This is a genomic window from Methylosinus sp. Sm6 (assembly GCF_019802345.1).
GTDB lineage: Bacteria > Pseudomonadota > Alphaproteobacteria > Rhizobiales > Beijerinckiaceae > Methylosinus.
The window spans coordinates 166,734-220,476 of record NZ_JAINDZ010000003.1 but is presented as its reverse complement, the minus strand read 5'-3'; the positions used below and the strand labels follow the sequence as shown (position 1 = coordinate 220,476).

The 53,743-nt window shown below is 66.6% G+C and carries 58 protein-coding genes and 3 tRNA genes (2 of these 61 only partly in view); 40 read left to right on the top strand and 21 right to left on the bottom strand.

What is annotated here, in order from left to right; translation table 11 throughout:
* Positions 1-859: the 3' portion of a pyruvate dehydrogenase complex E1 component subunit beta gene (locus K3F48_RS03940; RefSeq protein ID WP_222574087.1), read on the top strand. It extends 551 nt beyond the left edge of the window; the window shows 859 of its 1,410 coding nt (coding positions 552-1,410); the start codon falls outside the window, past its left edge; its stop codon occupies positions 857-859.
* Between the two features lie 8 nt (positions 860-867).
* Here K3F48_RS03940 and K3F48_RS03935 read toward each other — a convergent pair whose 3' ends face one another.
* Positions 868-1,278 carry a DUF29 domain-containing protein gene (locus K3F48_RS03935; protein ID WP_222574086.1) on the bottom strand — a complete coding sequence of 137 codons (411 nt, stop codon included), beginning with the start codon at positions 1,276-1,278 and terminating at the stop codon, positions 868-870.
* A 95-nt stretch (positions 1,279-1,373) separates the two neighbouring features.
* Here K3F48_RS03935 and K3F48_RS03930 point away from each other — a divergent pair, with 95 nt between their 5' ends.
* On the top strand, positions 1,374-2,348 hold the full coding sequence (locus K3F48_RS03930) for a 2-oxo acid dehydrogenase subunit E2 (RefSeq protein ID WP_370631344.1): 975 nt from the start codon (positions 1,374-1,376) through the stop codon (positions 2,346-2,348).
* 86 nt (positions 2,349-2,434) lie between these two features.
* Here the strand turns inward: K3F48_RS03930 and K3F48_RS03925 are convergent, their stop codons facing one another.
* Together K3F48_RS03925 and K3F48_RS03920 are read right to left on the bottom strand one after the other, a co-directional pair.
* Positions 2,435-2,824 (bottom strand): hypothetical protein, encoded by a 390-nt coding sequence (locus K3F48_RS03925; RefSeq protein ID WP_222574084.1) that lies wholly within the window; start codon positions 2,822-2,824, stop codon positions 2,435-2,437.
* A gap of 152 nt (positions 2,825-2,976) precedes the next feature.
* A complete protein-coding gene (locus K3F48_RS03920; protein ID WP_222574083.1) occupies positions 2,977-4,413 on the bottom strand; it encodes an aspartate aminotransferase family protein in 1,437 nt (478 codons plus the stop codon).
* Between the two features lie 485 nt (positions 4,414-4,898).
* Between K3F48_RS03920 and K3F48_RS03915 the strand changes: the two genes are divergently transcribed.
* The 16 genes from K3F48_RS03915 to K3F48_RS03840 all read left to right on the top strand — a co-directional run bounded on the left by K3F48_RS03915 (position 4,899) and on the right by K3F48_RS03840 (position 17,882).
* Positions 4,899-5,486 (top strand): cold-shock protein, encoded by a 588-nt coding sequence (locus K3F48_RS03915; RefSeq protein WP_305080287.1) that lies wholly within the window; start codon positions 4,899-4,901, stop codon positions 5,484-5,486.
* A 396-nt stretch (positions 5,487-5,882) separates the two neighbouring features.
* Positions 5,883-6,368, top strand: coding sequence for a DUF192 domain-containing protein (locus tag K3F48_RS03910; RefSeq protein ID WP_222574110.1), 486 nt, complete (start codon positions 5,883-5,885; stop codon positions 6,366-6,368).
* An 86-nt stretch (positions 6,369-6,454) separates the two neighbouring features.
* A tRNA-Pro gene (locus K3F48_RS03905) sits at positions 6,455-6,531 on the top strand.
* A gap of 73 nt (positions 6,532-6,604) precedes the next feature.
* Entirely contained in the window at positions 6,605-6,913 is a 309-nt protein-coding gene (locus K3F48_RS03900; protein WP_222574082.1) for an ETC complex I subunit, read from the top strand.
* 34 nt (positions 6,914-6,947) lie between these two features.
* Positions 6,948-7,024: transfer RNA gene (locus K3F48_RS03895), tRNA-Arg, on the top strand.
* 239 nt (positions 7,025-7,263) lie between these two features.
* On the top strand, positions 7,264-7,656 hold the full coding sequence (locus tag K3F48_RS03890) for a hypothetical protein (protein ID WP_222574081.1): 393 nt from the start codon (positions 7,264-7,266) through the stop codon (positions 7,654-7,656).
* 101 nt (positions 7,657-7,757) lie between these two features.
* Positions 7,758-8,261: an RNA polymerase sigma factor gene (locus K3F48_RS03885; RefSeq protein ID WP_222574080.1), complete on the top strand. Its 504-nt coding sequence runs from the start codon at positions 7,758-7,760 to the stop codon at positions 8,259-8,261.
* A gap of 91 nt (positions 8,262-8,352) precedes the next feature.
* Positions 8,353-9,285 carry a FecR domain-containing protein gene (locus tag K3F48_RS03880; protein ID WP_222574079.1) on the top strand — a complete coding sequence of 311 codons (933 nt, stop codon included), beginning with the start codon at positions 8,353-8,355 and terminating at the stop codon, positions 9,283-9,285.
* Between the two features lie 137 nt (positions 9,286-9,422).
* Complete coding sequence (locus tag K3F48_RS03875) at positions 9,423-11,960, top strand: TonB-dependent receptor (protein WP_222574078.1); 2,538 nt, start codon at positions 9,423-9,425, stop codon at positions 11,958-11,960.
* Positions 11,961-12,126: 166 nt separating this feature from the next.
* Positions 12,127-12,203 (top strand) — tRNA-Arg (locus K3F48_RS03870).
* A gap of 89 nt (positions 12,204-12,292) precedes the next feature.
* Positions 12,293-12,598: a type II toxin-antitoxin system RelE/ParE family toxin gene (locus K3F48_RS03865; protein ID WP_222574077.1), complete on the top strand. Its 306-nt coding sequence runs from the start codon at positions 12,293-12,295 to the stop codon at positions 12,596-12,598.
* Entirely contained in the window at positions 12,595-12,894 is a 300-nt protein-coding gene (locus K3F48_RS03860) for an addiction module antidote protein (RefSeq protein WP_222574076.1), read from the top strand. Before K3F48_RS03865 ends, K3F48_RS03860 begins: the two co-directional genes overlap by 4 nt.
* Before the next feature lie 314 nt (positions 12,895-13,208).
* Complete coding sequence (locus K3F48_RS03855) at positions 13,209-13,625, top strand: hypothetical protein (protein WP_222574075.1); 417 nt, start codon at positions 13,209-13,211, stop codon at positions 13,623-13,625.
* Between the two features lie 94 nt (positions 13,626-13,719).
* Positions 13,720-14,220 (top strand): RNA polymerase sigma factor, encoded by a 501-nt coding sequence (locus K3F48_RS03850; protein WP_222574074.1) that lies wholly within the window; start codon positions 13,720-13,722, stop codon positions 14,218-14,220.
* Positions 14,221-14,317: 97 nt separating this feature from the next.
* The gene (locus tag K3F48_RS03845) at positions 14,318-15,259 is read left to right on the top strand and encodes a FecR family protein (protein WP_222574073.1); all 942 of its coding nucleotides are present in this window, start codon (positions 14,318-14,320) and stop codon (positions 15,257-15,259) included.
* Positions 15,260-15,377: 118 nt separating this feature from the next.
* A complete protein-coding gene (locus K3F48_RS03840) occupies positions 15,378-17,882 on the top strand; it encodes a TonB-dependent receptor (protein WP_222574072.1) in 2,505 nt (834 codons plus the stop codon).
* A 91-nt stretch (positions 17,883-17,973) separates the two neighbouring features.
* Here the strand turns inward: K3F48_RS03840 and K3F48_RS03835 are convergent, their stop codons facing one another.
* From K3F48_RS03835 to metC, 4 genes are all read right to left on the bottom strand, one after another.
* Entirely contained in the window at positions 17,974-18,417 is a 444-nt protein-coding gene (locus K3F48_RS03835) for a coiled-coil domain-containing protein (RefSeq protein ID WP_255608150.1), read from the bottom strand.
* 48 nt (positions 18,418-18,465) lie between these two features.
* On the bottom strand, positions 18,466-18,747 hold the full coding sequence (locus K3F48_RS03830; RefSeq protein ID WP_222574071.1) for a hypothetical protein: 282 nt from the start codon (positions 18,745-18,747) through the stop codon (positions 18,466-18,468).
* A gap of 36 nt (positions 18,748-18,783) precedes the next feature.
* Entirely contained in the window at positions 18,784-19,059 is a 276-nt protein-coding gene (locus tag K3F48_RS03825) for a hypothetical protein (protein ID WP_222574070.1), read from the bottom strand.
* A gap of 120 nt (positions 19,060-19,179) precedes the next feature.
* Positions 19,180-20,349 carry a cystathionine beta-lyase gene (gene metC / locus K3F48_RS03820; RefSeq protein WP_370631343.1) on the bottom strand — a complete coding sequence of 390 codons (1,170 nt, stop codon included), beginning with the start codon at positions 20,347-20,349 and terminating at the stop codon, positions 19,180-19,182.
* Positions 20,350-20,530: 181 nt separating this feature from the next.
* Here metC and K3F48_RS03815 point away from each other — a divergent pair, with 181 nt between their 5' ends.
* A complete protein-coding gene (locus tag K3F48_RS03815) occupies positions 20,531-21,568 on the top strand; it encodes an amino acid ABC transporter substrate-binding protein (RefSeq protein ID WP_222574068.1) in 1,038 nt (345 codons plus the stop codon).
* A 7-nt stretch (positions 21,569-21,575) separates the two neighbouring features.
* On the opposite strand, the gene K3F48_RS03810 is transcribed toward K3F48_RS03815, so the two are convergent.
* Positions 21,576-22,409, bottom strand: coding sequence for an RNA methyltransferase (locus K3F48_RS03810; RefSeq protein WP_222574067.1), 834 nt, complete (start codon positions 22,407-22,409; stop codon positions 21,576-21,578).
* Between the two features lie 317 nt (positions 22,410-22,726).
* On the opposite strand from K3F48_RS03810, the gene rpsU reads away from it, so the two are divergent.
* A complete protein-coding gene (gene rpsU / locus K3F48_RS03805; RefSeq protein WP_003615425.1) occupies positions 22,727-22,966 on the top strand; it encodes a 30S ribosomal protein S21 in 240 nt (79 codons plus the stop codon).
* An 87-nt stretch (positions 22,967-23,053) separates the two neighbouring features.
* Complete coding sequence (locus K3F48_RS03800) at positions 23,054-23,911, top strand: tetratricopeptide repeat protein (protein WP_222574066.1); 858 nt, start codon at positions 23,054-23,056, stop codon at positions 23,909-23,911.
* 76 nt (positions 23,912-23,987) lie between these two features.
* Here K3F48_RS03800 and K3F48_RS03795 read toward each other — a convergent pair whose 3' ends face one another.
* Both K3F48_RS03795 and K3F48_RS03790 read right to left on the bottom strand, forming a co-directional pair.
* Complete coding sequence (locus K3F48_RS03795) at positions 23,988-24,815, bottom strand: alpha/beta hydrolase (RefSeq protein ID WP_222574065.1); 828 nt, start codon at positions 24,813-24,815, stop codon at positions 23,988-23,990.
* Between the two features lie 4 nt (positions 24,816-24,819).
* On the bottom strand, positions 24,820-25,524 hold the full coding sequence (locus tag K3F48_RS03790; protein ID WP_222574064.1) for a TerC family protein: 705 nt from the start codon (positions 25,522-25,524) through the stop codon (positions 24,820-24,822).
* A gap of 341 nt (positions 25,525-25,865) precedes the next feature.
* On the opposite strand from K3F48_RS03790, the gene K3F48_RS03785 reads away from it, so the two are divergent.
* The 4 genes from K3F48_RS03785 to K3F48_RS03770 all read left to right on the top strand — a co-directional run bounded on the left by K3F48_RS03785 (position 25,866) and on the right by K3F48_RS03770 (position 28,276).
* Positions 25,866-26,516, top strand: a complete 651-nt coding sequence (locus K3F48_RS03785; RefSeq protein ID WP_222574063.1) for a CDP-alcohol phosphatidyltransferase family protein — start codon at positions 25,866-25,868, stop codon at positions 26,514-26,516.
* On the top strand, positions 26,513-27,109 hold the full coding sequence (locus K3F48_RS03780; protein WP_222574062.1) for a lysophospholipid acyltransferase family protein: 597 nt from the start codon (positions 26,513-26,515) through the stop codon (positions 27,107-27,109). The genes K3F48_RS03785 and K3F48_RS03780 overlap by 4 nt, the downstream gene beginning before the upstream one ends.
* Positions 27,106-28,050 (top strand): phosphatidate cytidylyltransferase, encoded by a 945-nt coding sequence (locus K3F48_RS03775; protein WP_222574061.1) that lies wholly within the window; start codon positions 27,106-27,108, stop codon positions 28,048-28,050. The genes K3F48_RS03780 and K3F48_RS03775 overlap by 4 nt, the downstream gene beginning before the upstream one ends.
* A gap of 79 nt (positions 28,051-28,129) precedes the next feature.
* Entirely contained in the window at positions 28,130-28,276 is a 147-nt protein-coding gene (locus K3F48_RS03770; protein WP_222574060.1) for a hypothetical protein, read from the top strand.
* A gap of 34 nt (positions 28,277-28,310) precedes the next feature.
* Here the strand turns inward: K3F48_RS03770 and K3F48_RS03765 are convergent, their stop codons facing one another.
* Positions 28,311-28,943 (bottom strand): hypothetical protein, encoded by a 633-nt coding sequence (locus K3F48_RS03765; protein WP_222574059.1) that lies wholly within the window; start codon positions 28,941-28,943, stop codon positions 28,311-28,313.
* Between the two features lie 111 nt (positions 28,944-29,054).
* Here K3F48_RS03765 and K3F48_RS03760 point away from each other — a divergent pair, with 111 nt between their 5' ends.
* Both K3F48_RS03760 and K3F48_RS03755 read left to right on the top strand, forming a co-directional pair.
* Positions 29,055-29,618, top strand: coding sequence for a DUF2975 domain-containing protein (locus K3F48_RS03760; RefSeq protein WP_222574058.1), 564 nt, complete (start codon positions 29,055-29,057; stop codon positions 29,616-29,618).
* 6 nt (positions 29,619-29,624) lie between these two features.
* Positions 29,625-29,918, top strand: coding sequence for a helix-turn-helix transcriptional regulator (locus K3F48_RS03755; protein WP_222574057.1), 294 nt, complete (start codon positions 29,625-29,627; stop codon positions 29,916-29,918).
* Here the strand turns inward: K3F48_RS03755 and K3F48_RS03750 are convergent.
* Positions 29,854-30,579, bottom strand: coding sequence for a GyrI-like domain-containing protein (locus tag K3F48_RS03750; RefSeq protein WP_222574056.1), 726 nt, complete (start codon positions 30,577-30,579; stop codon positions 29,854-29,856). The genes K3F48_RS03755 and K3F48_RS03750 overlap by 65 nt on opposite strands.
* Before the next feature lie 149 nt (positions 30,580-30,728).
* Here K3F48_RS03750 and dapF point away from each other — a divergent pair, with 149 nt between their 5' ends.
* The 3 genes from dapF to K3F48_RS03735 all read left to right on the top strand — a co-directional run bounded on the left by dapF (position 30,729) and on the right by K3F48_RS03735 (position 33,168).
* Positions 30,729-31,595 (top strand): diaminopimelate epimerase, encoded by an 867-nt coding sequence (gene dapF / locus K3F48_RS03745; protein ID WP_222574055.1) that lies wholly within the window; start codon positions 30,729-30,731, stop codon positions 31,593-31,595.
* A complete protein-coding gene (locus tag K3F48_RS03740) occupies positions 31,592-32,758 on the top strand; it encodes a MiaB/RimO family radical SAM methylthiotransferase (RefSeq protein ID WP_222574054.1) in 1,167 nt (388 codons plus the stop codon). Before dapF ends, K3F48_RS03740 begins: the two co-directional genes overlap by 4 nt.
* 89 nt (positions 32,759-32,847) lie before the next feature.
* Complete coding sequence (locus K3F48_RS03735; RefSeq protein ID WP_222574053.1) at positions 32,848-33,168, top strand: hypothetical protein; 321 nt, start codon at positions 32,848-32,850, stop codon at positions 33,166-33,168.
* Here K3F48_RS03735 and cysE read toward each other — a convergent pair.
* The 5 genes from cysE to K3F48_RS03710 all read right to left on the bottom strand — a co-directional run bounded on the left by cysE (position 33,156) and on the right by K3F48_RS03710 (position 40,785).
* Entirely contained in the window at positions 33,156-34,031 is an 876-nt protein-coding gene (cysE, locus tag K3F48_RS03730) for a serine O-acetyltransferase (RefSeq protein ID WP_222574052.1), read from the bottom strand. The genes K3F48_RS03735 and cysE overlap by 13 nt on opposite strands.
* A 44-nt stretch (positions 34,032-34,075) precedes the next feature.
* On the bottom strand, positions 34,076-35,587 hold the full coding sequence (locus K3F48_RS03725; protein ID WP_222574051.1) for a PLP-dependent aminotransferase family protein: 1,512 nt from the start codon (positions 35,585-35,587) through the stop codon (positions 34,076-34,078).
* A gap of 416 nt (positions 35,588-36,003) precedes the next feature.
* On the bottom strand, positions 36,004-38,844 hold the full coding sequence (locus tag K3F48_RS03720) for a DEAD/DEAH box helicase (RefSeq protein WP_222574050.1): 2,841 nt from the start codon (positions 38,842-38,844) through the stop codon (positions 36,004-36,006).
* Between the two features lie 116 nt (positions 38,845-38,960).
* The gene (locus K3F48_RS03715) at positions 38,961-40,079 is read right to left on the bottom strand and encodes a murein L,D-transpeptidase family protein (RefSeq protein WP_222574049.1); all 1,119 of its coding nucleotides are present in this window, start codon (positions 40,077-40,079) and stop codon (positions 38,961-38,963) included.
* A gap of 178 nt (positions 40,080-40,257) precedes the next feature.
* Positions 40,258-40,785, bottom strand: a complete 528-nt coding sequence (locus K3F48_RS03710; protein WP_222574048.1) for an adenine phosphoribosyltransferase — start codon at positions 40,783-40,785, stop codon at positions 40,258-40,260.
* A 178-nt stretch (positions 40,786-40,963) separates the two neighbouring features.
* Between K3F48_RS03710 and K3F48_RS03705 the strand changes: the two genes are divergently transcribed.
* Positions 40,964-41,590 (top strand): transglycosylase domain-containing protein, encoded by a 627-nt coding sequence (locus tag K3F48_RS03705; RefSeq protein ID WP_222574047.1) that lies wholly within the window; start codon positions 40,964-40,966, stop codon positions 41,588-41,590.
* Positions 41,591-41,782: 192 nt separating this feature from the next.
* Here K3F48_RS03705 and K3F48_RS03700 read toward each other — a convergent pair whose 3' ends face one another.
* Together K3F48_RS03700 and K3F48_RS03695 are read right to left on the bottom strand one after the other, a co-directional pair.
* The gene (locus tag K3F48_RS03700; RefSeq protein WP_255608141.1) at positions 41,783-42,544 is read right to left on the bottom strand and encodes an SIMPL domain-containing protein; all 762 of its coding nucleotides are present in this window, start codon (positions 42,542-42,544) and stop codon (positions 41,783-41,785) included.
* The gene (locus tag K3F48_RS03695) at positions 42,541-43,419 is read right to left on the bottom strand and encodes an S-methyl-5'-thioadenosine phosphorylase (RefSeq protein ID WP_222574046.1); all 879 of its coding nucleotides are present in this window, start codon (positions 43,417-43,419) and stop codon (positions 42,541-42,543) included. The genes K3F48_RS03700 and K3F48_RS03695 overlap by 4 nt, the downstream gene beginning before the upstream one ends.
* 394 nt (positions 43,420-43,813) lie before the next feature.
* Between K3F48_RS03695 and K3F48_RS03690 the strand changes: the two genes are divergently transcribed.
* The 5 genes from K3F48_RS03690 (at position 43,814) to K3F48_RS03670 (ending at position 48,935) form a co-directional block, all read left to right on the top strand.
* The gene (locus K3F48_RS03690) at positions 43,814-44,377 is read left to right on the top strand and encodes a F0F1 ATP synthase subunit delta (RefSeq protein ID WP_222574045.1); all 564 of its coding nucleotides are present in this window, start codon (positions 43,814-43,816) and stop codon (positions 44,375-44,377) included.
* Entirely contained in the window at positions 44,377-45,906 is a 1,530-nt protein-coding gene (gene atpA, locus K3F48_RS03685) for a F0F1 ATP synthase subunit alpha (protein WP_222574044.1), read from the top strand. The genes K3F48_RS03690 and atpA overlap by 1 nt, the downstream gene beginning before the upstream one ends.
* Positions 45,907-46,053: 147 nt before the next feature.
* Positions 46,054-46,935 carry a F0F1 ATP synthase subunit gamma gene (locus K3F48_RS03680; protein ID WP_222574043.1) on the top strand — a complete coding sequence of 294 codons (882 nt, stop codon included), beginning with the start codon at positions 46,054-46,056 and terminating at the stop codon, positions 46,933-46,935.
* Positions 46,936-46,966: 31 nt separating this feature from the next.
* The gene (atpD, locus tag K3F48_RS03675) at positions 46,967-48,403 is read left to right on the top strand and encodes a F0F1 ATP synthase subunit beta (RefSeq protein ID WP_222574042.1); all 1,437 of its coding nucleotides are present in this window, start codon (positions 46,967-46,969) and stop codon (positions 48,401-48,403) included.
* A 133-nt stretch (positions 48,404-48,536) separates the two neighbouring features.
* The gene (locus K3F48_RS03670; protein WP_222574041.1) at positions 48,537-48,935 is read left to right on the top strand and encodes a F0F1 ATP synthase subunit epsilon; all 399 of its coding nucleotides are present in this window, start codon (positions 48,537-48,539) and stop codon (positions 48,933-48,935) included.
* A 238-nt stretch (positions 48,936-49,173) separates the two neighbouring features.
* Here the strand turns inward: K3F48_RS03670 and K3F48_RS03665 are convergent, their stop codons facing one another.
* On the bottom strand, positions 49,174-49,887 hold the full coding sequence (locus K3F48_RS03665; protein WP_222574040.1) for a hypothetical protein: 714 nt from the start codon (positions 49,885-49,887) through the stop codon (positions 49,174-49,176).
* Positions 49,888-49,936: 49 nt separating this feature from the next.
* Complete coding sequence (locus K3F48_RS03660; RefSeq protein WP_222574039.1) at positions 49,937-50,761, bottom strand: hypothetical protein; 825 nt, start codon at positions 50,759-50,761, stop codon at positions 49,937-49,939.
* A 254-nt stretch (positions 50,762-51,015) separates the two neighbouring features.
* Here K3F48_RS03660 and K3F48_RS03655 point away from each other — a divergent pair, with 254 nt between their 5' ends.
* The 4 genes in view from K3F48_RS03655 to K3F48_RS03640 are tightly spaced (each overlapping or abutting the next) and all read left to right on the top strand, a layout consistent with a single transcriptional unit that may run on beyond the window.
* The gene (locus K3F48_RS03655) at positions 51,016-51,330 is read left to right on the top strand and encodes a 2Fe-2S iron-sulfur cluster-binding protein (protein ID WP_222574038.1); all 315 of its coding nucleotides are present in this window, start codon (positions 51,016-51,018) and stop codon (positions 51,328-51,330) included.
* Positions 51,330-51,656, top strand: a complete 327-nt coding sequence (locus K3F48_RS03650) for a DUF2849 domain-containing protein (protein WP_222574037.1) — start codon at positions 51,330-51,332, stop codon at positions 51,654-51,656. The genes K3F48_RS03655 and K3F48_RS03650 overlap by 1 nt, the downstream gene beginning before the upstream one ends.
* On the top strand, positions 51,653-53,377 hold the full coding sequence (locus tag K3F48_RS03645) for a nitrite/sulfite reductase (RefSeq protein WP_222574036.1): 1,725 nt from the start codon (positions 51,653-51,655) through the stop codon (positions 53,375-53,377). The genes K3F48_RS03650 and K3F48_RS03645 overlap by 4 nt, the downstream gene beginning before the upstream one ends.
* Positions 53,361-53,743 carry the 5' portion of a DUF934 domain-containing protein gene (locus K3F48_RS03640; protein ID WP_222574035.1) on the top strand. 118 nt of this gene lie beyond the right edge of the window, so the window shows 383 of its 501 coding nt (coding positions 1-383); it begins with the start codon at positions 53,361-53,363; its stop codon lies beyond the right edge, outside the window. Before K3F48_RS03645 ends, K3F48_RS03640 begins: the two co-directional genes overlap by 17 nt.

The window sequence follows — 53,743 nt, the reverse complement described above, 5'->3', positions numbered from 1 at the left end:
GCAGGGCCTGCTGCAGGAATTCGGCGCGCGCCGCGTCGTCGACACGCCGATCACCGAATATGGCTTCGCAGGCCTCGCCGTCGGCGCCGCCTTCGCGGGGCTGAAGCCGATCTGCGAGTTCATGACCTTCAATTTCGCCATGCAGGCAATCGACCATATCGTGAACTCGGCGGCCAAGACGCTCTATATGTCCGGCGGACAGGTCCATTGCCCGATCGTGTTTCGCGGGCCGAACGGCGCCGCGGCGCGCGTCGGCGCGCAGCACAGCCAGGATTATTCGGCCTGGTTCGCGCAGGTGCCGGGGCTCAAGGTGGTGGCGCCGTCCAACGCCGCCGACGCCAAGGGGCTGCTGAAGAGCGCCATTCGCGATCCGAACCCCGTCGTCTTCCTCGAGAACGAGATCCTCTACGGCAAGCAGTGGGACACGCCGATGATCGAGGATTTTTTGATCCCGATCGGCAAGGCCCGCGTCGCGCGGGCGGGCGCGCATGTCACGCTGGTCTCTTTCTCGATCGGCGTCATCCATGCGCTCGCCGCCGCCGAGGCGCTGGCCAAGGAGGGGATCGAGGCCGAGGTGATCGATCTGCGCACGCTGCGGCCGATGGATGTCCCGGCGATCGTCGAATCGGTGAAGAAGACCGGTCGCTGCGTCGCCGTGGAGGAGGGCTGGCCGCAATGCGGAATCGGCGCCGAGATCGCCGCCCGCGTGCAGGAGGAGGCGTTCGATTATCTCGACGCGCCGGTTCTGCGCGTCACTGGCAAGGACGTGCCGATGCCCTACGCCGCCAATCTCGAGAAGCTGGCTCTGCCCGCCGTCGTTGAGGTGATCGCGGCGGCGAAGGCAGTTCTCTATAGGTGACGGCGGTTCTATTTTGCTGAAAGCTCCGGTGGCCAGAAATCCTCGGCGATCATCTCCTCGAATGTCCACAGCATGGCGCGCAGAACCGCATCGCCATATGCTTTTCTGGCGACGCCATCGATCAGCGGCTTCAGGCTGGGATTGTCGTCGAGATGGTCGATGAGCTCATGTCGTTGGACCGTGATCGAGACGCTCCAGCTCGCGGTTCGCTTCAATGGCTGAAAGCGCCATTTCAGGAGGTGAAGAATGAGAATCTTCAAGCGGCTCGCCAGCTCGCGCTTCTCGGTCTTGCCCATGCTCTCGATTTCCTGCGCAATGTGCTCGATGTCGGCCTGCGCGAGCTTGCCCTCACGCAGCAGCGTCGCCTGCTCATTGGCCCAGGCGTAGAAATCGTCGTCGTAAAGCCGGCTCGTGGGCATATCTCGTCCTCCCGCGATGATCGACGTCGTTGCGGCTGGCGTTCCGCGCAAGATTATATCGTCAACGTCTCGCCTCGGAAATCGGCTCCGAATCGATGGGGACCCTGGCAATGAATGTCGCGGCTCATGCTTCAAATCCCGCGCCGGAGGGCGCCCGCATCCTCGCTTCGCCGCTGGCGCGGCGGCTGGCCAAGGAGAGCGGGCTCGATGTTTCCGCGCTGACGGGCTCCGGCCCGCATGGGCGCATCATCGAGCGCGACGTGAAGGCGGCGCTCGCCGGCGGGCGTCCCGCCGCCGCCGGGGCGGCGCCGAGCGAGGCCTCTGTCGCAATGCCCGACGCCGTCGTGCGGCAGCTTTTCGCGCCGGGCTCCTTCATCGAAGTTCAGCATGATTCGATGCGCAAGGCGATCGCCCGGCGCATGACCGATTCGGTGCGGACGATTCCGCATTTCGCGCTGCAGAGCGATTGCGACGTCGACGCGCTGCTGCATCTTCGCGAGGATTACAACAGCGCGGCGCCTCTTCGCGCGGATGGCGAGCCGGAGTGGAAAGTCTCCGTCAACGACATCATCGTGAAGGCGATGGCGCTGGCGCTGCAGCGCGTCCCCGACGCCAATGTCACCTTCACGCAGAGCGCGATGCTGAAGCATAAAGCTTCGGATGTCGGCGTCGCCGTCTCCATTCCCGGCGGTCTCGTCACGCCGATCATTCGCAACGCCGAGACGAAGAGCTTTCGTGAGATCGCGATCGAGATGAAGGATCTCGCGCGGCGCGCCCGCGAGCGCAAATTGAAGCCAAACGAATATGAGGGCGGGACCACCGCCGTCTCCAACCTCGGAATGTTCGGCGTCAAGAATTTCTCCGCCGTGATCAATCCGCCGCATGCGACCATTCTCGCCGTCGGCGCGGGCGAGAAGCGCATCGTCGCGAGGAATGGCGCGCCGGCCGTCGCGACAATCATGAGCGTCACTCTCTCGGTGGACCATCGCGCCGTCGACGGCGCGCTCGGCGCGGCGCTCCTCGCCGAATTCAAGCGGCTGATCGAGCATCCGGGCGCGATGCTGGCGTAGACGCGGCGAGCAGGAACACATCGAGCAGGACTATGCATCCGCTTGCAGCGCGTCATCAGGCGACGATTGCGCCCGTTCGCGTCGCTTCACCAATGAACGAGTCGACCGCAGACGGGCGCGGCGCCGAGCCAGGGACGCGCGGGCGGAGGATAGGCGTCGGCGGCATTGTAGGCGGCGGGGCGATATTCGTCGTCATAGGGACGCGGTGCGTCCCATGTCTCGCCCACGAATGGGCGCGGCGCAAAGGAGGCGACGCGGACGACACGCGGGCGCTGTTCCGCGACCCGATAGCGGACATGGCGACGCGGAGCCGAATAGGCGACGGCCGGAGAAGAATGCCGCGGCCGATAGGCGGCTGCGGGCGACGACTCGGGCCCGATGCCCGGAACGACCAGCGGGTCGCGCGGCGCAGCGAGCGCGCCGCCCGCCAGCAGAGTCGAGAAAACAGCAATGGTGAACTTCACACTCGAACGCATGATCGACGCCCTTTCGTCTCCACTCTGCAGCGCGGCGGACGGCTGTCTCAAATCGGCGCAGCCGCCTCCTCGCACGTCGAGTCACAGCAAGGCGTGTTCCGGCTAGAAGGCAGCATGGCGAGCTCTTTTGACCCGGGTGCAAAAAGCTCTGCTCAGCCCAGCTTGGCTTTCAGCGCATGGCCGGCCAGCGTCTTTCCGAGCGACCAGACGGCGCCCGGCGCGTCATGGGCGTCGGCGATCACCTTGTCGAACGAGCGCTCGATCCAGTCGCAGTCGAAATCGTCGATGGTGAGCGGCGGCAGCAGCTTGATGGTGTGATTGCCATGGCCGGCGACTTGCGTCAGCACCTTGTGCTGCTCGAACAGCGGAATGCTGATGAGCTGGCAGAACAGGCCCGAATTGACGGTCTCCAGCAGGTTCCACGCCGCTTTGAGCTTCAGCGAGCGCGGCTCGCCGAACTCGATTCCGATCATCAGCCCCTTGCCGCGCACGTCGACGACGAGCTCGTAGCGCTCGGCCATGGCGCGGAAGGCGGCGAGGAGACGCTCGCCTCTGTCCGCCGAATTCTCGACGAGGCGCTCGGCGGCGATGACCTCCAAAGTCGCGAGGCCGGCCGCCATGGCGAGATCATTCTTGCCGAAGGTCGAACCATGCACGACCGCGCGATCCATGCGATCGAACACTTTCTCGAAGATCCATTTGCGAGTCAGCACCGCGCCGACCGGCACATGGCCGCCCGAGAGCGCCTTGGCGACGAGAACGAGGTCCGGCTCGACGCCATAATGCTCCACCGCGAAGAATTTGCCGGTGCGGCCCAATCCGGTCTGGATCTCGTCGGCGACGAACAGCGTGCCATATTTGCGGCACAGCGCCGCCGCTTCGGCGAGATAATCGTCCTGCGGTATATTGACGCCCTTGCCCTGGATCGGCTCGACGAAAAAGGCCGCGACGTCGCGTCCGCGCAGAGCGGCGTCGAGCGCCGCGAGATCGTCGAAAGGGATTTCGCGCGTGTTGGGCAGCAGCGAGCCGAAGCCCTTCTTGAAGATCGCGTCGCCGTTCAGCGAAAGGGCGCCGCAGGTGAGGCCGTGAAAGGAATGCCCGCAATGCACGAGGCCGTCGCGGCCCGTCGCGGCGCGCGCGAATTTGATCGCCGCCTCGACCGCCTCGGCTCCGGAATTGGCGAAAAAGACCTTGTCCAGCCATGGCGCATGAGCGAGCAGCCGCTCGGCGAGCAGCGCCGCCGGCACGGAGACGTCGAGTTGCACCAGATTGGGCAGATCGGCGGAAAGGACGCTCATCAGCGCCGCGCGCAGCGACGGGTGATTGCGTCCGATGGCGAACACGCCCCATCCGCTCAACAGATCGAGATAGCGCGCGCCTTTTCGATCGAACAAATATTGTCCCGAGCCGCGGACGAATCCGACATCATAGCCGATCGCTTTCAGCACGCGCACCCACATTTCGTTGAGATGCGTGGCGTGCATTTCAAATCGCTCGCTCTCTCGCTCGGCGTAGAGCGCGGCGAGATCGAAATTCGGCGCGGCGGCGTCGCCCGCGCGGCGGTCGTCTTGCGGAGACAGATAGGTCATGAGCGGGTCCTGTGGGCGCGGGGGCGCGACCATTGCGCGATTTTCTCGCGCAAATTGCGTCCGGTCAACTGCCCTCGCGGCGACCATATGGGTTCGCGCGGCGCTGTCCAGAGGCGTCTTGAAGAAACCGCGCGGAAGGCGCGGCGCATGTCGCCCGGCACAATTTCCGATGGAGAAGCGCGCCGGTCGCTTCGCAGGGCCACACGAATGGACCGAGCGGGACGCAATTCCGGCTCGTTCTCGATGCGACAAGCTCGTGCGTACGGTAATTCGCGTAACCCGCACGCAGATGACTGCAACGCAACGCATTTATCGGATTCGTATCCACAACAAACGGCTGCGCGACAAAAAAGTCGGTTGGACGCCGCGCCGGCGATGATATCTTAACTCCAGTGATTCACAGGCGACGCCGCGATTCGCGCAATGAACGAGCGGGCCGCGCGAGGCGAGCGTCTGCAGCTGGATCGGCAGGGGGAGTTGGTCTGTTGGGCGCCAAAATTTCATTCCAGAATGAGTTGAGCGCGTCGACCATCAATGTCGAAGGCGAACAAGCCGCACTCGATCTGATCGAAGTATCGGGAGCCATCAAGTGGTTCGATGTCTCCAAAGGCTATGGGTTCGTTGTTCCGGACGACGGCGGCGCGGATATCCTTTTGCATGTCACGACATTGCGGCGCTCGGGATTTCAGACGGCCTATGAAGGCGCGCGGGTCGTCTGCGAGGCGCAGCGGCGGGCCAAAGGAATGCAGGTGTTCCGCGTCGTCGCCATCGACGAGTCGACGGCGATCCATCCGGCGCAAAGCGCGTCGGCGCGCACCCATGCGCAAGTGACGCCGTCGAGCGGCTATGAGATCGCCATCGTCAAATGGTTCAACCGCGTGAAGGGATTCGGCTTCCTGACGCGGGGGGAGGGCACCGACGACATCTTCCTGCATATGGAAACGGTCCGTCGCTTTGGCCTCGCCGAATTGAAGCCCGGCGACAGCGTGCTGGTGCGTTACGGCGACGGCCCCAAGGGCCTGATGGCGACCGAGGTGCGCCCGCTGGAAACGGCGATGCCGGCGTCCCACTAGTGGAGTGATTCAGCCGATTCGACAGGGGGTGAAAGGGCGAGCCTCTGAGGCTCGCTCTCGAGAGGCTTCGAATTCGGCGATGCAAGGCTACTCGTAGCCTGCGTCACTCGAACCGAAGAGCCGAAAGCCCCCTCCCTCATCCTTCCCCGCTTCGCGGAAAAGGCGCTGTCGACATTTCTCGAACCTTCGATGAAGCGCGGAATCTGCCCCCTCTCCCGCGAAGCGGGGGAGGGGGCGTCGAGCGCCCTTCGTTGTCATCGATGCAAATCACGAGGGACGCCCGTCGGCGCGCGCGCCGAGCCTTTGCCAACTGCCGATCCGCATGGCATGAGCAGGGCCGACAATGTGGCGCGGCCGCCCGATGGCCTCGCCGCGGAGAGCAGCGAGGCGGGTGTGATGCGGAAGATTTTGCCGAAGGGAGCGGGACGTTTCATGCTCGTGCTGGCGGCGCTCGTCGCCGCTGCGGCAGGCTGGGACTCGCTCGAATCGTCCGCCCGCGCGGCGGCGGTCGAGCCGCTCGAGATCGTGACGGCGACCGGCTCCCATCGGCTGCGCGTCGAAGTGGCGCGCACGCAGAAGGAGCGCGAGAAGGGGCTCATGTTCCGCACATCGCTGCCCGAGGACGGCGGCATGCTGTTCGACTTCCGCGAGGAGCGCCCGGTCGCCATGTGGATGAAGAATACGCCCCTGTCGCTCGACATGATCTTCGTCGGCCGCGACGGGCGGGTGGTTTCGCTCGCGCTCGGGGCGGAGCCCTATTCCGAGCGGATCATTTCCTCCGGCGCGCCGGCGCTGGCGGTGATCGAGGTGAGCGCGGGCGTGGCCGAGCGGCTGTCGGTCTCCGTGGGCGACGAGGTGCGTCATTCGATGTTCCGGAGATAGCGGCGCCGCCGCCGCGCTTGTGAGCGGCCGTGGCTCGTGCTAGCGAAACTCCGGCGGAGGCGGGCGCCGATGGCCTATTCGCGAAACGGGGTATAGCGCAGCCTGGTAGCGCGGAAGTTTTGGGTACTTCAGGTCGCAGGTTCGAATCCTGCTGCCCCGACCACGAGGCCCCTCGCTCCCGCCGTCGCAGAGGTTTCATGAGATCGGCGTAGAGCCGAATGCTGCCGAGGGCCGATATGACCGCACGAATTCACCGTCAGGCGCCCAGCGCGACCCAGTCCGGCCCGGGGCCGGCCAAGCCCTGGGTGCTGGAGTTCGAGAGAGAGACGCCTCGCGAGATCGATCCGCTGATGGGCTGGACCAGCTCCTCGGACGCCAAGGCGCAGATCAAGCTGCGATTCGCCACGAAGGACGAGGCGATCGGCTATGCCGAGCGGAGCCTCCTCGTCTATCGCGTCGAGGAGCCCAAGCCCGGCTCCGCGCGCCGCATCATGTCCTATTCCGATAATTTCAAGACGCAGCGCGTCGGTCAGTGGACGCATTGACCTTCCTGTCCCAAAGCCGAGAGCTTCGCCGCTCGGCCCCGTAGCTCAGCCGGATAGAGCAACCGCCTTCTAAGCGGTAGGTCGCAGGTTCGAATCCTGCCGGGGTCGCCATTCCGGACGCGCCGGCGCGTTCCTCTCGGCTGCGACAGCCCCATGCGCGGAGCGGTCGCGTCGGCTCGACGTCTCGCATCCTCGTCTTGCGCGTGCAGCCGGACATCGCGCCGAAGGTGAAGAGCGGCGCGGCGCTCCTGTGTCCCTCCTGCGACAGTCTGCCGAAATTTGCGAAACGAATGCGCGTTGGTTTTGCGCGCGCGTTGACAAGTCGCGCGGCGCGGCTACCGATTGCGCCCATGGTGACGTTCCCGCCGGCCGCCCGAGCGATGGGACGCGCGCTCCTGTCGGGGGCCGCGGCTTTCCTCTTGTTGCTGCGCGTCGTCGCGATCCTTTCCGCCGATGCGTCGGCGGCCGTCGGCGACGCCGAACCCGCCGTCGTCTGCGTCGCTTCGGCCGGGGACGGCTCGCAGAGCCCGCATCCCGCGCCCGGCGATCGTCATTGCGCGATTTGCCTGCTGGGCGCTCCCCAGCGCTTGCTCGACGCCGCGCTCGCCACGCCGGACGCATTCGTCGGGCCCGAGCACGATGCGAAGCTCCGAGCGGCGCTTTTTTCGCCGCGCGCCGGTCCGGCGTCGCGCGCCTGCGGTTGGATCGGCTCCTGGTCGTCGCGCGCGCCGCCGCGCGTCTAACGCACGCGCGAAGCGTCGCGCCCTGCATTTTGCGTTTCCCGCGCCGATCGGCGCCGGAACGGAATGCGACCGGACTTCCTTTCCCGCATCGGACGCCGCAAATGCCGGACACCAAGCCGCTGTCGATCCGCGAGCTGTTCCTGCGCAGTCAGCGCGACCTTCTCTCTTTTCTCACCCGCAGGGTCGGGCGCGAGGACGCCTCCGATCTTCTGCAGGAGACCTTCGCGCGCTACATCAGCCGCGACGCCGCCGCCGAAATCGCCGATCCATCCGCTTATCTGCGCCGCACCGCCGGCAATCTGGTGAAGGATCTCGCGCGCCATCGGCAGGTGGAGCGCAAATATTTTGTCGGCGACGGCGACGCCGCGGATGCGCCCTCCGACGAGGCGAGCGCCGACAACCGCGTCGATGATGCGCGGCGCGCCCGGCTCCTCGCCGAGGCGGTCGCCTCGCTGCCGCCGCGATGCCGGGAGATTTTCGAGCTGCGTGTTACGCATCATCTGTCGCAGCGCGAGATCGCCGAACGGCTCGGCATTTCGCGCAAGACGGTCGAGCAGCATTTCCATCTCGCCATGGAGCGCTGCCGCGCGGCGGTGCAGCAATGAGCGCGAGGATGGCGGCCCTTCCATTTCACCCGCGAGACCGTCTTCACATTCGGCGGGGGCGCGCGCCGTTCCGGGAAGACGAATGGCCGATATGAGCGACGAGCGGGAACCGGGCCGCAGAACGAGCGCCGATGAAGCGGCGCTCGCCTGGTGGGTGAAATGCGACGCAGGCCCGCTCTCCGCGCAGGAGCAGGCGGAACTCGACGCCTGGCTCGCCGCCGATCCGGCGCATCGCGCCGCGCTCGACGGAGCGGAGCGGCTGTTCGGCGAGGTTCGGCGCTTATGGGCGGCGGGCCGCCCGACCGCGCGTCGCCGGCCGCTCGCCGCCCCGGCGACGGCGCTGCTCGCCGCTTCGCTCGCATTTTGGTTGTTCTTCGACGAGATCGCGCTGCGCTTTCGCGCGGACGCGCTCACGGCGATCGGCGAGACGCGCGTCGTCACGCTGGAGGACGGATCGCTCGCGCATCTGTCGGCGCGCTCGGCGATCGCTGTCCATTATCGCGCGGGCGAGCGGCGGCTCACGCTGCTTGCGGGCCAAGCCTTTTTCCAGGCGGCGCCCGACTCGTCGCGCCCGTTCGTCGTCGAGGCGGCCGGCGCGACGGTCACCGCGCTCGGCACGGCTTTCGATATTGCGCTGCGCGACGCGACCCATGCCGATGTCGCGGTGATCGAGCACAAAGTGGCGGTGACGAACGAAGCGGCGCGCAGCGTCGTGGAGGAGGGGCGGCGGATGAGCTTCGGCGCCGGAACGCCGATCGCGGAGCCGGAGCCGGCGGATTTGTTCAAGGTCGGCGGCTGGCGGCGCGGGCGCCTCATTTTCGAGGACGAGCCTCTGGAGAGCGTGCTGGCGACGCTCGCGCGCTATCGCTCGGGCCTGACGCTCGCGGCGCCGGCGGCGCGCCGATTGCGCGTGACCGGCACCTTCGACGCCGCCAATCCCGAGGGCGCGATCCGCGCGCTGAAAGCGTCGCTCGGCCTGAAGGCGCTCTCGATCGGCAGTTATGTGATCTACATCTACAAATAGCGGAGGAATGCGGCGGTGCGCGGCGGCTGCGGCAGGATTTTCGAAAAAACTCCATTGGGCGACCCTTCCAAACGCCCTGCGAGCGCGTCCTCGACAATGGGGGCCACTTCGTCCCCGGCGAAGCGAGGGAGCGGCGGATGGCATGGAAGGGATTTGGCCGGAGGGACGAGCGCGTGAGCCTCGTGCTGGCGGCGGCAGTGGGGGCGGTCGCGTTCGGCGCCGAGGCGCCGGCGGCGGCGCATGCGCGCATGCAGGCGTCGCAGCTGGCGGCGGAGGTGCGGAGCTATCGGATTCCGGCCGGCGCGATCGGCATGGCGCTGAACCGGCTCGCCGAGGAAAATGGCGTCCAAATGGTGTTTCTCGCCGGCTTGACCCGCGATGTGGAGACGCGCGGGCTGAGCGGCGAGTACACGCTGGGCGCCGCGCTGCGCCAGCTGCTGGCCGGGACGGGCTTGTCCTATCGGCTGGCGGACGACGAGCGCGAGGTGTTCATCGTGCTGGCGCAGAACGACGCGGGAGCTCGCAGCGACGCCGGCGGCGCCGAGGCGCTGCCGCCGATCGATGTCGGCGCGGCGGCGGCCCAGGCGCGCGCCGGCGGGCAAGGGAACGGCCAGCGGGGAGGCGGCGGCCCCGGCGATCCGACCGCTTATCGAACCGAGTCGACGAGCACGGCGACCAAGACGAGAACGCCGATCATCGAGACGCCGGTCAGCGTCCAAGTGGCGCCGCAGCAGATCCTGCGCGATCAGCAGATCGTGGTCGTCGACGACGCTCTCGCCAATATCAGCAGCGTCACGCCGATCCCGGTCGGCGGACTCCAGTCGGGGTTCGTCGTACGTGGATTCGAGACCTACAAATATTATCTCGACGGGGTTCGCGTGGACAATAAGTTCACCACTCCGCGGCGGGAGATGGCCAATGTCGAGAGCGTCGAGGTTCTCAAGGGCCCGGCCTCCATTCTCTACGGGCGCCTCGAGCCGGGCGGCCTCATCAATATCGTGACCAAGAAGCCGTCCGTGCAGGAGCATTACGAGCTGCAGCAGCAATTCGGCTCCTATGGATTCTATCGCACGACGCTCGGCCTGACCGGACCGCTGACGGCCGACAAGACGCTGCTCTATCGGTTCGACGCCGCATATGAGAACTCCGACTCGTTTCGGGAGCTCACCCATACGGATCGAATTTTCATCGCGCCGAAAATTCATTACGAGCCGATGGCCGATTTCCGGGCGAACGCCTATCTCGAATATCAGCGCGGCCGCTCGCCGCTCGACTTCGGCTCGCCCTATATCGGCGGCCGGCCGACGTCCGTATCGATCACGCGCAACTATGGCGAGGCGGGCAGCGAATCTTATGTGAAAGACGATCTCCGCATCGGGTTCGACTGGTCCTACGACATTGATCGCAATTGGACCGTCTCGCATCGCTTCGACGCGAATTTTCGTGACGGCGTCAATAACATCATGGTTCCGCTGTGGCCGAGCGCCGCGAGCTGCAGCTATGCGTCCTGCCCGGTCGATCGTATCGTCAACAGGCCGGCGGTTCAGTCGCAGGCCTATTTCACCAGCTTCGACGTGAAGGGACGTTTCGACACATTCGGCCTCACGCATAATGTGCTCGCCGGCGGCGACTATTACCTGGACAATTACAAGATCCAGCGCGTGTTCAGCTTCTCGGCGCCGTCGATCGATCTCTTCAATCCCGTGCATACGGGCTTCCCGAATTATCTCTACGGCAATCCGGATTGGGCCTTCTCGATCGACGCCGGCCAAAATTGGTACGGCTTCTATTTCCAGGACCAGATCGCGCTGCCCTATGACTTCCACCTGCTGGCGGGATTTCGCTACGACAAGGCGAAAATGGGCGCGACGGCGCTCGACACGGTTCCCGCGCCCGCCACGCTCACCTCGATGAGCTCCGACAATGACGCGATCAAGCCGCGCATCGGATTATTGTGGCGGCCGATCCCCCAGCTGAGCCTTTATGGCAGCTATGTCGAGAACTTCGGCCTGTCGCCCGTGGTGGACGGCTCGACCCGGCCCACCGTCGATCTGCTGGCGCCGACGTCGGCGCGGCAATGGGAGTTCGGCGCCAAGACGGATCTGTTCGACGGGCGGCTCACGGCGACCGTCGCCTGGTTCGACATCGTGAAGAACAACATACCGACGCCGTCGTCCGATCCGGTTCGAGCGGCGCTCGGCGCGCAGGTCTCGACCGGCGAAGCGCGCAACCGCGGCTGGGAATTCGACGTGAGCGGCCAGGTCACCTCGCAGATCAAGGTCATCGGCAGCTATTCCTACATCGATTCCACTATATTGAAGGACAACAACGGCAATGTCGGCCATCGCCTCTATGGCGTGCCGAAGAGCGCGGGAAGCCTCTGGGCGGTGTATGAGCCCGATTTCGAAGCTCTGCGTGGCGCGAGCTTCGGCGCGGGCTTCGTCGCCCGGAGCTCCGTTCAGGGCAACAACGCCAATAGTTTTCAGATTCCCGGCTATGCCGTCGTCAATCTGATGGCGCGCTATTCGTTCCTCATGTCTGGCTTGACGGTGACCGCGCAGCTCAACGTCAACAATCTTCTCGACAAGACCTATTATTTATCACCGGGAGACACGATCGGCATTCTGCCCGGCGCGCCGCGCAGCTTCCTCGGGTCGCTGAAGGTCGAGTTCTGAGGCGACGCATCACCGGCAAAGCGCCGCATGGATTTCAGTCCATGCGGCGCTTGCTCGAATCGCCAGCGCTCGCATGGGCGTTCGGTGGAGAGCGAGATGTCTTCCGCGGCAGTCCTCGAAACACCCGCGTGCAAAGCTCGCGGATCGTGCTAGATTGCCACGGCGCGGCTCCGTAGCTCAGCTGGATAGAGCAACTGCCTTCGAAGCAGTAGGTCGCAGGTTCGAATCCTGCCGGGGTCGCCAGCAAAATCAGCGATTTAGAATGCCCTTGATTGTCTGTATCCATTCGGATACATATGTAGCGCTTACGTGATGTTCGCCAACGGCCGCCAATGTTCACTCTTGTTCGATCGTCGGCCTTTGACGAGTGGCTTTCGAGCCTCGCCGATCAAAAGGGCAAGGCCCGGATATTGGCGCGCCTGACGAGCGCGGCGCGCGGCAATTTCGGCGACTGCGAAGCCGTAGGAGAAGGCGTATCGGAAATGCGCATTCACCACGGACCGGGCTATCGCGTCTATTTCGTCCGGAATGGCGTCGCGATCTATTTGTTGCTGAACGGCGGAGACAAAGGGACGCAGAGACGAGATATCGAGCGCGCGAAGGAAATGGCGCGGGGGTTGAGGGAGACGGGACAATGAGCAATGATTTCGCGACCTTCAACGTGGCCGATTATCTCGACAATGACGAGGTGATCGCCGAATATCTCACGGCCGCCGCCGAGGATGCTGACCTGGACGTTTTGCTCGCGGCGCTCTCGGAGGTCGCGAAGGCGCGCGGCATGGCGCAAGTTGCGGCGGCGGCCGGCCTCGGCCGAGAAAGCCTCTACAAGGCGTTGGCGCCCGGCTCGCATCCGCGCTTCGAGACGATCAGCGCCGTTCTTCGCGCGCTGCACGTGAGGATTTCCCTTAGCCCGGCAAGCACTCCCGTGGAGTGACGCGCCAGCCGGTCGAGAGAGATTCCGGTGACAGCGTCGAGGTTGGGGCCGTCGCCGCCGTCTTGGCCGCCGCGCCGTGAGCTTGCCCTCACGCTCCACGAGCTCGCGCTGACAACGTTCCTTGGCGCGCGCGTCTGCCAGGCGCGGCGTTTCGTCAAGAGCGCGCGCGCGTCTTCGGCAGGTGACGCGCGTCGCCCATCGGCTCGCGGCGGCCTTGCGCCGCTGTGGCCGTCTTGCGACAGCGGCCGAAATTCTTTCGCTTCGCGGGAAGCACGCCTTGACGGCTACGCTCGCGCCGAGCTCCAATGCCGCGCATGGCCGAAGCCCGACCCCGCCCACGCCGATCATGGGGCGCGCGCGCAATTCTCGCCGCGTTCTGCATCATCGTGCTGCAGCTGCTGCCCTCGGCGGTCGGCGTCGGATCGGCCGCGCTCGGGGAGCCCGGCGTTTTTGTCGCGCATCCCCTCTGCGTCGCGGCTGCGGGCGACGATGGCGCGCCAGTCGGGCCGCCGGCCGGGCCGGACGACTGCGGCTCCTGCCTCTTCTGCCAGCGCGGCCCCATGCCGCTCGGCATCGCTCTGCCGCCGCTCGATTCGCCTGCGCCGGCGGTCGCCGTCACGCGCGACGCGCGGCCCTTCCGCGCTTTCGTCCCGCCGTCCGAGCGCCGCGCCGGGCGCGGCGCCGGCTCGTCGCGCGCGCCGCCTCACGCCGCCATTTCTCCCGCCGCCTGATTGCGAGGCGCCGCGCCGCGCCGCCCGATCATTTGGTTCCCCACACGCGCCGAGCCCGACGAGGGCCCGGCGTCGCCGCTGCGGATCCCGCCGCATGTCGGATAAAAAGCTCCTGTTCATTCGCGATCTGTTCGAGCGCAATCGGCGCGCGCTCCTCGGCTATCTGACGCGCCGCGTCGGGCCGGAGGCCGCCCCCGATCTGCTGCAGGAGACCTTCGTGCGCGTGTTGCGCCACGAGCGGCTCGACAGCGTCGCCGATCCGCCCGCCTTTCTGCAGCAGATCGCCGCCAATCTCACCCGCGACTTCGCCCGCAGGCGCAGGACCGAGAGCAAGCATCTGCGCTTCGACGCGCTGCTGGGGGAACGGCCGAGCGGCGACGCGCCCGCCGACGAGCGCGTCGATTTCGCGCGCCGCGCCCGCCGGCTCGCGGCGGCGATCGAGGCGCTGCCGCCGCGCTGCCGGGAAGTGTTCCAGATGTCGGCCTTCGAGGATTTGCCCTTCGACGAGATCGCGCGGCGGCTCGGCATTTCCGAGCGCATGGTCCGCCAGCACATGAGCATCGCCATGCGGCGCTGCTGGGCGGCGCTGGGATGAAAATTCCTCGCGTTCGACCTTCCTTTTTTCAGCTTGCCGCGTCGTAATCTGCGCGCGTCGTTCCGCGGAGAGGGGCGCGCGGCGAGAGAAGGATCGAATGGTCGCAGAACCGGACGAGACAGGCGCTCGGAGCGGCGCCGCCCATGAGGCGGCGATCGAATGGTGGGTGCTGGCCAAGGCCGGCGAGCTTTCCGGCGCGCGGCGCGCCGATTTCGAGGCATGGCTCGCCGCCGATCCCGCCCATGCCGCCGCCTATGCGGATATCGCCCGAATGTTCGAGGAGGCGCGCGCGCTGCGGCCGGCCCACGCCCCGGCGAAGCGCGCGTCGCGGCGTCCGACGGCGGCGCTGGCGGCGCTGCTCGCGGCCTCGCTCGCCGTCTTCGCCTGCTTCGACCATCTGTCGATCCTGCTGCAGGCCGATCATGCGACCGGCGTCGCCGAGTCCAAATCGGTGACGCTGTCCGACGGCTCGCGCGTGGAGCTGGACGCCGGCTCGGCGATCGCGCTGCGCTTCGAGCCGGGGCGGCGGGTGGTGCGGCTGCTCGCGGGGGAGGCCTGGTTCGTGGTCGCGCCCGACGCCGCGCGGCCATTCGTGGTGGAGGCGGCGGGGGGAAGCGTCACGGCGCTGGGCACGGCCTTCGACGTCGCGCTGCGCGAGGGCGGAGCGCATGTGTCGGTCGGCGAGCACAGGGTGGCGGTGGCGAGCGGCGGCGCGCGCGTGGAAGTGGGCGAGCGTCAGTCGACCGCGTTCGAGACCGCCGCGCCGGGGCAGCCGCCGGTCTCTGTCGCTGCGGACGCCATCGCCGCCTGGCGTCGCGGCGCGCTGGTGGTGGAGGATCGTCCGCTCGGCGAGGTGCTGGCGACGCTCGCCCGCTATCGTCACGGAGCCGTGCTCTGCTTGCGCCCGTCGACCTGCGCGCGGCGGGTGAGCGGCGTCTTCTCGACGTCCGAGCCGCTGACGACCTTGCGCGAGATCGAGTTCTTCCTCGGCCTGCGCGCGGTGCAGCTGACGAGCTATCTGATCTTTCTGACCGAGTGACGCCGCGTCCGCGCGGGCAAAAAAGTTTGCGTTTCGACATTCCGAATTCGACGCGACCGCGTCGAGTGGGTCACGGGCGCGATGGAGCGCCTCTGGCACATTTCGATAGGAAGCGGCGATGGTGAAGAAAAGTCTGCGTCACAAGGGTGCGGCGATGAGCTCGACGGTTGCGGCGATGGCGCTCGGCGCCTTCGCGGCGGGGAGCGCGCCGGCGCAGGCGTCGCTCTCGCCGCAGGAGCGCAGCGGCGTTGTGCTGGTCTATGATATTCCGGCGGGGTCGGTTGCGACCGCGCTCAACGCCTTTGCCGTGAAAAATGGGCTGCATCTGCTCTATGACGCGCGCGTCACGCGCGCGCTGCGCACGACGGGGCTCGTCGGCGCGTTCTCGATGCGTCAGGGGCTCGATCATCTGCTCGACGGCACGGGGCTGACCTATCGCTTCGGCGGGCCGGACGCGAAGTCGGTGTCGATCATATTGGCGCAGAACGACGCCGTGCGCAGCGATGCGGGCGCGGAGGCGCTGCCGCCGATCGATGTGGGGGCGCAAGCGAGAACAGGCGCGCCCGGCGGCCCCGGCGGCGCGTCCGATCCGAAGGCCTATCGCCACCCGAATGCGAGCACCGCGACCAAGACCAGCACGCCTGTCATGGAGACGCCGATTTCCATCCAGGTCGTTCCGCAACAGGTGCTGCAGGATCAGCAGGCGGTGCGCCTCGACAAGGCGCTGGAGAATGTGAGCGGCGTCTATACGCTGCCGTCTGGCGGCAGTTATGGCGCCTCGGCGGATAATTTCCTCGTCCGCGGCTTCAAGGTGGATAGAATTTATCGCGACGGCGTGCTTCAGCCCAAAGCCTTCGGCACGGTCACTTCGTCCAATGATCTCGCCGATGTCGATCATGTCGAGGTGCTCAAGGGACCGGCGTCGATCCTCTATGGGCGCATCGAGCCCGGCGCGCTCGTCAATCTCGTGACCAAGCAGCCGCTCGCGCAGCCTTTTCACGCCGTGGAACAGCAGATCGGTTCATTCGCATTCTATCGGACCACGCTCGATTTCGGCGGTCCGGTCAGCGCCGGCGACGGCCTCTTCTATCGATTCGATATGGCATATGAAAACGCCGGCTCCTTCGTCGACTTCGCCCGGAACGAGCGCGTGTTCATTGCCCCCAAGCTGCGATGGGAGATCGACGCGGCCACCCAGATCACCTTCGATTTTCATTATCTGAACACCCGCGATCCTTTCATCAATGGAATTCCGGTCTTCGGCAGTCCGCCTCGGATTCCAAACCTGTCCCGCTCGACCAACCTCTATGACGCGCCTCGCGCGAGCGTCGAGGAAGTCCGATTCGGCTATGCCCTGTCTCATGCTTTCGATGAGAGCTGGACGTTGCGCCACCGCTTTTCGGCGAATTTCCTCAACGGCGACAGCAACAACGAAAACTTCCCGTTCGGAACGGCGAGCGCGGCGGGCGTGCTTCCCCGCGGCGTGGAGGCCGAGCATTTCCGCGACGCGCTCTATCAGGCGTCGGCGGACGTGACGGGGCATGTGACCACATGGGGAGCAAAGCACACGCTGCTGTTCGGCGCCGATTACGTCGACCAGGCGCCGCACGACACCTACGCTGGCCTCGCACAGGGGACGTCCATCAATATTTTCACCAAAGTCCCGGAAGGAGCGCTCGTACCGCTCTCCGCGCCCGGGCATTTTTTCACCCATCCGCAATGGTATGGGCTTTTTCTGCAGGATCAGATCGAACTGCCCTACAACGTGCATGTTCTCGCAGGGCTCCGCTACGACGATGCCCGCAATCCCTCGTCCCGAGCGGTGGACAATGGCTCCGCGCCGATCGTCGCCTCCAATCACAATAGCGCGGTCAATCCTCGCTTCGGGCTTCTCTGGCGTCCGATTCCAGAGATTTCGCTCTATGGCAGCTATGTTCAAAACTTCGGCCTGCCCAATGGCGTTCTGTTCCAGGCGGGGCCAATTCCGCAATCCTTGTTGCCCGAAACGGCCCAGCAATGGGAGGCGGGCGTCAAGACCGAGGTGTTCGACCAGCGGGTGACGGCGAGCTTCGCCTATTTCAATCTGACCAAGCAGAACGTCGCCACGCGGAACCCGTTCAATCCGTTGCTGAAGGATGTGACCGGGGAAGTGCGCAGCCGGGGCGTCGAGCTCGATGTCTCGGGCGAAGTTCTCCCAGGCTTGCGCGTCATCGGCGCCCTGGCGTTCACCGATGCGGTCGTTCTCGAGGATACGATAGACGCGACCGGGAAGTCGATCGGCAATCAGGGCAAGCGCTTCTTCGGCGTGCCGCGCGTCGGCGGAAGCTTCTGGTCGACCTATGAGGTTCAGGACGGCGACTGGCGTGGTCTGAAATTCGGAGCCGGCGTCGTCAGCCGCGGCGGCCGGGAAGGCGATCTCGCCAACACTTTCCAGATGGCCGGCTTCACCGTGGTGAACGCCATGGCCAGCTACGAATGGGATTGGGCGCCGACGAGGATCAAGCTCCAGCTCAACGTCGATAATCTGTTGGACCGGACTTATTTCGTGAACAGCGACGGGCTCGGCAATCTGATGTTCGGCTCGCCGAGGCGATTCATGGGTTCTGCGCGCGTGACATTCTGACGAAATTTGCTGCTGTCGCGACGGCCCGCCGAGCGTGGGCCGTCGGCCTGTGTGCGTGCGCCTCCCGTCTCCGGGAGCGCCGGCGCAGCTCTCACTTCGCGAAAACGCGCGCGAGCGAGATCAGCCCCCCGAGGATCAGGATGGTCTGAAAGCCGATCGCGCCGACGACCCATTTCAAAATATCGGTCTTGGCATCGGAGATGCTGGATTTCAGTTCGGCCCTGAGCGTTCCTAAGTCCGACTTGATCGTGACCACATCCGTCTTGACGGCGCTCAACTCTAATTTGATGACGGCGACATCGGTCTTGACGCTTGCCAAGTCGGCCTTGAAGGCGTCCAGATCGACTCGGACAGTGGACACATCCGCCTTCGTGGCGAGATCGCCCTGCATGGCCTCGCCCAGCGCCTCGGCGAGCGTTTCCGCCTGCTCGGAACTGAAACGTCCTTTGTCCCGCAGCGTGCGGGACAGGCGAAGCGTGTCGAAGAGTAGGGCGCTCACGAACGGATTATGGTCTGCGGACCGGCGAAAGTCCATTTCTCGCTCGGCTTGCGCGCGGTCATTCGCGGCGCGCGGCCGCTGCCCTCACTTCGCGAAAATGCGTGCGAGCGATACGAGCGCGCCGAGGATCACCAGGGTTTGAAAGCCGATCGCGCCGACAACCCATTTGAGAATATCGGCCTTCGTTTCCGCGAGCTTGGCCTCGAGCTTGCTTTCGAGCCTCGCCAGATCCGCTTTGGTGGCGAGATCGTCCTGCCCCGCTTCCCCCAGCGCCTCAGCGAGCGTCTCTGCCTGTTCAATGGTGAAATGCCCTTTGTCCCGCAAGGTGCGGGACAGGCGAAGAGTATCGAAAAGCAGCGCGCTCATGCCTCCGAAGATAGCGGAGAAGTCCTCGAAAGTCCATCACGCGCCGAGGGCGCGAGCGCCCCGCGCCGCCTCCGGATATTGCGCCAGAAAGGCGCGCAGCACCACGAGCTGATCGGCCGCGCGGCGCGTCGCGCCGAGGTCGAGGAAGCCGTCGAGATCGGCGACGATCTGGTCGCGCACCGCCGCTGTCCCGTGGCCGAGACCGAGCAGATAGGAGGCGAGCAGCGTGTCGTGTCGCTGCGAGCGCGTCACCTTCGACATGGTTTCGTTCGACGTGGGCGCGCCGAGGCCCGCGTTGGACAGATGAGCCATGATCCTACTCCCCCGAACGCTTCCCCTCGAAGACCCGCTGCGTTCGACGACCCAACCTTTACGGGCTATTCGCCGCAGGCGAAATCGGGGGGAACTACGTAGCGTGAACTCAGTCTTTTTTTATGTTTTTTCCGTTGCTTCCGTCGCACGCAGCCGCGCGAATCCGGCGGCCAGATCCGCCTTCAGATCGTCGAGATCCTCGAGCCCGACCGAAAAGCGCAACGCCGGTCCTTCCGAGCTCCATTGCGTCGCCGTGCGATAGCTCTTGCAGTCGAAGGGCAGCACGAGGCTCTCATAGCCGCCCCAGGAATAGCCGAGGCCGAATAATTCGAGCCCGTCGAGCATCGCCGCGAGGGCCGGCTGCGCGACCGGCTTCAGCACGATCGAGAACAGGCCCGTCGAGCCCGAAAAATCGCGCTTCCACAGCGCATGGTCCGGATGCGTTTCGAGCGCGGGATGAATGACGCGCGCGACCTCGTCGCGCTGCTCGAGCCAGCGCGCCAGCTCGACGCCGGCGCGCTCCGCCTCGCGCAGGCGCAGCTCCATGCTGCGCAAGCCGCGCAGAGCGAGAAACACATCCTCGGGCCCGGGGCAGATGGCGAGCGCGTCATAGGTCGCGCGCAGGCGCCGCGCCCATTTCTCATTGGCCGAGACGAGTCCGAGAAGAAGATCCGAATGGCCCGAAAGATATTTGGTGCCGGCCTCGATGGAAAGGTCGACGCCGCGCTCATGCGGCGGAAAGAACAGCGGCGTCGCCCAGGTGTTGTCGAGAATGACGCAGGCGCCGCGCTCATGCGCAACTGCTGCGATCGCCGGCACATCCTGCACCTCGAGGCTCTGCGAGCCGGGCGACTCGGTCAGCACGGCCGATGTGTTCGGCCGCATCAGGCTCGCTATGTCCGCGCCGATGCGCGGATCGTAATAGCTCGTCTCGACGCCGAGCCGCTTCAGCACGCCATCGCAGAAGATGCGGGCCGGCAGATAGCAGGAATCGGTCACGAGGATGTGATCGCCGGCCTTCACCGCCGTCAGCAGCGCCAGATTGATCGCCGCGAGGCCCGAAGGGACGGCGACGGCGTTTGCCGCCCCAGAGACTTCGCTCCAGGCCTCCTCGAGCGCTCGGACCGTCGGCGTGCCCTTGGTGGCGTAGGTATAGGCGCCGCGATTGGCCAGCAGCGCCGCCGTGTCGGGAAACAGCACCGTCGAGCCCCGGTAGATCGGCGTGTTCACGAAGCCGAATTGCTGCGAGGGCTTGCGCCCGGCATGGGCGAGCCGGGTGCGGCTTCGCATTTTTCGCCTTGATTCCTCGTTAGTCTCGCTCATGTTCGAACACCCGGGCTTTCACCATCGAGCCGATGCGACTCCATCCGTTCGCAATATAGCGGGGATTCGAGCGTCATGCCTCGGAGAGGGGACGGCTCGCCGATGCGGCCGTCCGCTTCCCGCGGCGAGGCCATACGAGAGACGTCCAATGCTGCCCCGCCTGTCCTGTTTCGCCGCGGCGACGATCGCCCTGCTTCTTGCTCTCGCGCCCGCGCGCGGCTCGGGCGACCTGCGTCAGTCGACGCTCGGCCAGGCGACGGCGCGCGGCCATTTGATCTGCGGCGTGAGCGGGGGTCATCCCGGCTTCGCGCTGCAGCGCGAAACTGGCGAATGGAGCGGGCTCGACGTCGACTTTTGCCGCGCCGTCGCCGCGGCGATCTTCGACGACCCGAACCGTTCGACGATCGTGGCGCTCGCGCCCAAGGAGCGGCTGAAGGCGCTGCAATCGGGCGAGGTCGATCTGCTGGCGCGGGGCGGCGCCTGGACCTTGTCGCGCGACGCCGGGCAGGGCGTCGCCTATGTGGCGACCACATTTTTCGACGGCCAGGGCTTTCTCACCAGCAGCAAGCGCGCCGCGCAGTCGCGGCGCGATCTTTCGGGACTCTCGGTTTGTGTGCAGCAGGGCACGCCGTTCGAGCTCGATCTCGTCGACGACCGCCGCGCCGGCGAAAAGCCGGTCGAGCCGCGGCTGTTCGCCTCCTTCGAGGAGGCGGCGGACGCCTATGCGCAGGGCCGGTGCGACGCTCTGACCGCCGACATTTCGACGCTCGCTGCTGCGCGCTCGCGGCTCGAAGCGCCGGGCAAGCATGCGATCCTCTCCGAGCTCATCGACAAGGAGCCGCTCGGCCCGATCGTCCGCCAGGACGACGGGCAATGGTTCGACATCGTGCGTTGGACCCTGTTCGGCATGGTCGACGCCGAGGAGCTCGGCGTCGCCTCGACCAATGTCGACGAGGCGCTGAAATCCGTCGATCCGCGCATGCGCCGCCTGCTCGGCGTCGAGGGCGGCCGGATCGAGGGCTTCGGGCTCGAGCCCGACTGGGCCTATCGCATCGTCAAGCATGTCGGCAATTACGGCGAAATCTTCGAACGCAATCTCGGTCATGGCTCGCCGCTCGATCTCGACCGTCGGCTCAATGCTCTGTGGACCGAGGGCGGCCTGATGTACGCGCCGCCGGCGCGTTGAGATCGCTCTACTCGCCTCCGGGCTCGTCCTGCTTTCGCCGGCTCTCTTTCTTGGGCTCGCGGCGCGGGCCTTCGACGAGGCGCACCACCATGCCCCGGAGAGTGCGAACGTCCTGCTCTGTCAAACCCATGCGATGAAACATGTTGCGCAGATTGCGCGACATCACCGGCTTCTTGGTCTCGGGACGGAAGAACTGCCGCTTGTCGAGCTCCCCCTCCAGAAAGTCGAAGAAGGAGAGGGTCATCTCGCGGGTCGCCGGCGGCGAGCGTTCGCTGTTGTCGAAAGGAATGGCGTCGCCATGAGCGGAGCGGAACCATTCATAGCCGGTGAGCAGCACCGCCTGCGCCAGATTGAGCGAGGCATAGGCGGGATTGACCGGAAAGGTGAGGATCGCATCGGCGAGCGCGACCTCGTCATTGTCGAGCCCGGTGCGCTCGGGGCCGAACATCACCCCATGGCGCTCGCCGGCGGCCATGCGCGCCGCCATGGCGGGCAAGGCGGCGGCCGGAGTGACGACGGGCTTCATCTGGCCGCGCTCGCGCGCCGTGGCGGCGTAGACGAAGGAGAGATCGGCGATCGCCTCCCGCGCCGTCTCATAGAGGCGGGCGCTGTCGAGCAGATGAGCCGCGCCGGCCGCGGCGGAATAGGAGGCTTCGCGATAGACCGGATCGCGTGTCGGCCAGCCTTCGCGCGGGGCGACGAGGCGCAAATCGGACAGGCCGAAATTGGCCATGGCGCGCGCGCACATGCCGATGTTCACGGCGAGCTGTGGACGCACCAGCACGATCGTGGGGCCGCCTTCGATCTTCGGCTTGGTGTGGTCGGTTCCGGCGCCGGTCAAGGATTCACATTCTCCCGCAGTCATGCGTCAGGCGAGGGCGTTTCCTTCTCTCCCATTCGCGCGGGGAGGATGATAATACGCCGCCATTCGATCGCCGCCCCATATCACGATCTGCGTCGGGACTGTGACGATCGCGCTCGAATGCGGGGTTTTCCCGAGCCGCTTTCGGTGGACAATCCGAGGCGACTCTGTTATCCCGCTTTTCCACGGATCAGGCGCTCCGTCAGCGCCCGATCGGCTATTCTCACGAGCCGCTCTCACAGGCCGCCAACGCACTCAAACCGGGGCCGCCGCGTCCCTAGAAACAGGATCGCTTCGTGCAAGTTCTCGTCCGCGACAATAATGTCGACCAGGCTCTCAAGGCGCTGAAGAAGAAGATGCAGCGCGAAGGCATTTTCCGCGAGATGAAGCTCCGCGGCCATTATGAGAAGCCCTCGGAGAAGCGGGCGCGCGAGAAGGCCGAGGCGGTGCGCCGCGCCCGCAAGCTCGCCCGCAAGAAGCTGCAGCGCGAGGGCCTGCTGCCGGTCAAGGCGAAGCCGGCCGCCGGCGGTCGCTGAATCGTCGTTCGGGTCGTCGGGCCGCTACATTCGGCTCGGCCGACGCATAGAGCGCAAAGCTTTCGTCTCGGCTCCGGGAGGAACGGTATGGAATTGCCGCTCGCGCCGGCTCTCCGCCGGATGTCTCCGAGAACGCCTCCCCGTCTGGGCGCGGCGTTGGCGTTGTTATTTCTCGCGGGCTGCGAGACCGCGGGCGTGCTGCGTCCGCCGGGCCGCGGCTTCGCCGAGACCGAGGTCGGCGATCCCAAGGCCGCCTCCGCCAATATCGAATCGCTGTCCGAGGTCATTCGTCGCAATCCCAGCGCCGAGGCCTTCAACACGCGCGGCGTCGCCCACGCCAAGGTCGGCCAGTTCCAAGAGGCGATCGCCGATTTCTCGCAGGCGATCCAGCTCGAGCCGAACAACGCCGCCGCCTTCACCAATCGCGCGCTGGCCTTCCGTCAGGTCGGACGCAGCGATCAGGCGAGGCTCGATTTCGACCGCGCCGTCACCGTGAACCCCAATCATGCTCCGGCCTATATCGGTCGCGCCAATCTGCTGCGCGCGCAGGGCAATCTCGATGAGGCGCTGCTCGATCTCGATCAGGCCATCCGCCTCAATCCCGAGAGCGCGCAGGCCTTCCATGCGCGCGGGCTCATCCATCAGAAGCGCGGCGACAATGTCCGCGCCGTGACCGACTTCGACAACGCCATCGACCGCGATCCTTTTGCCGCCGCGCCCTATCAGGCGCGCGGCGAGAGCCTCGTCGCGCTCGGCAATTACGACAAGGCGATCGAGGATTTCAACGCGGCGCTCAATGTCGACAACAAGAGCGCGCCGGCCTGGGCGTGGCTCGGCCTCGCCTATGACCGCAAGGGCAATCGCGGCAAGGCGAACGAATCCTATCAGCGCGCGCTGTCGATCGATCCGAACCAGCCCATCGCCAAGCAGGGCGGGCGAGGGTAAGCCAAAGAAATCTTTCGACGCGCTTTCTTTCTCCCGCGAGGGGGAGAAGGCCCTCGCCCTTTCTCTGAGAGGAGTCTTATCTTTCCGCCGCCTGCTCGACCTCGAGCGTCGCGTCGATCCATGCGAAGAGGCGCGGCGTGATCTCCTCCCGTCCGAGCACGAGATGGCCGGCGCCAGGGGCGAGCAGGAAGGTCTTGGGCTCGTTGGCGAGCTCGAACAGGCGTCGGCCGAGGCGCATCGGCACGACCGTGTCGAGGTCGCCATGGGCGACCAGCAGCGGCACGCGCACATCGCGAATGGCGAGGTCGGAGCGGAACTGGTCGGCCATCAGCCAGCGCACCGGAATGAGGCCATAGCGCGCCTCGGCGACGTCGACCGCGGATGAGAAGGGCGAATCGAGCGCGAGCGCCGCGGCCGCATGCGTCGCCGCCAGAGCCGTGGCGACGCCGGAGCCGAGCGATTCTCCGATGAGGACCAGCCGCCGGGCGTCGGCGCCGCGGGCGAGCGATGCGCGATAGGCGGCCTCGGCGTCGCGCATCAGGCCGTCTTGCGTCGGCGCGCCGGTCGAGCCGCCATAGCCTCGATAAGCGACGGCGAGAAAGCCGTATCCGCGCTGCTGGAAGCCGCGAAAGCGCGGCGCGCGGTCGATCAGCGCGCCGGAATTGCCGTGAAAATAGAGGATGAACGGCCGCCCATCCCGGGCCGGCGCGGTCCAGGCGACCAGCGTCTCGCCGTCGTCTGTCGAGACGCACAGCTCCTCGACGCCGTCGAGCCCCGCCTCGCGCGGCGAGGCATGGCGAGCGTCGGGACTATATTGCAACCGGCGCTGGAAGAGAGCGAGCGCAGCCGTCGCCGCGAGATAGGCGGCGACGACGAGGACGAGCGCGGATTTCAGCGCGAGCACGCGATCAGCGCTCCCCGCCTTGCGCCCTGCGCCGCGCTTCGGCGCGCTCCTCGAGGCGAAGGGCGATCCAGCCGGCGACGAGAACCAGCACGGCTCCGGCGACCGACAGCGAAATATCGAGGTGCTGGGGCAAGGTCCAGCCGAACTTCTCCCATACCGGGTCGGTCGCGATCAGCTCGCCGGCGATCCAGCCCAGAAGGCCGGCGCCGAACCACACCAGAAGCGGAAAGCGCGACAGCGCCTGCATCAGCAGTCCCGCGCCGAACACGACGATCGGCACGGAGACGGCGAGGCCGAAGACGATCAGCGGCATGGAGCCGCGCGCGGCGCCGGCGATGGCGATCACATTGTCGAGCGACATCACCGCATCGGCCATGACGATGGCGGCGACGGCGCCCCAGAGATCCTCCTTCGCGGCGACGTGATGCTCCGTCTCGTCGATGAGCAGCTTGGTCGCGACGCCCAGCAGCATCACGCCGCCGAGCGCCTTCAGCGCCGGCACGCCCATCAGCTGAATGACGACGAAGGCGAAGGCGATGCGCAGCAGCACGCCGCCCGCCGCGCCGAGCGCCACGCCCCAGCGCCGCTTGGCCGGCGGCAGCTTATGGCAGGCGAGCGCGATGAGCACGGCGTTGTCGCCGGAGAGGAGGAGGTCGATCCAGATGATCTCGAAGATTTCGAAACCGGCGGAGAGTTCGTCGCCGTTCATTTGATTTGAAGTTCCATATCTGCCCGGGGGCAGCGCGCCGCGATCATATCGTTCGCGGGCAGGCCGCGCCAGCAAGATCGGATGACAATGCAGCGCAATCGAGTGAAAGCAAGAAGGGGCGCTTTACCCTCCCCTTCATGGCTACCGCAGGCGCATATCTCGAAAAGGCGCCAACGCCGTCATGGCCGGGTCCACGACAAGCCCGGCCATGACGGCGGAAACGTGTCGAAGTCCTGGAGGGAACGACGGCGGCCTTGCGTCCGGCCGCGGCCGCGAGTAGAAATTCGGACGGTCGCGCTCGCGTCCGCCGGCATTTTCTGTTCTCAGTCGGATATTTTTCGATGAGCGATCTTTCGTCGAGCGTGAAGGCGGCGCGGCGGCCGATCGCAGCGCGCGCCAATCCTCTGATCGGGCGGCTCGTCGCGCTTTTGCTCCGAACGCCGATCTCCCCCAATCAGATTTCCGTTCTGAGCGTCTTCTTCGCCGCCGCCAGCGCCACGGCGCTGATCGAGGCGGCGCGCGCGCCCTGGCTCTATCTCGCGGCGATCTTCGGGGTTCAGCTGCGGCTGCTCTGCAACCTTCTGGACGGAATGGTGGCGGTCGAGGGCGGGCGCGCCTCGGCGACCGGGGCGCTTTATAACGAGGTTCCGGATCGCATCGCCGATTCTCTTCTCATCGTGGCGCTCGGCTACGCCGTCGGCGCGCCCGCTCTCGGCTGGGCGGGCGCCCTTTTCGCCGCGCTGACCGCCTATATTCGCGTTCTCGGCGGAACTCTCGGCCTGCCGCAGGACTTTCGTGGCCCCATGGCCAAGCCGCACCGCATGGCGGCGCTCACCGCCGCCTGCGCTCTCGCGCCGCTCGAAGCCTACGCCTTCGACACGAAATATGCGCTGACCCTCGCCGCCTGGCTCATAGCCGCGGGCTCGCTCGCCACTTGCGCGACGCGCCTGCGCGCCATGGCGCAGCGGCTGAAAGAGGCGCGCGCGGCATGATCGATCTGCTGCTGATCGGCCTGACCCGTTTTCTCGTCGGCGGACAGGCGGAGTGGCGAGAAGGCGCGCCCACGGCGAGGCAGCGCATCTATTTCGCCAATCATTCGAGCCATCTCGACACGCTGCTCATTTGGGCGGCGCTGCCGCGCTCGCTGCGCGCATGCACCCATCCGGTCGCGGCGGCGGATTATTGGGGCAAGGACGCGCTGCGCCGCCATATCGCCCAAAAGGTTCTGCGCGCCGTGCTCATCGATCGTTCCCGGCAGCAGACGCAGGACCCGCTGGACCCGCTGCGGGCGACGCTCGCCCGAGGCCGCTCGCTGATCTTCTTCCCCGAGGGCACGCGCAGCGACGGCGGGCCGCCGCGCCCGTTCAAATCCGGGCTGTTCCGCCTCGCCGAGGAGTTTCCCGCGGTCGAGCTCGTGCCCGTCTATCTGCGCAATCCGGCGCGCGCCTTTCCCAAGGGCGCTCTGCTGCCCGTGCCGATCGCCTGCACGCTGCATTTCGGCGCGCCGTTGCGGCTCGACTCCGGCGAGGAGCGCGGCGCCTTTCTGGATCGGGCGCGGGACGCCGTCGTGGAGCTGGCGCAATGACGGTCGGCGCGAAGCTCTTCGTTCTGTTCACCGGCGTCGTGGCGGTTCTGCTGCTCGCCTCCTTCATTGGCTGGCGCCTCGCCGAGCAGCCGGGCTCGAAATCCCGCAACGAGATGGTCGACAATCTCAATGCGCGGATCAGGGCCTGGTGGGCCATGATCGCGATCTTCGCTCTGAGCTTCATGCTGGGCAAGGCCGCGACGCTCGTCCTCTTCGCGTTCACCTCCTTCTACACGCTGCGCGAATTCCTCTCGCTGACGCCGACGAAGCCGGCCGACAATCTGCCGCTCGCCGCGGCCTTCTATCTGCTGCTGCCGCTGCAATATGTGTTGATCTGGATCGATTGGTACGGCCTGTTCGCCATATCGATCCCGGTCTATGGCTTCATTCTCGCGCCGAGCCTCGCGGCGCTCGGCGGCGAGGTGGATGATTTTCTGGTCCGCATCGCGCGCATCCAATGGGGGCTGATGCTCACCGTTTATTGCATCAGCCATGCGCCGGCGCTGCTCATCCTGTCGATTCCCGAATTCCAGGGCCAGGGCTTTCTGCTGCTGTTCTTCCTCATCACCGTCGTGCAATTCAGCGATGTGATGCAATATGTCTTCGGCAAGCTGTTCGGCCGCACGAAGATCGCGCCCTCGGTCAGCCCATCGAAGACGCTGGAGGGGCTTCTCGGCGGCGGCCTCTCCGCGGTGATCCTCGGAGCCTCGCTGTTCTGGATCACGCCCTTCTCCGTCTGGCAGGCCGCCGCCATGGCCGCCGTCATCGTCGCTATGGGCTTTCTCGGCGGCCTGTCGCTATCGGCGATCAAGCGGTCTATGGGCGCCAAAGATTGGGGCTCCATGGTGGAGGGACATGGCGGCGTGCTCGACCGGATGGATTCGGTCTGCTTCTCGGCTCCGGTCTTCTTCCATCTGACCCGCTATTTCTTCGCTCTGTGAGCGGGCGGCGAGGAGATCGGGTGACGGTTTCCTCGTCTGAGCTCGCGAAGCGGGCGTCTCGAAGGACGAGGAAACCTTCATGCAACGGAAGCAGCTCGAGCAGATCGTGGAAAACTGTACTTTTGGGTTCGACTACGAAGACTGGGAGAGCACGCTTCCCGAGCCTTCGGCGCTCCTTCCCCCGTGGGACAAGCGGAACGCCTCTTCCAGCGCCGATTCTCGTTGAGCCGACTGCCCTGGACAGAAGCGGATCGCAAGCTCTATTTCCGCGCCTTGGCCGCGAGATTCGGGGGCGCCGCGGCGCAGGGCGGCATGAAATCGGCGAGCTTCTTTTCGTCCGCGCCGGGCGCATGAGCGTCATGGCCGAGCAGCAGCGGCAACCAGCCGAGCGCGTCGTCGGCGTGGACATAAATGTCGAAGCGAGCGGGCCCGTTCGGAATCTCGGCGCGGCGGCAGAACAGGCCGCCGGACAGATCGAGCGCGCCATGTCCTTTCGCGCCGCTCTCGCGCCAGCGCTTTCCCTCCTCCTGCGCGGCGCGGGCAGCCGCGAGATCGCGCCGGTCGGCCTCGAAGATCGCGAGCCTGCCGCTCGTCGCCGCATCGAGCTCGGCGAGGGCCGGTAGATCTTCCTCATGCGCTGCGGAGACGAGACGAATCGTCAGCACATGCTTCGCGTCCTCCTCGCCGTCACGCCAATAGGTGACGACGACGCGCGCGCCGGCAGGCGTGGGCTCGAGCCATTCGGGCGCGCGCAGCGCGACGCGCAAGGGCGCGACGTCGGCCGTCGACAGATTGAAGGCGCGCAGCTTCCATTGGGTGGACAGAGGGACGCCGTTACAGGCCGATAGCGACAGAGCGAGGGCGAGCGCGAGGGGAGGGAGGCCGCGGGTCATGGCTGCATCCTTGCAAAACATTAATAAATTCATGTTTGACATTAAAAATATTGCATGTCAAATCGTTTTGCCGCGTGAGGATCCCGCCTCGCGCCAGCAAAGGACGCGAGCATGAACCTCCTTTCGATTTCGCAGAACGAGCGCCTCCGCGAGCTGCGCGGGCGCATCGGCTGGATTTGCCAGACGATTCGCGTTTTCGTCATTCTCTTCCCCCTCGCCGATCTCGCCACGGTGATCGCCTTCTGGATCGACCATGAGGCGGTCGAGCGGCATTTTCGCGCCTTGCTGCAAATCGATGTCGCCGGCGCATCCTCGGAACAATACGCCGTTGCTCTGGCGGTCGGCTTGGTCGTCTGGCTGTTCGTCGCGGCGACCTGCGCCTGCCTGTGGCGCGTCTTCACGCTCTATCTGAACGGCGGCGTGTTTTCGGTCGAGGCGGCCAAATGGCTTCGCCGGGCGGGGCTTCTCGGCCTCGCGACGCTGCTCCTCGAGGTGGCGGCGCGCTCCGCGATCATCTTCTCGCTCGCCGCGCATCTCCCGCTCGGTCAAAATCAGCACGGATATATAAGGCTCGAGGACCTGCTCAACGTCATCTTCGCGCTGATGCTCGTCGCCATCGCGCATATCTTCAAGACCGCCGCCGACATTGCTGGCGAGCATGCGCAATTCGTGTGAGCGCCCATGGCGATCTTCGTCGATCTCGATGTGATGCTCGCGCGGCGCAAGATGCGCTCGCGCGAACTCGCGCAGCGGATCGGCGTCGCCGAGCAGAACGCGAGCCTGTTGAAATCCGGCGCGGTGAAAGGAATCCGCTTCGACACGCTGGCAAAAATCTGCGAGGCGCTGGACTGTCGGCCGGGCGATATTCTCGACTATCGCCCGGAGAAGGAAGGCGGCGACGTGACGCCTCTCACTTCAGGAAGACATAGATGTCGACCTCGAGCCCGTCGTCGTCGCTGGTCTTCAGATCGGTGAGATATTCCTCGACGAATAGATTCTTCGTGTCGAGGCCCTTCTCGTCCAGGAAGGCGGTGATCGCCTCATAGGTCGAGTCGATTTCCGCATAGGGGCCGCGATGCTGGAACTTCAGCGCCTTGCCGGCCGGCGAGGCGCCGATCTCGACGCTGCCGTCGAGCTTGGGCTTGCCCTCGGGCGCTTTGGCGAGCGGCAGCATCGCCTCGAAATGGAAGCCATTGTCGTCGGTCTCGGTGAAAGCGACGAACGGGCGGCCGTCCGGCGTCAGTCCCGCTTTATCCGCCGCCGCTTTCGCCGTCGCCAGGGCGTCCGCCAGCGTTTTCAGACCATCCGTCCAGGCTCCCTGGCCGCGCAGCCGGGCGACGGGACGCGCCGGAATGTCGATCGCCTGGCCCGCGATCGCGTCGGCCGGCGCTTCCACCACGGCCTCGGGGGCCGGCTCGCCGAGATCGAGCTTGGGGGGCGGCGCGAGCGGGCTCTCCGGCGCCGGCGCCGGAGCGGCGGGGGCGGCGGAAGGCGCCGGCGCCTGCGCCTGCGCCACCCGAGCGGGCGCGACGACGGGCGAATCGCTCACGAAATTTTGCGTCGCGACATAGCCGCCGACGGCGAGAATGGCGACAAGAGCGGCGAGCCAACCCCAGAGGCCTTTCAGCTTCTGCATGAAATCACACTCCTTTTCCGAAAAGCTTCAGCCTCGCCCCGGGCGGCGCGCGCGACCGGCAGGCAAACGCCCGGGTCTTTCGAGCGGCGGCCTTGGCGCGTCGCGGTCGATCCTTCTATATACTCCTGCAACAGGAAATGAACGTCATCATGACCAGCCCTCTCGCCGATCGTCCGATCCTTCGCATGAACGGGATCGGCAATGAGATTTTGGTGCTCGATCTGCGCGGGACCAGCCTCGAGGTCGCGCCGGCGGAGGCGCGCGCCATCGCCCGCGCGCCGGGACTGCGCTTCGACCAGCTCATGACGCTGCACGAGCCGCGTGGGGCGGGCGCCGACGCCTTCATGCGCATCTACAACAATGACGGCTCGCTCTCCGGCGCCTGCGGCAATGGCACGCGCTGCGTGGCTTTCGTTCTCGGCGAGAAAGGGGAGGGCGACGCCCTTCTTCTGGAGACGGCGGCGGGGCCGATTCGCACATGGCGGCGGGGGGAGGCCCTGTTCACGGTCGATATGGGCGCTCCGCGGCTCGACTGGCGCGCAATTCCGCTGGCGGGCGAGGGCGCCGACACTGCTCATGTCGCGCTGGCGCCGCCCGTCGCCGGCGCGCCGGCCGGCTTCTCGGCGGTGAATATGGGCAATCCGCATGCGGTGTTCTTTGTCGAGGACTTGGCGGCGATCGATCTCGACGCGCTCGGGCCGGTCATCGAGACGCATCCACTGTTTCCCGACCGCGTGAATGTGTCCTTCGCCCACGTGGCCGCGGCGAACGATATCCTGCTGCGGGTATGGGAGCGGGGAACGGGCGCGACCAAGGCCTGCGGCTCGGCCGCCTGCGCCACGCTCGTCGCCGCTTCGCGCGCCGGTCTCTGCGGACGCGAGGCGCAGGTGCGCCTTCCCGGCGGCGAGCTCGACATCGCCTGGGGCGCAAATGATCATGTGCTGATGACCGGCCCGGTCGAGCTCGAATTCGAGACGCGGCTCGATCCGCGCATTTTTCGAGAGCAAGAGGCGTGAGCGCGCTCGACGTCGTCACCTTCGGCTGCCGTCTCAATGTCGTCGATTCGCAGGCGCTGCTGCGCGAGGCGCGCGCCGAGGCGACGGGAGACGTCGTCATCGTCAACACCTGCGCGGTGACGGCGGAGGCGACGCGCCAGGCGCGCCAGGCGATCCGCCGCCTGCATCGCGAGCGGCCGCGGGCGGAGATCGTCGTCGCCGGCTGCGCGGCGCGCATCGATCCGCAGCGTTTCGCCGCCATGGAGGGGGTGACGCGGGTGCTCGGCGAGGCGCAGGATGCGCCCGTCGCGCAGAGCGCGTCGGAAGGGCAGACGCGCGCCTTCCTCGCCGTGCAGAACGGCTGCGATCATCGCTGCACCTTCTGCGTCATTCCGTTCGGCCGCGGACCCGCGCGCTCCGCGCCGCCGCAGGATGCGATCGCCGAGGCGCGGCGGCTCGTCGCGAGCGGGCGGCGCGAGATCGTGCTGACCGGCGTCGATCTCACCAGCTACCGATATCAGGACGTCACGCTCGGCGCGCTCGCGCGCGCCATTTTGCGCGCGGCGCCGGAGCTCGAGCGCCTGCGCCTCTCCTCGATCGACTGCATCGAGGCCGACGCCGATCTTGTCGAGCTGATGGCGCAAGAGCCGCGGCTCGCCCCGCATCTGCATTTGTCGCTGCAATCGGGCGACGATCTCGTCCTGAAGCGGATGAAGCGGCGCCATTCGCGCGCCGAGGCCGTTCGCTTTTGCGAGGACATGCGGGAGGCGCGGCCGGACATCGTGTTCGGCGCGGACTTCATCGCCGGCTTTCCGACCGAGACCGAGGAGATGTTCGCGCGCACGCTCGATCTCGTCGAAGCCTGCGGGCTCACCCATCTTCACGTCTTCCCCTTCTCGCCGCGCCCCGGAACGCCGGCGGCGCTGATGCCGCAGATGGACGGCGCGATCGTGAAGGAGCGCGCGGCGCGGCTGCGCGCGGCGGGGGATGCGGCGCTGGCGCGCCATCTCGACGCGCAGCGCGGCAAGCGGCTGCGGGTCTTGACCGAGCGCGGCGGCCTCGCGCGCGCGGCGGATTTCACCCCGATGCGCACGCCGGGCGAAGAGCCCGGACGAATGCTCGACATGATCGCGACGGATCATGACGGGCGCGCGCTGATCGGAGCGCAGGCCGGCCGAGGATAGTCGCGGACGTCGAGATTCTCGTTCGGCGAGGGATCGAATCCCCGCGATCGAGGTTAGCCTCTCATCGGCCACGACCCCGAGAGGCAATCATGAACACGGCCAATCTTCAGCTCGAAGGCGTCTATGCGGTGCTCGCCGCTCTGTTCGGCGCGCTGCGCGACAAGGGCCTGCTCGCCGAAGGCGAGATCGACGCTCTGCTCGCCGGCGTCGAGCAGCGCCTCGCCTCCGATCCGCAGCGTCCGCAGGAGCTGCGCGAGGCGAATATCGACGCCATCTGCTTTCCGGCGCGCTTCCTGCGGCTCGCGCTCGGCGAGAGCGCGGCCGGCGAAGACCTCTCCTTCGCGCGGCTCACGGCTCGCGTCGGACGCGAGAAGGCGGAGCGCGGGCGTGAGGACGCTCAGATGGAATAGCTGAAGGAATCGTAGGAGAGCCGGCTCAGCAGCTGGTCCATGTCGCGGGCCGGCTCGGCGCAGCCGGCGGCGCCGATCACGCTCGCCGGCACGCCCGCGACGGTCACGTTGCGCGGCACCGGCCGCAGCACCACCGAGCCCGCCGCGATGCGCGAGCAGGCGCCGACCTCGATATTGCCGAGAATTTTCGCGCCGGCGCCGATCATGACGCCGCGCCTGACCTTCGGATGGCGGTCGCCGCTCTCCTTGCCGGTGCCGCCGAGCGTGACATTCTGCAGAATGGAGACGTCGTCCTCCACCACCGCCGTGGCGCCGACGACGAGTCCGGTCGCATGATCGAGAAACACGCCGCGGCCGAATGGCGCGGCCGGATGAATATCGGTCTGGAAGGCGTCCGACGCGCGGCTCTGCAGATAGAGCGCGAAATCGCGCTGGCCTTTCGTCCATAGACGATGAGCGAGGCGGTGCGTTTCGATCGCATGAAAGCCCTTGAAGAAGAGCAAGGGCTCGATGAGGCGGCCGCAGGCGGGATCACGCTCGGCGATCGCCTTGATGTCGGCGCGAAAGGCCTCGCCGATCGATGGGTCTTCGTCGAGCGCGCGCGAAAATGCGTCGATGATGATGTCGGCGGGCATGGCGCCATTGCCGAGGCGCGCGGCGACCCTGTGAATGACGGCGTCCTCGAAACAACGCCGATTGACGACGGCCGCCATGACGAGGCTCGCCAGCGCGCCCTCGCGCGCGAGCGTCGCTTCCGCCTCCTCGCGGATATGCGCCCAGAGCGCGTCGCCGGAGGACAGGCGCACGGCTGCGCGGTTCATCGCGGGCGCTTCGTCGCGATCGGCCGGCTCATTGGCGTCCATGCGCGTCCTCGCTCATTTGTCGCGGCGTCGGCCGCTGGAGCCGGTCATATGTGGCGCCTCGCCATGGCTTCGTCCAGTTTCGGCGTTGATTCGCTTCCGCGCAGCGCGGCGTCGGCGAGCCGCCGGATCGCCCGCGCCGCCTCCGCCTCGTCGAGGCTCCCATAACCGAGGCGCAGGCCGCGGCCCGTCTGCGGCGGCGCGGCGAAGCAGGTCGAGGGCAGCATGCGCAAGCCGTTGCGCGCGGCGTTCGCCTCGAGCGCGTCGAGCGTCGCCTCGTCGCGAAACCGCGCCCAATAGGCGAGGCCGCCGTCGGGGACGGAGAAGTCGACGAGATCGCCGAAGGCGGCGCGCAGAGCGGCGCCGAAAGCGTCGCGCCGGCGCGCATAAATCTGCCGGGCCTTGCGCACATGGCGGCGCAACTCGCCTGAGCGGATCAGCTCGGCGACGGCGAGCTCGGTCAGCGCATTGCCCTGGCGGTCGATGGTCGCCGCGACATTGGCCATGGCGCGCGCGACCTCCTGCGGCGCGGCGATATAGCCGACGCGCAGGCCCGGCAGCAGCAGCTTCGACATGGAGCCGATATAGATCGTGCGTCCCGGCGCATAGCTCGCCATCGGCAGCAGCGGCTGGCGCTCGAAATGAAATTCGTGATCGTAATCGTCCTCGATGACGGCGAAGCCGTGCTCGGCCGCGAGCTGCAGCAGCTTCAGCCGCCGCTCGGGAGTGAGCGAGACGGTAGTGGGAAACTGATGATGCGGCGTCACATAGACGGCGCGCACGGCGCGCCGCGCGCATTCGCGCTCGACATCCTCGACGACGAGTCCGTCCGCGTCGAGGCCGACGCCGATCACCTCCGCGCCCGCCGCCGCGAAAGCGTCGCGCGCCGCCGCATAGGACAGGCCTTCGACGAGCACGGCGTCGCCCGGCGAGAGCAGAATGCGCGCGGCGAGAAAAATGCCCATCTGGCTGCCGCGCGTGACGCAGATCTCATCCGCGTCGACGACGACGCCGCGATGCGTCGCGAGCATGTCGGCGATCATGCGCCGCAGATCGAGCGCGCCGCGCGGATCGCCATAGCCGAGCCCGCCCGCGCGCGCGGCGCGCTGTCCCGCCTCGCGATGCGCGTGCAGCAGCGTGTCGATCGAGAAGAGGCGCGGGTCCGGCAGGCCGTCGTCGAGGACGATCCGGTCCTGCCCGGCGAAGACCAGCCGCGGCTCGGGCGCTGCGTGAAAGGCGAATTCCGCCGAGCGCGCATCGGCGCGCGCGCCGCTCTCGGCCGGCCGCGTCTCCGGCAGTTGTGTGGAGATGAAGGTTCCGCGCGTGCGGTCGGTCGAGAGCCAGCCTTGCGCGACGAGATCGTCATAGGCGAGGACGATGGTCTTGCGATTGACGCCGAGCGTCGCGGCGAGCTCGCGGCTGCTCGGCAAAGGCGCGCCGGGCACGAGGCGTCCGCGTTCGATCTCATGGATGAACGCATGGACGATTTGCAGATAGAGCGGCGCGCCGCGGCGCGCATCGATCCGTTCGGACAGGTTGAACGTCCACGGACGCAGCATTGGACCCCTCCGTTTCGGCTTTTGGTTATTGTCGCAGGGCCGCTGCGAGCTTCGATCGGCTGGGACTGAGATGTCAAGAGAGGGGCTGGACCCCTCGCGATCGCAGAGTTGGCGGTTTTCGGCGGCCGCCGTTCCGGTAGCGTCAGGTTCGCTCGCTATCGGGAGGAACATCGATCATGCAGACCAAAAGCAACTCGGTCGCCAAAGCGCTGCTCGGAATCGGCGGAGTGCTCGGATTCTTTTTGATCCTGATGCATTTCCTGACGCAATTGTTCCGCTGAACGCATATCCTCTCGCCAGAGCGGGAGGCTCGCGCGTCCGATGGCGACGCTGGGCCGGCGGCGGATCGGGAACCGCCGCAGACCTCGCGCTCCCCTCGGACGCGCATTCGCGCGTTCAGCGCCGTCCCCGGGGCATCAGGAGCAGAGCGAGGGCTCGTTGCGCCGGATCGTCGCCACGATCCGCGCGGCCGACGACAGCAGTGGCGCGACCTCCGCGACGCCGGCGTCCGTCGGGAGGACGCGCATCGCTTCCAGCACCGGCAACGTCTCGTCGGGCAGCGCGCCGCAGGCGACGAGACGGCGAAGGTCCTCGTCGCCGGAGTCGGCCGCCTGCTCGCCGCGCGCCGCAAGCAGCGCCTGCGCCGCGGCGCGCAGCGCGCGAGCGAGCAGAGGCGGCGCCTCTTCCGGAAAGCCGCCCTCGGCGAGCGTTCGCGCCATGCGCAGCGTGCGGTCGGCTTCGGCCATGGCGTCGCCGCCGCGACGCATCGCGGGCGCGCCGTCTTCGCGCGGCAGCGCCGACGAGCGATGCAGCTCGCGCGGCTCGCCGGAAAAACGCAGCAGTCCGGCTTCGGCCAGGCGCCGCGTCGCGCGCCAGCTTCGCAGGTCCATGAGGTCCACCGCCGGCGCGTCGAGCGTTGCGACGCGCGCCGTCTCCTCGGCGAGCGCCGCGTCGTCGGCGTCGAGCACGACGAGGAGGCGCGCCGCGCCCTCCGCGCCGCGACGCTCCTCGACGAGCAGAACATGCTCGCCCAAACGGTTCAGCAGATCGTCGACGAAGAGCTGCTGCGCCGAGACGATGCGCGGCGCAATGCGCGGGCGCTCCATCATCGCCTGCATGCGCTCGATGAAGGCGGCGCGGCCGGAGGGCATTTTGAGCTCTGAGAGATCGCCTTCGCCGTCGAGCACGCCGTCGGCGAGCGCCTGCTTCTGGCCGATGAGATGCAGAATATTGTGCTCGATCGTTCCTTCGGCGACGAGGTTGACGACGCTCACCGAGCGCTGCTGATTCTTGCGCCATGCGCGGGCGATGCGCTGTTCGAACTTTGCCGGATTCCATGGCAGATCGATATTGATCACCGCGCTCGCGACCTGGAGATTGAGGCCGACGCCGCCGCTGTCGGTGGAGAGGAACAGCCGGCAGGCCGGATCGCGCTTGAAGCGGTTGATCTCGGCGCGCCGGCGCTCCTGCGTCACCGAGCCCGTATGCCAGGCGGCCTCGACGCCCATTTCCGCGGCGAGCTCGCGAATCATCGTCAGCATCCGCTCCCATTCGGAGAAGATGATGATCTTGCGGCCCTCGTCCTCGAGCAATTCGCCGAGAATTTTTTCCAGCTCCTCGAGCTTGGGAGAGACGCGGCAAGCCGGATCGAGGATCGCCGGCGTGTCGCAGACCATGCGCATGCAGGCGAGCAATTGCTGCAGCCGCTCGAATTCCTGCTGCCGCAGCGGGCGCTTCTGCGCCTGGGCGATCAGCCGCGCGGCGGGAATGCTGTAATCCTCATAGCGGAGCTTCTGCTCGTCGCACATCGGCACGAGATAGGTTTTGACCGTGCGCCCTGGCAGCTCCTTCTCCACCTCGGCCTTGCGGCGACGCAGCATCAGCGGCGCGATGCGCTCGCGCAGCTGCGCGAGATTCTTATAGTCGACGGGCCGGCCGCGCTCGTCCAGCTCATAGAAGTCGCGATTGAAGCGGAACAGCGAGCCGAACACGTCCGGATCGAGATATTGGACGATCGAATAGAGTTCGTCGATGCGGTTCTCGATCGGCGTGCCGGTGAGCACGAAGGCGTGAGCCGCGCGCAGCGCCTTCACCTGCCGCGCCGTTTTGGTGCGCCAGTTCTTGATGCGCTGCGCCTCGTCGAGCACGACCACGTCGGGCGCGAGGAGACGGGTGACGTCGTCGGCATCGCTCGCCACCTGCTCGTAATTCACGACGGTGAAGAAGGCGGGCGCGCCGCCATAGGCGGCGAGCCGCTGCGCGCGCGATCCGAACACGAGGCGGCAGTCGCGGCCGCAAAAGCGCGCGATCTGCTCCTCCCATTCCGCTTTCAGCGAGGTCGGACAGACGACGAGAACCTTGGTGATCTTTTTGCGGCGCGCCAGCAGCTCGCAAGCGGCGATCGCCTGAATGGTCTTGCCGAGGCCCATGTCGTCGGCGAGCAGGGCGCGCTCGCCGAAAGCGAGATGAATGGCGCCGGTCCGCTGATAGGGCAGCAGCGGCAGCTTCAATATGTCGAGTGTCTCGCGTCCGGCGGCGAGGTCGTCGCGAAAGGCCGCGGCCGCCTCGACGCGGGCGCGATTGCGCCGCGCCCGCTCGATCCATGGCGCGAAGCCGCGCGAGACGCGCAGCCGGGCGCGCGCCGGCTCCGGCGCCGCGGCGACGGCGTCGATGAGGCGCGCGATCTCTTCGGGGTCCGCCTTCGGCCGACCGTCCGTCCCGAGATAAGGCGCCAGCCATTCGCGCGCCTGCGCGACAGCGGCGTCGTCGGAGGCGGCGGGCCAGAGGATCCCGGGGGTCGCTTCGCCGCGGCGGTCGAGAAAAATCTCGACGAAAGCGCTTCCCTCGGTCGCCGCAGCGCGAAAGGCGCGGCTCTTGCCGCGGCGCAGAGCCGCCAGCGTTCCCTCGATGTGCTTGCAGGTTCCGAGGCCGTTTACCGCCGCATCCACGCAGCCGCAGGAATTGACCTGCTCGGAAAGGCTCCGAATCTCGACGTCATAACCGCGCCCGCCGGCCGAGCCGACGCGAAAATCGCCGAAGAAGCCATGCTCCGACGTCAGCGCGACGACCTCGCCGATCTCGGTCTGGCCGCGCCAGCGGCGCATCGCGATCTCGTCCTCGTCGCTGGTGCGCCAGCCGGCGGCTGCGACGCGCTCGAGCACCGCTTTGGCTTTCGTTCTGCCCTTGCGCGCTTTTGCCGCCGGCGCGCCGCGCTTGCGGCTCGCGGCTCCGGTCGTCGATTTGTTCTTGCCGGCCATTGCGCTCGATCTCCGCCGACGACCCGCGGGCGAATCGCGAATCTCACGATCGAGGATCGGCAAGGCGCGAGCGTCGCGCAACGGCCTGCGGCTGGAACGCACAGCTTTCGCGCGGCTCACCAGCCGGCAATGCGCGTGCAGGAGCCGTCGGCCTGAAAGCCATAGCGCGCGCCACAGGCATAGGCCGTCGGCGGCTCGCCGGTGCGCTCGAAGAGATCGTAGCCTTCCTTCAGATTTTGCCAGAAGCCGGCCCATTGCCGCCGTTCCGGCGGGACCGCCCACAGGCTGGTCCAATCGCCTTTCGTCTCTTTGGCGAGCGCCTCTTCTGTCAGGCGAAAGGGAAAGATATGCACCGGCACGTCGTGCTGGCCGCCGCGCAGCGCCGCTTCCACGAAGCCGTAGATCTCCTCGATGACCTTGTCGGTCATGGCGAAGCAGCCGACCGACTTGCAGGCGCCATGCACCATCAGCGCGCCGCCGGTGCGGCCGTTGCGCCGGTCATAGGCGTTGGGGAAGCCGATGTCGAAGGCGCGGTGATAGGCGGAGTTCGGATTGAGCTGGCGCGCCGACACGCTGTAGAATCCTTCCGGCGACTGGTAATCGCCGGAGCGCAGCTTCGGACCGAGGCCGCCGGACCATTTGCAGATCGAATAAGTCTTGTAGAGCGAATAGCGGCCGTCCCGCTTCAGCCATAATTCGAGCTCGCCCTCTTTCTTGAAGATGCGCACATAGGCGGCGGCGCCGAGGCGGAAATTGCCGTCCTCGCGGCGGGGAAAGGGCGCGGCCGAATCGCTCGCCGGGGCGAGCGATGCGAGAGTGATCGGCGTCGCGGGCCCGGCGAATTCGCGCGGACGCGCCGGCGGCCGCGGCGCGACGACCCCGAAATAGCCGAGCGATGCGAGCTCCACCGGCCGGGCGGGCGGCAAGGGCGCGGGGAATCCGGCGGCAGGCTCCGGCGCAGCGGCGCGCTCGATGGCGACGACGGGCGACGGCTGCTCCTCCGCAGGCGCGGCGGCATGCCGCCGCGGGCCGAAATTCTGCAGCAGCGCGCCATAGGGCGCGCCGAGGAGGCGGGGCCTCGTGTCGTTCGCGTCGGTCGTACGAACGGCCGCGGGAGCAGGGCGCGCCGCGTCGAGCGGCGCATTCCAGGCGATGGCGGCGAGCACGCACGCCTCCACGAGGCCGAACGACAGGGCGACGGCCAGCAGGAAGAGGCGAGGCTTGCTGGTCCTCATGGCGACCCGTTACGACGAAACGCGAGCGACACGAGCCATTACAGAACCCGAACAAGGCAAACAAAAGGCTAACGCGGGGCGCGCGACCGCAGGCGATCGATCGAAATGCCGGAAAGGGCGTTCGGGTGAAGCGGCCTTCGAAGCATTCACCGAACCGCCTCGCGCGAGGCGCCGCGCTTCAATGCCCTTCGAATGTGACCAGCTTGCGCACGGGCACGCCGAGCGCCTCGATCTTCTTGGCGCCGCCGAGATCGGGCAGGTCGATCACGAAACAGGCGGCCACGACCTCGGCGCCGACCTGCTGCAGCAGCTTGATCGCGCCCTCGGCCGTGCCGCCGGTGGCGATGAGATCGTCCACCAGGATGACGCGCTCGCCTTTCACGACGGCGTCCTCGTGCACCTCCATCTCGTCGACGCCATATTCCAGCGAATAGGCGATGCGCACGGTCGTATGCGGCAGCTTGCCCTTCTTGCGCACCGGCACGAAGCCCGCCGACAGCTGATGCGCCACGGCGCCGCCGAGAATGAATCCGCGCGCCTCCATGCCCGCCACCTTGTCGATCTTGGTTCCGGCCCAGGGCTGCACCAGCTCGTCGACGGCGCGACGGAACGCCCGGGCGTCGCCGAGCAGCGTCGTGATGTCTCGGAACATGATGCCGGGCTTGGGATAGTCGGGAATGGTGCGAATTGCGGAGGCGAGAGGCATGTTCGAAACTCGGCGCATGGTGAGGGTTTCGCCCCCACTCATAGCGCATTCCCGCGCGGAAGGACATCCGACGTCAACGGGGCCGCGGCTCGCGCCCCGAGAACGTCCAGATCACGCCGCGGAGCCGCCCCGTTTGCACATCAGGCTCGCGCCGTCGCAGATTTTCGAGGGTTCGCTCATGGCTCTTTTTCGATTCGCGCGCATTCTCGCGCTCGCGGGCGGCGCGTTCGCCGCCGTGGCCATCGTCTATGAAGCGGTCTCCGTCGCGCTCGCGCGCGCCGAAACGCCGAGCTTGTTCGCGCCCTATGAGGCGATCACCGACAATGGCGCGAAGCGGCCCGCCGCTCTTTCCGACGAGCGGGCGGAAACCTTGATCCGGGTGCAGGACCCGGACTTCTGGACGCGCGAGGACGGCGTCGACTGGAGCGCGCCGCTGGCGACCACGGTCGCGCAATCCGTGGTCAAGCGCCTCTATTTCGATGATTTCAAGCCCGGCTTCGCGAAGATTCGCCAGACGCTGATCGCTCAATTCGCCGTCGGGCCGCTCGCCTCCAAGAACGCGCAGCTCGCGGCCTTCATCGAGGTGAACGGATTCGAGGCTTCGGCGCGCAAATGGTTCGGCAAGCCGCTTGCGGAGCTGACGGACGACGAGTTTCTCTCCCTCGTCGCCACCAACAATAATCCGCGGGACTATGCGCCGGGAACGGCGGCGAACGCCGAACGTGTGAGCCGCATCGAGAAATATCTCGCGGGCCTCTGCGAGCGGCGCGGGCTCGCCGACGTCTGGCTGGCGAGCTGCGGCTAGGAGCGGTCTCCGCTCGAACGGAAATCGTTCGAGCCTATACAGAAATCCGCTGTTCCGCTTCGCCGGTCGAATTGAAAGGGCTTTCGCAAAGGAGCGAGCCTTGAAGGCTCGCGGTGCAGACCCGCCCTTTCGGACCGCGAGCCTTCAGGCTCGCAGTCGAGAAAGCGGAAATAAGCTTAAGCTTACCGCGGCTCATTTCGGCAGCAGGCGCCAGAGCGTGCGCACATGCGCCTCGAGGCGTTCCTCTCCCGGCCGGACGGCGACGGAGGCGGCCGCTTCCGTCGCCATTCCGCGCGCGGCTTTCGGAGACGCATAGGCCATGGGCGCGCTCTGCCCGGCGTCGATCTCGACGAGATCGCCGAGCTTCATCGCCGCGCCTTCGGCGAGCAGCCGCGCGCGCTTTTGCGCATTGGCGACCGCCCGGCCGAGCAGCGCGTCCTCGCGCTCGGCGCGATCGCTGACGCGAAAGGCGACGCCCTCCAGCTGATTGGCATGCGTCGACAGAAGCTTGGCGAGAAGGTCGCCGACTTGCTCGACATTGGCGGTGGTCACGACGAGCTGCGTCGAGGCGCGAAAGCCGGTGAGCGCTTGGCGGACGATCTGCGTCTTCGGCTCGCGCGCCTCCGAATAGACCGGCGACAGGTCGACGCTGGCGGTCTTCACATCCTTGCGGGCGATTCCGGCGGCCTCGATCTCCTGCGCGAGGCCGGTCGACTGGCGCGCCAGCGCTGCGGTCGCTTCCGCCGCCGTCGGCTTTTCGGCGAAGACGCCGAGCGTGATGTCGGCGCGATCGGGGACCACGGTCTCGACCGCCGTTCCGCCGACATCGACGACGGGAAAATCCCTGACCGGCTTGCTGCTCTGCGCGAGCGCCGGCGCGGCCAGCATCACGCAGGCGAGAAGCGAGAGATTGCGCATCACGAGCCTCCACATCGGCGCGACGCTCGCCGTCATTTGGGCGCGCCGACGCGCGCGAGAATGACGCCGAGCTTTTCGATCAGCTGCGGGTCGCGCGCCTCCGGCGCGGTCAGAATGGCGCTGTCGAGCGCGCGGTCCGAGCCGATCGGGCAGGGCTCGTGCTCCTTCGGAAAATCCTCGAGCAGGCGTGCGAGCAGGCGGCTCGCCTTGTCGGCGTTGGAGCGCACCACCTCGATCACCGCCGCGACCTCGACGTTGTCGTGCTCGGGATGCCAGCAGTCGAAATCCGTCACCATCGCGATGGTCGCGTAAGAGAGCTCGGCTTCGCGCGCGAGCTTGGCTTCGGGCATCGCCGTCATGCCGATCACGTCATAGCCCGCGCCCTTATAGGTCAGCGATTCCGCATAGGACGAGAATTGCGGCCCCTCCATGCACACATAGGTTCCGCCCTTCACGGCGGCGATGCTCTCCGCCTCGGCCGCCGCGGCGATTCGCGCCGCGAGCAGAGGCGCGACCGGGTGCGCCATCGACACATGCGTGACGCAGCCATTGCCGAAGAAGGAGGATTGCCGGCCGAAGGTGCGGTCGACGAATTGATCCGGCAGCACGAACAGGCCCGGATAGAGCTCCGCCTTGAACGAGCCGCAGGCCGAGACCGAGACGAGATCGGTGACGCCCGCCTGCTTCAGCGCATAAATATTCGCCCGATAATTGATGCCGGACGGCGAGAGCGCATGCCCGCGTCCATGGCGGGGCAGGAAGACGACCTCGGTTGCGCCCACCTCGCCGAAATGCAGCGCGTCCGAGGGCTCGCCCCAGGGCGTCGTGACGCGCTCCTCGCGAATATTGTGCAGCCCGGGCAGATGATAGACGCCCGATCCTCCGATGATGCCGACCACCGCGCGCGCCATGCTCAATCCTCCAAAGCTCTCCCAATCGCGCCAGGAAGTGCCATGCGCGCCTCGCGCGCGCAAGCGGCGACCCGGAGGCGGCTCCGGGGAAAGCCGGCCGAAAATCCAAAACCTCTGTCAAGTCAAAGGTAAAGGCAAAGCTGCGGCGCCGCGGCCGGAACAAATGGCGCTTTTTTGGGCGGCGCCGAAAACTGCCCGCGCTGCGGTCGCCGCAGGGTTGCGCCGCAAAATGGTCCGTGTTAGGGGACGGGCGCCTTGGAGCTTTGGCGTCACCGCCTTCGCTCCTTCCCCCGACAATCAAGTTTGCTCGAGGCCATTGCGGGACACTTCGCAACACTTATCGCGCGCGACGCGCGCGAGCTTCGAGCAACGACGATCCGAGAGCGAGACTGAAGTGGCTTCAGGCGGAGACGATCTTTCCGGAGTAGCGGGCCGATATGCGTCGGCCCTGTTCGATCTCGCGACGGAGCAGGGCTCGGCCGACGAGGTGGCGCAGGCGCTGGCCGGTTTCGGCGCGCTGATCGACGAGAGCGCCGATCTGAAGCGCCTCGTGAAGAGCCCGGTGTTCTCCGCCGAGGAGCAGATCAAGGCCCTCGGCCCCGTTCTCGCCGGCGCGGACATCTCCGGGATCGCCGCCAATTTCATCCGGCTCGTCGCCTCCAAGCGGCGCCTGTTCGTCCTCCCCGACATGATCGTCGCCTATAAGCAGCTGCATGACGCCTCCAAGGGCCTCGTGCGCGCCGAGGTGACGGTCGCGGCGCCGCTCGCCGATCATCACGAGAGCGCGCTGCGCGAGGCGCTGGCCGGCGTCACCGGCGGCAAGACCGTGGGTCTCGACGTCAAGGTCGATCCGTCGATCATCGGCGGACTCGTCGTCAAGCTCGGCTCGCGCATGGTCGACGCCTCGCTGAAGACCAAGCTCAATTCCATTCGCACACGCATGAAAGAGGTCGGCTGATGGCTATCCGCGCCGCAGAGATTTCCGCGATCCTCAAGAACGAGATCGCTAATTTCGGCAATGAGGCCGAAGTCACCGAGGTCGGTCAGGTCCTCTCCGTCGGCGACGGCATCGCCCGCGTCTACGGCCTCGACAATGTCCAGGCCGGCGAGATGGTGCAGTTCGAGAACGGCGTCACCGGCATGGCGCTCAACCTCGAGAGCGACAATGTCGGCGTCGTGATCTTCGGCTCCGACCGCGACATCAAGGAAGGCCAGACCGTCAAGCGCACCGGCGCCATCGTCGACGTTCCGGTCGGCAGGGGTCTGCTCGGCCGCGTCGTGGACGCGCTCGGCAATCCGATCGACGGCAAGGGTCCGATCAACGCCGAGACGCGCGCCCGCGTCGATGTGAAGGCTCCCGGCATCATTCCGCGCAAGTCCGTGCATGAGCCGATGGCGACCGGCCTCAAGGCGATCGACGCGCTGATCCCGATCGGCCGCGGCCAGCGCGAGCTCATCATCGGCGACCGCCAGACCGGCAAGACCGCCGTGGCGCTCGACACCATCTTGAACCAGAAGTCGCTGAACGACGGCGACGACGAGAAAGCCAAGCTCTACTGCGTCTATGTCGCGGTGGGCCAGAAGCGCTCGACCGTCGCGCAATTCGTGAAGGTGCTGGAGGAGCGCGGCGCGCTCGACTATTCGATCATCGTCGCCGCCACCGCCTCCGATCCGGCGCCGATGCAGTTCCTGGCGCCTTTCGCCGGCTGCGCCATGGGCGAATATTTCCGCGACAACGGCCTGCACGCCGTGATCGTCTACGACGACCTCTCCAAGCAGGCCGTCGCCTATCGCCAGATGTCGCTGCTGCTGCGTCGTCCTCCGGGACGCGAGGCCTATCCGGGCGACGTGTTCTATCTGCATTCGCGCCTGCTCGAGCGCGCCGCCAAGCTCAATGACGAGCGCGGCTCCGGCTCGCTGACCGCTCTGCCGATCATCGAGACCCAGGCCAATGACGTGTCGGCCTACATCCCGACGAACGTCATCTCGATCACCGACGGCCAGATCTTCCTCGAGACGGACCTCTTCTATCAGGGCGTTCGTCCGGCGGTGAACGTCGGCCTCTCGGTGTCGCGCGTCGGCTCCGCCGCGCAGACCAAGGCGACGAAGAAGGTCGCCGGCAAGATCAAGGGCGAGCTCGCGCAATATCGCGAGATGGCCGCCTTCGCGCAGTTCGGCTCCGATCTCGACGCGGTGACGCAGCGCCTCTTGAACCGCGGCGCGCGCCTCACAGAGCTCCTGAAGCAGCCGCAGTTCTCACCGCTGAAGATGGAAGAGCAGACCTGCGTGATCTACGCCGGCGTCAACGGCTATCTCGATCCGTTGCCGGTCGGTCGCGTGCGCGCCTTCGAGGACGGATTGCTGTCGCTGCTGCGCACGCAGTATCCGAACATCCTCGAGTCGATCCGCACGACGAAGGATCTGCCGGACGCCACCGCCGCCGAGCTGAAGAGCGTCGTCGACGCCTTCTCCAAGTCCTTCGCCTGAGCGCGCAACCTTAGGACCGGAAACATTGGCCCGTCATTGCGAGAGAAGCCGAGCAATCGAGAGCCGCGGGGCGGCTCCGCGATTGCCGCGTCCCTTCGCTCCCAGCAATGACGGCGCCGCTCTGGTCGCAATGAGACGGGTTCTCTCATGCCCTCGTTGAAGGATCTTCGAAACCGCATATCTTCCGTCAAGGCGACGCAGAAGATCACCAAGGCCATGCAGATGGTCGCGGCCGCCAAGCTGCGCCGCGCCCAGGCGGCGGCCGAGGCGGCGCGTCCCTATGCGGAGCGCATCGAGAAAGTGCTCGCCAATCTCGCCGGCGGCGTGTCATCGGGCGCGCCGCTGCTGCTGACCGGCAATGGCCGCGACGAGACGCATCTGCTCATCGTGGCGACCGCCGAGCGCGGCCTCTGCGGCGCGTTCAACTCCTCGATCGTCCGGCTCGCCCGCGAGCACATCGCGCGCCTGCAGGGGCAGGGCAAGACAGTCAAGATTCTCTGCGTCGGCAAGAAGGGCTACGACCAGCTGCGCCGCCAGTATGAGAAGAACATCATCGAGCTGGTCGAGCTGCGCGGCGTGCGCCAGCTCGGCTTCGACAATGGCGACGCCATCGGCCGCAAGGTGATCGAATTGTTCGAGAGCGGCGAGTTCGACGTCGCGACCTTGTTCTTCTCGCAGTTCAAATCGGTGATCCAGCAAATCCCGACCGCGCTGCAGCTCATTCCGGCGCAGATTCCGACCAATGAGAACGCCGCGACAGCGAGCGGACCGCAGCCGTCCTATGAATATGAGCCCGGCCAGGACGAGATCCTGACCGTTCTGCTGCCGCGCAATATCTCGGTGCAGATCTTCCGCGCGTTGCTCGAGAACGCCGCTTCCGAGCAGGGCGCGCGCATGAGCGCGATGGACAACGCCACGCGCAACGCCGGCGACATGATCAAGAAGCAGACGACGCTCTACAATCGTTCGCGCCAGGCGATCATCACCAAGGAACTCATCGAGATCATCTCGGGCGCCGAGGCGCTCTGACGTCGAGAACAACAGTCGAGAGGACGAGACAATGGCTACCCCCACGAGCACGGGTCACATCACGCAGGTGATCGGCGCTGTCGTCGACGTGAAGTTCGACGCTTACCTGCCGGAAATCCTGAACGCGCTGGAGACCACCAATCAGGGCGCGCGCCTCGTGCTCGAAGTCGCGCAGCATCTCGGCGAGAATTCCGTGCGCACCATCGCCATGGACTCGACCGAAGGTCTCGTGCGCGGCCAGGCGGTGACCGACACCGGCGCGCCGATCTCGGTTCCGGTCGGCGACGAGATGCTCGGCCGCATCATCAATGTGATCGGCGAGCCGGTCGACGAGGCCGGTCCGATCAAGACGACCGCGCGCCGCGCCATCCATCAGCCGGCGCCGTCCTACGCCGAGCAGGCGACCGAGGCGCAGATCCTCGAGACCGGCATCAAGGTCGTCGACCTGCTGGCGCCTTACGCCAAGGGCGGCAAGATCGGCCTGTTCGGCGGCGCGGGCGTCGGCAAGACCGTCATCATCATGGAGCTCATCAACAATATCGCCAAGGCGCATGGCGGCTATTCCGTCTTCGCCGGCGTCGGCGAGCGCACGCGCGAGGGCAATGACCTCTATCACGAGATGATCGAGGGCGGCGTCAACAAGAAGCCCGAAAACGGCTCCGCCGCCGGCTCCAAGGCCGCGCTGGTCTATGGCCAGATGAACGAGCCTCCGGGAGCCCGCGCCCGCGTCGCCCTGACCGGCCTCACCGTCGCCGAGGACTTCCGCGACAAGGGCCAGGACGTGCTGTTCTTCGTCGACAACATCTTCCGCTTCACCCAGGCGGGCTCGGAAGTGTCGGCTCTGCTCGGCCGCATTCCTTCGGCGGTGGGCTATCAGCCGACGCTCGCCACCGACATGGGCGCGCTGCAGGAGCGCATCACCACGACCACCAAGGGCTCGATCACCTCGGTGCAGGCCATTTACGTGCCGGCCGACGATCTGACCGACCCGGCGCCGGCCGCCTCCTTCGCCCATCTCGACGCGACCACCGTGCTCAACCGCTCGATCGCGGAAAAGGGCATCTATCCGGCGGTCGATCCGCTCGACTCGACCTCGCGCATGCTCTCTCCGGCGATCGTCGGCGAGGAGCATTACGAGGTCGCCCGCAAGGTGCAGTCGACTCTGCAGCGCTATAAGTCGCTGCAGGACATCATCGCGATCCTGGGCATGGACGAGCTGTCGGAAGAGGACAAGCTGACGGTGGCGCGCGCCCGCAAGATCGAGCGCTTCCTGTCGCAGCCGTTCCATGTGGCCGAGGTGTTCACCGGCGCGCCGGGCAAGCTCGTCGCGCTCGCCGACACCATCAAGGGCTTCAAGGGTCTCGTCGAGGGCCAGTACGACCATCTTCCCGAAGCCGCCTTCTATATGGTCGGCACCATCGAGGAAGCCGTCGAGAAGGCCGCCAAGCTCGCCAAGGAAGCGGCTTGATCCGTTAATCGCCGAGCGGACGCGCATTGGCTCGCCACCGCATGTCCGCTCGGAGTTTTTTGGTTTTGCAGGATTTTGATCGGAAAGCCGGTTCCCGCTTTTCCGAAATCCTGCTTAGACGACGGAGCCCTTCATGGCCACGTTCCACTTCGAACTCGTCTCTCCCGAAAAGCTGTTGTTCTCGGGAGAGGTGGACGCTGTCGTCGCGCCGGGCGCCGAAGGCCAGTTCACGGTTCTCGAGAGCCATGCGCCGCTGATGACGGTGCTGAAGCCGGGCGTCGTCGAGATCGACGAGGCCGGCAAAAAGGACAGGCTGTTCGTGCGCGGCGGCTTCGCCGATGTCGGGCAGGGCGGCTTCACCATCCTCGCCGAATTTGCGATCCCGGTCGCCGAGCTCGACGCCGCCAAGATCGACGCCGACATCAAGAACGCGGGCGAGGATGTCGCCGACGCCAAGTCCGACGAGGCGCGCCGCCTCGCGGCGGAAAAGCTCGATCAGCTGAAAGAGCTGAAGGCGGCGCTGGGATTGTAAGATCGAAATCGAGACTCTCGACGCGCGCCCCTTCTTCCACGAGTGGGAGAAGGGGCCGCCCCAGGTAATCGGGTGAAGGATTACAGCCCAATCACCCTCATCCTGAGGAGCCCGCGCAGCGGGCGTCTCGAAGGATGGCTACGGGCAGAAACCATTGATTGCGCCCCGCGCGGCCGTCCTTCGAGACGCCGCCTGCGGCGGCTCCTCTGGAAGAGGGTTGGGGATATTATCCTCCCGCCTATCTCAAGAATTCCGCCCCATTCAATTGCTGCCTCAGCTCGAAGCTGCGGAATTGCGTGAAGATCGGCGCGAGCCAGGCTTTCAGCGCGGCGCGGACGACAATCGACATGGCGGGCGGCGGCGCGACGAGAAATCCGCTCAGCGACAGCTCAGGCGATTCGAGCGATCGCGCCACGGCGGCGTCGAGCGGAGCGATGACGAATTTCCGCGACGCCGGATAATGCGCGAGAATCTCATGCGCGGCGGCGCCGAGCGGCGAGGCGCCTTCATTGTTGACGACGACCATCGCCACATCGCTCCAGGCGGCGTGAAGGGCGTGCGCGCGCGCGAGGCTCGTCTGCGAAGGGTCGACATGGAACAGGATGACCGGCTCGACGCCATTGCGACGCGCTTCCTCGACGAAGCCGATCTCTCGAACCGTGCCGAAAAAGCGATCATAGGAGCGGGACCAGACGTCGACGATCTTCGGCGTCTCGTCATTGACGAGCAGCCGGTCGAACAGAGAAATCTGTCCCTTGATATCGGCGGCGTCGACGGCGCGGACATGGGCGGGAAACAGCTCCGCATAGCGCGAGGCGTGCGGATCGGTGTCGAAGCCTTCGACCGGCGCATGGCGCGACAGGTGGAAATCCGTCAGCAGCCGCGCGGTCGTCGAAACACCCGTGCGTGGATGCGGCGAACAGGCGACGAACACGAAACTGCGTCGTCTCATCTCTCCACTCTCGTCGCGCCGCGCTCTCGTTCGCAGCGCCCTCGCGCGCTCAGCGCGCCTCTCTGCCAGCGATCAGCTCCAGCAGGCGGATGCGGTCGAATTCGTCGGCGATCTTGCTCTGCCATGTGCGCACATAGCCGCGCAGAACGAAGGAGTGATCGGCGGGCTCGCCGTCGGCGGCGCGATTGGCGACGAAGGTCGAGAAGGACGTCCCGGCAAGCTCGACCTGCTCATAGGACAATTCGTTCAGCTTGGGGATGGTCACCTCGCCGGCGGTCTCCACCTTCTCGAAATAGCGCCGGTGCGTCACCGGGTCCCATTCGAAAAAGGTCGTGTCGTTGACATGGTTCTTGACGAGGAAATAGTCCGCGTCATCGACATAGGGCGCGACCTCGGCGATCTCGTCGAGCGAGGCGATGGACGAGCCGAGCACATGAAACAGGATGAAGGTGACCTCGCGCTCGCGCACCGCATCGAGAAAGCCGGTGTCCTGCAGCGCCTGCAGCGCCGGCTCGAGCCCGCCGGCGCGCACGTCGACGACGCTGACCTTGACCTCCGCCGTGCCGAGCGTATCGATGATCTTCATCTGATCGGAGGTCGAGGTGAGGTCGACGATCGTCGTCTGATCGGGATGGAAACGGCGCAGCGTTCCACGCGGCGTCTCCGTGTCGAAGGCGCGCGTCAGCACATTGTTCGCCGCGAGATAATCGAGCAGCGCGCGCGCGATCGTCGTCTTGCCCACGCCGCCCTTGTCGGCGCCGACGACGATCACGGCCGGCTTGACCCTTTGTCCGACAAAAGTGGGCGGCGCCTTCTCCCGGGCGGAGAGGCCTCTATCGTCACGTTTCGCGTCTTTGGATGGTCTTTGAGCCATGGCGTAGCACCTATAGCGGCGTCGCCCGGGTCCGGGCGGGAGCGACAAGAACTCTTTAGCATTTATGGTTTGCATGCGCCGAGCCTTTTCTCGCCTCGCGGCGCGCCGGACGCCGCGGATCGAATATCACACAGGAGTATTGTAGTTTTGTGGCCAGCGGCTTCGACCTATAGTGAATTGACATTCGCGCGCCGACAGATAAGTAGACCGCGACTTGCAAAGGGACGGCCGCGGCGGCGGGCGCGGAGAAGGGGATGAGCGTGATCCGGGTCGAAGACGCCGATGGCGTCGTTCATGATCTCGAGCCCGTGGAGGGCTGGCGATTGATGGAGATCTTGCGGGACTATGGCATGGGCATGGAGGGCTGCTGCGGCGGCTCCGTGACATGCGCCGCCTGTCATATCATTCTGGACCCGCAATGGGCGGACAAGGTGCCGCCGCCGCGCGAGGACGAGCTCGACAAGCTCGACGAGCTGCCGTTTCTGCACGACACGTCGCGGCTGTCCTGCCAGATCATCTGGTCCGACGAGCTCGACGGGCTGAAGCTCACTCTGGTCAAGGAGGCCTGATGGCCGCGCTCCGCCATCCGCAAATCGTCATCGCCAGCGATCTCGCGCAGGGCGATGTGGTCGTTCTCGGCGCCGCCGGCTGGGAGCGCGACCATCTGCGCGCGAAAATTGCTTACGACGGGGAGGCGGCCGCCGCTCTGAAGGCCGCGGCCGATGCGGAGGTCGCCGCCAATCGCGTCGTCGACGCCTATCTCGTCGATGTGGCGATCGCGGCCGACGGCGCGCCGACGCCGCTGCATTTTCGCGAGCAGTTCCGGTTCGCCGGGCCGAGCGTCAGGCCGGATCTCGGCAAGCAGGCGGAGCGCAGAGAGGGAGACGGCAGATGACCGCGCATGATCCGACGCTGCCGCCGCGCCCCAATTCCGCGCCGATCGGCTACGCCTATGATGAGTATGATCGCGCCTTCGTGCGCGAGCGCGTCGCGGAGTTTCGCGGCCAGGTCGAGCGCCGCCTCGCCGGGGCTCTGACGGAGGACGAGTTCCGTCCGTTCCGCCTGATGAACGGGCTCTATCTGCAGCTGCACGCCTATATGCTGCGCGTCGCCATCCCCTATGGCACGCTGACCTCGCGGCAGATGCGCCAGCTCGCCCATATCGCCGACACATGGGACAAGGGCTACGGCCATTTCACCACGCGGCAAAATCTGCAGTTCAATTGGCCGAGGCTCGTCGACGTGCCCGATATTCTCGAGGCGCTGGCCGATGTCGACATGCACGCCATTCAGACCTCGGGCAATTGCATCCGCAATGTCACCGCCGATCATTTCGCCGGGGTCGCCGCCGACGAGATCGAGGACCCGCGTCCGACGGCGGAGTTTCTGCGGCAATGGTCGAGCGCGCATGCCGAGTTCAGCTTCCTGCCGCGCAAGTTCAAGATCGCCGTCACCGGCGCCGAGCACGACCGCGCGGCGGTGAAGGTCCATGACATCGGCTTGCGTGTCGTGAAGAATGCGGCGGGCGACATCGGCTATGAGGTGATCGTCGGCGGCGGCCTCGGGCGCACGCCTTTCATCGGCAAGCTGTTGCGCGAGTTTCTGCCGCGCGCCGAGCTGCTCGCTTATCTCGAGGCGATCCTGCGCGTCTACAACCGCTTCGGCCGGCGCGACAACAAATACAAGGCGCGTATCAAGATATTGGTGCATGAGACCGGGCTCGACGAGCTTCGCGCGCAGGTCGAGGCGGAATTCGCGGCGATGGACCGAGCGCCCTTCGCATATGACAGCGAGGAGTTCGCCCGCGTCGCCGCCTTCTTCGGGACCGCGCCCTATGATGAGCTGCCCGAGCGCTCCGAGGCGTTCGAGAAGGCAAAGGCGGATGACGCCGCCTTCGCCGCTTTCGCCGCGGTCAATGTCGCGCCGCATCGGGCGAGCGGCTATGCGATCGTCACTGTCTCCTTGAAGCCGATCGGCGGCATTCCGGGAGACGCCACCGCCGCGCAGATGCGCGCGCTGGCCGACGCCGCGGACGCCTATGGCTTCGGAGAATTGCGCGTCAGCCATGAGCAGAACATCATTCTTCCGCATGTGAGGAAGGACGATCTCCACGCTCTCTGGCGCGATCTCGACGCGGTGGGCCTCGCGACCGCCAACGCCGGCCTCATCAGCGACATCATCTCCTGCCCGGGCCTCGATTATTGCGCGCTGGCGACGGCGCGCTCCATTCCGATCGCGCAGGCGATCTCGAAGCGCTTCGCCGATCTCGAGCGCCAGCGCCGCATCGGCCAGCTGGGCGTCAAGATTTCCGGCTGCATCAACGCCTGCGGCCATCATCATGTCGGCGCGATCGGAATTCTCGGCCTCGAGAAGAAGGGCGTCGAATCCTATCAGGTCACGCTCGGCGGCGATCCGACGCTCGATGCGTCGATCGGCGAATTGATCGGCCCCGGCGTCTCCGCCGAGGAAGTCCCCGACGTGATCGAAAATCTCGTCGAATTCTATCTCGCCGAGCGCTGCGAAGGCGAGCGTTTCATCGACACGGTGCGGCGCCTCGGGCATAAGCGTTTCAAGGAATCGGCGCGCCGGGAGGGCGAGGATGGCTCTGGTATCTGACGGCGCTTTCGTTGCGGACGAGTGGCGTCGTCTCGCCGATGAGGAATCGCTGCCCGCGTCGGGCAAGGTGATCGTCTCGCAGCAGCGCGTTGCAGCCGCGCTCGACGACGCGCGGCTCGCCGCTGTCGGCGTCTATGTCGCCAACACCACGGAGCCGGCGACGCTGGCGCCTTTTTTCGCGCGGCTGGCGCTGATCGACATCGCCTTTCCCGCCTTCACCGACGGGCGCGGATTCTCGCTGGCGCGCCTGCTGCGCCGCGCGGGATTTGCCGGCGAGCTGCGCGCCAGCGGCCGGCTGACGCCGGACCAATATCTGCACGCGATCGGCAGCGGCTTCGTTTCGATCGAGATTCCCGACGAGCTGGC

Bases quoted from the DNA above. Each gene is read 5' to 3' on its own strand.
- K3F48_RS03935 (WP_222574086.1), bottom strand. From the start codon at position 1,278: ATGCCCACGAGCCGGCTTTACGACGACGATTTCTACGCCTGGGCCAAT.
- K3F48_RS03930 (WP_370631344.1), top strand. From the start codon at position 1,374: ATGGGGACCCTGGCAATGAATGTCGCGGCTCATGCTTCAAATCCCGCG.
- K3F48_RS03925 (WP_222574084.1), bottom strand. From the start codon at position 2,824: ATGCGTTCGAGTGTGAAGTTCACCATTGCTGTTTTCTCGACTCTGCTG.
- K3F48_RS03920 (WP_222574083.1), bottom strand. From the start codon at position 4,413: ATGACCTATCTGTCTCCGCAAGACGACCGCCGCGCGGGCGACGCCGCC.
- K3F48_RS03910 (WP_222574110.1), top strand. From the start codon at position 5,883: ATGCGGAAGATTTTGCCGAAGGGAGCGGGACGTTTCATGCTCGTGCTG.
- K3F48_RS03900 (WP_222574082.1), top strand. From the start codon at position 6,605: ATGACCGCACGAATTCACCGTCAGGCGCCCAGCGCGACCCAGTCCGGC.
- K3F48_RS03890 (WP_222574081.1), top strand. From the start codon at position 7,264: ATGGTGACGTTCCCGCCGGCCGCCCGAGCGATGGGACGCGCGCTCCTG.
- K3F48_RS03885 (WP_222574080.1), top strand. From the start codon at position 7,758: ATGCCGGACACCAAGCCGCTGTCGATCCGCGAGCTGTTCCTGCGCAGT.
- K3F48_RS03880 (WP_222574079.1), top strand. From the start codon at position 8,353: ATGAGCGACGAGCGGGAACCGGGCCGCAGAACGAGCGCCGATGAAGCG.
- K3F48_RS03875 (WP_222574078.1), top strand. From the start codon at position 9,423: ATGGCATGGAAGGGATTTGGCCGGAGGGACGAGCGCGTGAGCCTCGTG.
- K3F48_RS03865 (WP_222574077.1), top strand. From the start codon at position 12,293: ATGTTCACTCTTGTTCGATCGTCGGCCTTTGACGAGTGGCTTTCGAGC.
- K3F48_RS03860 (WP_222574076.1), top strand. From the start codon at position 12,595: ATGAGCAATGATTTCGCGACCTTCAACGTGGCCGATTATCTCGACAAT.
- K3F48_RS03855 (WP_222574075.1), top strand. From the start codon at position 13,209: ATGGCCGAAGCCCGACCCCGCCCACGCCGATCATGGGGCGCGCGCGCA.
- K3F48_RS03850 (WP_222574074.1), top strand. From the start codon at position 13,720: ATGTCGGATAAAAAGCTCCTGTTCATTCGCGATCTGTTCGAGCGCAAT.
- K3F48_RS03845 (WP_222574073.1), top strand. From the start codon at position 14,318: ATGGTCGCAGAACCGGACGAGACAGGCGCTCGGAGCGGCGCCGCCCAT.
- K3F48_RS03840 (WP_222574072.1), top strand. From the start codon at position 15,378: ATGGTGAAGAAAAGTCTGCGTCACAAGGGTGCGGCGATGAGCTCGACG.
- K3F48_RS03835 (WP_255608150.1), bottom strand. From the start codon at position 18,417: ATGGACTTTCGCCGGTCCGCAGACCATAATCCGTTCGTGAGCGCCCTA.
- K3F48_RS03830 (WP_222574071.1), bottom strand. From the start codon at position 18,747: ATGAGCGCGCTGCTTTTCGATACTCTTCGCCTGTCCCGCACCTTGCGG.
- K3F48_RS03825 (WP_222574070.1), bottom strand. From the start codon at position 19,059: ATGGCTCATCTGTCCAACGCGGGCCTCGGCGCGCCCACGTCGAACGAA.
- metC (WP_370631343.1), bottom strand. From the start codon at position 20,349: ATGCGAAGCCGCACCCGGCTCGCCCATGCCGGGCGCAAGCCCTCGCAG.
- K3F48_RS03815 (WP_222574068.1), top strand. From the start codon at position 20,531: ATGCTGCCCCGCCTGTCCTGTTTCGCCGCGGCGACGATCGCCCTGCTT.
- K3F48_RS03800 (WP_222574066.1), top strand. From the start codon at position 23,054: ATGGAATTGCCGCTCGCGCCGGCTCTCCGCCGGATGTCTCCGAGAACG.
- K3F48_RS03790 (WP_222574064.1), bottom strand. From the start codon at position 25,524: ATGAACGGCGACGAACTCTCCGCCGGTTTCGAAATCTTCGAGATCATC.
- K3F48_RS03785 (WP_222574063.1), top strand. From the start codon at position 25,866: ATGAGCGATCTTTCGTCGAGCGTGAAGGCGGCGCGGCGGCCGATCGCA.
- K3F48_RS03780 (WP_222574062.1), top strand. From the start codon at position 26,513: ATGATCGATCTGCTGCTGATCGGCCTGACCCGTTTTCTCGTCGGCGGA.
- K3F48_RS03775 (WP_222574061.1), top strand. From the start codon at position 27,106: ATGACGGTCGGCGCGAAGCTCTTCGTTCTGTTCACCGGCGTCGTGGCG.
- K3F48_RS03770 (WP_222574060.1), top strand. From the start codon at position 28,130: ATGCAACGGAAGCAGCTCGAGCAGATCGTGGAAAACTGTACTTTTGGG.
- K3F48_RS03765 (WP_222574059.1), bottom strand. From the start codon at position 28,943: ATGACCCGCGGCCTCCCTCCCCTCGCGCTCGCCCTCGCTCTGTCGCTA.
- K3F48_RS03760 (WP_222574058.1), top strand. From the start codon at position 29,055: ATGAACCTCCTTTCGATTTCGCAGAACGAGCGCCTCCGCGAGCTGCGC.
- K3F48_RS03755 (WP_222574057.1), top strand. From the start codon at position 29,625: ATGGCGATCTTCGTCGATCTCGATGTGATGCTCGCGCGGCGCAAGATG.
- K3F48_RS03750 (WP_222574056.1), bottom strand. From the start codon at position 30,579: ATGCAGAAGCTGAAAGGCCTCTGGGGTTGGCTCGCCGCTCTTGTCGCC.
- dapF (WP_222574055.1), top strand. From the start codon at position 30,729: ATGACCAGCCCTCTCGCCGATCGTCCGATCCTTCGCATGAACGGGATC.
- K3F48_RS03735 (WP_222574053.1), top strand. From the start codon at position 32,848: ATGAACACGGCCAATCTTCAGCTCGAAGGCGTCTATGCGGTGCTCGCC.
- cysE (WP_222574052.1), bottom strand. From the start codon at position 34,031: ATGGACGCCAATGAGCCGGCCGATCGCGACGAAGCGCCCGCGATGAAC.
- K3F48_RS03725 (WP_222574051.1), bottom strand. From the start codon at position 35,587: ATGCTGCGTCCGTGGACGTTCAACCTGTCCGAACGGATCGATGCGCGC.
- K3F48_RS03720 (WP_222574050.1), bottom strand. From the start codon at position 38,844: ATGGCCGGCAAGAACAAATCGACGACCGGAGCCGCGAGCCGCAAGCGC.
- K3F48_RS03715 (WP_222574049.1), bottom strand. From the start codon at position 40,079: ATGAGGACCAGCAAGCCTCGCCTCTTCCTGCTGGCCGTCGCCCTGTCG.
- K3F48_RS03710 (WP_222574048.1), bottom strand. From the start codon at position 40,785: ATGCCTCTCGCCTCCGCAATTCGCACCATTCCCGACTATCCCAAGCCC.
- K3F48_RS03705 (WP_222574047.1), top strand. From the start codon at position 40,964: ATGGCTCTTTTTCGATTCGCGCGCATTCTCGCGCTCGCGGGCGGCGCG.
- K3F48_RS03700 (WP_255608141.1), bottom strand. From the start codon at position 42,544: ATGACGGCGAGCGTCGCGCCGATGTGGAGGCTCGTGATGCGCAATCTC.
- K3F48_RS03695 (WP_222574046.1), bottom strand. From the start codon at position 43,419: ATGGCGCGCGCGGTGGTCGGCATCATCGGAGGATCGGGCGTCTATCAT.
- atpA (WP_222574044.1), top strand. From the start codon at position 44,377: ATGGCTATCCGCGCCGCAGAGATTTCCGCGATCCTCAAGAACGAGATC.
- K3F48_RS03680 (WP_222574043.1), top strand. From the start codon at position 46,054: ATGCCCTCGTTGAAGGATCTTCGAAACCGCATATCTTCCGTCAAGGCG.
- atpD (WP_222574042.1), top strand. From the start codon at position 46,967: ATGGCTACCCCCACGAGCACGGGTCACATCACGCAGGTGATCGGCGCT.
- K3F48_RS03670 (WP_222574041.1), top strand. From the start codon at position 48,537: ATGGCCACGTTCCACTTCGAACTCGTCTCTCCCGAAAAGCTGTTGTTC.
- K3F48_RS03665 (WP_222574040.1), bottom strand. From the start codon at position 49,887: ATGAGACGACGCAGTTTCGTGTTCGTCGCCTGTTCGCCGCATCCACGC.
- K3F48_RS03660 (WP_222574039.1), bottom strand. From the start codon at position 50,761: ATGGCTCAAAGACCATCCAAAGACGCGAAACGTGACGATAGAGGCCTC.
- K3F48_RS03655 (WP_222574038.1), top strand. From the start codon at position 51,016: ATGAGCGTGATCCGGGTCGAAGACGCCGATGGCGTCGTTCATGATCTC.
- K3F48_RS03650 (WP_222574037.1), top strand. From the start codon at position 51,330: ATGGCCGCGCTCCGCCATCCGCAAATCGTCATCGCCAGCGATCTCGCG.
- K3F48_RS03645 (WP_222574036.1), top strand. From the start codon at position 51,653: ATGACCGCGCATGATCCGACGCTGCCGCCGCGCCCCAATTCCGCGCCG.